Raw genomic sequence first — 55,634 nt, 5'->3', positions numbered from 1 at the left:
CCGAACGCTTCGCCGAGGCTCGCCACTTCGACGGCGCTGCCGGCCACCTGCGCGGCGACGTCGCCGAGCTTGCGGGTTTCGGCTTCGACCTTGTCGTTGAACTGCGTGCCGACCCGCTCGAGCAGTCCCGCCGATGTCGAGACGAGCGCATCGACGGCCGTGCGCTGTTCGGTCGATGCGTGATTCACGGCGTCGAGCAGCGTTTCGAGCGTGGCGAGCAGACGGCTGCGCTCTTCGAGCATCGCGGTGTCGCGGACCATACTGTCGGAGAGCTTCTGGCGCAATTCGGCGACGACTTCCGCCGCCGCGCGTGGCGCTTCCGACGCGGCCTCGACGAGCCGAGAAATTTCCGCGATCGTGCCGCTTGCGTGGGCTTGCGTCTGCGCCGAGATATCACGCGCGGTTTGCGCGAGCGTGTCGCAGATTTCCTGCTGGCGGCTCGCGGTGTGCGCGCCCATTTCGTCCCACTTCTGGCTCAACGTGGCCGCGACTGCTTCGAGCGATGCGCTCCACGCATCCAGACGCTGCTGGTCGCGCGACGCCAGTTCGGCCTGCAAACCGGCATGCGACTCATCGACGGCGCGCAACAGCGCGGCCGAATGTTGCTCGAAAGCGGATGCCGCCGTCGTGAGCGCGTCGCGGTTGTGCTCCGCGAGCATTTCGCCGGTGCGTTCCTGCTGAGTCAGTGCGTGCGTCCAGGCTTGAGAAACCTGCCCCGCCGTTGCATCGAGGCGCGTCGACACGCCATCCAGCAGAGCCGTCGAGCGCTGCTCGAAAGTCTGCGTGAAGCCTTCCAGCGATGCGCGCAGATCCTTTGCGAGCGACTCGCTCGCGCTCCGGTGTCCTTCAAGCGCCTCGCTCCATAGATTCGCCACGTTCGCCGTAGTCGACTCGAAGCCACTCGACAGGCCGTCCAGTTGACGCTGCACCGCCTGCTCGACCGTACCGCGCAGTGCGGCCATTTCGAGAGCGTGAGCGGCCATGGTGGCTTCCATCGCCGGCTGCAACGCCGCGCCCGCCGCGCGCGCGCTTTCCGCCGCGCTCGACACCTGGCCCGCCGTCATGTCGAGGCGTGCCGAGACGCCGTCCAGCAGTGCCGTCGAGCGTTGCTCGAAAGTCTGGCTGAAGCCTTCCAGCGACACGCGCAAGTCCTGTGCGAGCGACTCGCTTGCGCTCCGGTGTCCTGCGAGCGCTTCGGTCCATAGCTTCGCAACGTTCGCAGTGGACGCGTCGAAGCCCGTCGTCAAACCGTCCAGCTGACGTTGCACCGCATGCTCGACGGTCTCGCGCAGCGACGCCATCTCGCGCGCATGGCCGGTCATCGTGGCTTCCATCGCCGGCTGCAACGCCGCGCCCGCCGCGCGGGCGCTTTCCGCCGCGCTGTCCTTCAACGACTGCGCAACCGTCGACACCAGCCGCGCATACGCCGCTTCCGTGCGTCCGTGAAATGCGTGCTGGTTCGAGATCAGCCGCTCGTTGAGCGACAGGCTCTGCTGCTCGATGGCCGTCATCATCGTCTGAAGTCGGTCGACCAGCACGGGCATCGTGTCCGCCTGGCGCTGCAGCAGTTTGAAGGTCTCGTCGCGCTTCTGGCTCTGCGAGAAGGCGCGCAACGTGGTCGCGATCTTCGTGTCGAGCAGCTGCGCGGCGAGAGCGCGCTCGCGGCGGCACAACGCCGACAGCAAGCCGAGCATCGCCGAGGTCGCCACGCCCGCAATCGAAGTGCCGAACGCAAAGCCCAAACCCTTCACGGGCGCGGCCAGCGACGCGCGGATCGCCTGCAGATCCGTCGCGCTTTCGAGCGCGGCGCCCGTGCCCCGCAGCGTCGTCACCATGCCGAGCAGCGTGCCCAGCATGCCAAGCAGCACCAGCAGCCCGACCAGGTACGGCGTGAGCGCCGGGCCCGGCAACGCGACGCGCTCGCCTTCGATGCGCAGGCGCACCGGGTTGCGCAAACCGGGATGCAGACGTTCGAGCCAGACACCGAGCCGGGACGGCGCCTCGGACAGTTCCGCGAGCGCGCGCGTGAGCGTCGCGGTGGCCTCCTGATAGCGCTGCAGTTCCAGCGCGCCCGCCACATAGCAGGCGGCGACCAGCAGCGTGACAGCGAGCGCCAGCGGATTCGACACGACATAGCCGGCGCCGACCCAACCGGCTACAACCAGACCTACGAGAAAAACAACGACAAAATCAATGCGATATCTGGACATGTTGTCCCAGTTAGCTGATGCGAAGGGCAGCCAGCAGCCCTTCGACCGGTTGAAAACGAATATCGAGTTCGGCAAGCAACACGCTCTGCATGTCCTTGCGGAACACGTCTAGCCACGCGCCGGGCCGGGGTGCGGCTTGACTCCCGGTCCCCGTGGCCGTGGTGGCCGCAGTGGCCAGGGCGTCCTGCTCGTCCTGTGCTACCTGCGCGGCTTGGCGTAGGCGCTCGAAATGACCGCTGAGCAGACCCGGCACCGCGCCGAACAGGCTGCGCTCGCGCGCGCCGAGCGACCGCTCCATGATCGCGTCGACCACCGCGAGCCGCGTCATCTCCGACGTCTGTGCCGCCACCATGTTGCGCAGCCGCCCGCGCAGACTGCCGATGCGGGTTTCCATCGACTGCTGCAACGCCAGATAGCACTGGCGAAAGTCCGCGTAATTGGCTTCCGCTTCCGGCTGCTGCGCATTCTGCGCATGCGCGGCGCTGCGTCGCCGGCGCGGCGCGAGCATGCTGTCGCCGGCAATCGCGTCCGCCAGCGACGCGCGCACCCGCGCGCACTCGTGCTCGACGCTGCCCGCGCCCCGCGCGCCGGACGCGACGGCGGGCGGCGCACTGTTGAGCGCCGTCGACAACGCAATCGCGTCTGTCCAGCCGAGCCATTGGCTCAACTGGTCCGACAGCGACTGGCTGGAGGCGGGAACGTCGGCGGTAGTCAGGCGCGCGAGCAGACGGACGAGCGTCGGACCGCTGACCGCCGTGCGCTGAGGGGCTTGAACCATACCACCAGAAACCATGAAAAGGCAGCATTTTACGCGCTGCCGGAGGTGAGATTGCCGGACGGGATGTCGAAGGAGCGTTGCGGGCATCCCGCAGATGCCGCAAACCCCGGCCAACATTGGGAGAGACGGATTCGCAGCCGCCGTCGCGCGCTCGCGACGGCGGCCTTTCAGCCCGCATGGCTTCGCCCGATCAGGCGAAACGGCTAGTTCATCGTCAGCACGACGCGAAAGCGTGCAGCGCCGCTCATCATGCGGTCGTACGCTTCGGCGGCGCGTTCGATCGGATAGGTTTCGATCATCGGCTTGACGTCGGCGAGCGCGCTGAACGCGAGCGTGTCCTCAGAATCGGCCGACGAACCCGACGGCCAGCCCTGCACCGCATTGCGGCCCATGATGAACTGGACGGGCGGCACTTCGATCGGCTTGTCCGCGACGCCGAGGATGATCAGCTTGCCGTTGAGCGCGAGGCCGCCGAGCGTGGCCGTCATCGCGTCGGCGTTGGTCACCGTCGCGAGAATGATCGACGCGCCGCCTAGCGCCTTGAGCGCATCGGCGGGATTCTGCGCGCGGCTGTCGATGTAGTGATGCGCGCCGAGTTGCTTCGCGAGCGGTGCCTTGTCCTCGCCGCGCGCGATCGCGACTGTGTTGAAGCCCATGCGCCTCGCGAACTGCACGCCGAGGTGCCCCAGCCCGCCGATGCCGAGAATCGCGACCACCTCGCCCGCGCGCGCGCCGCTGTTGCGCAACGCGTTGAACGTGGTGATGCCCGCGCAAAGCAGCGGCGCGGCGTCCACGTCGTTGAGTTCTTCGGGCATGCGCGCCAGCGCCTCGACGGGTACCACGAGGTAATCGGCGTAGCCACCGTCGTAGCTGATGCCCGGCACCTGCCCCTTTTCGCACACAACGAAATAGCCGCGCCGGCAATTCGCGCAATGGCCGCAATGTCCGCCGTGCCAGCCCACGCCCACGCGCTCGCCCGCTTTCCATCCTTCGACGCCCGCGCCCAGCGTATCGATCACGCCCGCGACTTCATGCCCCGGCACGCGCGGATACTGCAGGCCCGGCCACTGGCCTTCCTTGGTCAGCGAATCGCTGTGGCAGATGCCGCACGCCTGCACCTTGATCAACACCTGACCCGCGCCGGGCGCCGGCACGTCACGCTCCACGAGTTCCAGCGCGCCGCCCGGCCCGCTCACCTGTACCGCTCTCATCTTTCGCATCGAATTTGCTCCAGTCGAAGAACAGTCATGCCAGCGCGGCTGGATGCGCGTCGGCGATTTCTTCCGACGTTCCGCATCGCAACGTAACCGGCTGGTCCGAAATGGATACTAGGTGCTGAATGATGCGTGCGCAATTGAACGGACACACGCGGGTACGACCACGCGACACCACGTATCTGTCACGGCAGTTTCACAGGAACTGGGCGCGTGAGCAGATCGACATAGAAATCGAAAAAGCGTGCGTTATCGAAACGCTTGATGATCGTCACCTTCTGCAGCCCTGCCGGCGGCGAACTCGCGTACCCCGTCGCCTTGCCATCGTTCGCGCCGAAGCTCCTATCGACATCGACCCAGCGTTCTTCCGTCTGCGTCGCGAAGCTCGGGTCCATCAGCCAGGCGATGGTCAGCGTGTCCCAGATGTCGGTCGTGTAGTTCGGATTGGTTTCGAAGCCGTTCTTGCCGTCGAAACCATAGCCGTTCAACTGCTTGAACAGTTGCGTGATGATGGTCTGTTTGGTCGGATCGTTCGCGACGCGGTCATAGACGGTTTTATCCATCTTCACGGTGTCGGTCACGTCGAGGGGAAACACGTTCTGTTTGATGGGCAAACGCAGTACTTCGCGTGCCGCTTCGGGATCGAACCACCAGTTGAACTCGGCCGTCGCCGTGGCGTTGCCCGGCACGTCGATCGCGCCGCCCATGTAGATGATCTGCTTGATCATCGGCACGATCTCGGGATGCTGTCTTGTCGCGAGCGCGATGTTCGTCAGCGGACCGATCGCGAGTATCGTCACCTGGTTCGGGTTCGCCTTCACGCTTTCGACGATGAAGTCCACCGCGCTTTTGCTCTGCACATGCGTATGCGTCGCGAAGCCGTCAGGAGGCGCGACGAGTTGAGCATCCGAAGTCGGCTCCGGCGTGCTCCATGCGCCCAGATAGCCGTCGCCGCTGGGAAACTGAGCAAGCTCCTGCTGGATCTCCGAATACGGATGCGCCAGTGCGTAATTCGCGCCTGCATAAACACCGATACGGTCTCCAACACCGAGCCGCTCCATCGACTTCAACGCGTCGGCGACACCTTGCTTGAGCCACTGGTTGCCCGACACGACTGTGATGCCGAGCACCTCGATTTTGCCTTGCGCCTGCAATTGCACGGCCATCACACCAAGCTGGCCGTCGTCGCCCAGCGTGTTGTAGTCGCTATCGACGATCACCTTCGGCGCAGCGCGCGCGACGCCATTTCCGCCGCAGCCCGACAGCATGACCGCGCATGACATCGTGACGAAAAGTCGCTTCAATGACGTCTCCTTGTTGTCGTTTGTGTTCGTGCTGTGAGGTTGAGGCCGCGTCGGCAGAAAATTCATCATAGTGGCAAAGCCGACGCGAGCAAACTCGCGAGCACGCCAAAACCCGTTTGGGTCATGCGTTTCCCGCCGATGCTCATACGTGTTGCATGCACACACTGAACGTTGCACCCGCAAGCAACCTGAGAGGCGTCACGTTCTGCTCAACGAACGCCAGATCGTCGGGTACAGTCAACATCTTCACGGAGACATTGCGTTGCAACCATAAGGAGGAAACAAGTGCAGGCAAGACACACTCTCGCGGTCATATTTGCATGCGCGACGCTCGGCGCGCTGTCCGTTCAACCGGCGCGCGCGGAATCGACGCGATGACCTCCGACGCCCGTCCATCTGCCATCCCTGCACACGGCGAAGCCCGGCAGATGGACGCGCGCGCGCCGTTCGTGATCGTGATGAACGCCGGCTCGGGGCGTAAGCAGGGCGAGACCACGGCTGCGTTGATCGCGAACGCGTTCGGCAAGGCGAACCGCGAGTACGAGCTGATGCTCGTCGACGATCCGTCGCAACTCGGCGCGACGGCGCAACGCGCGGTCGAACTCGCGCAGGCACGCGGCGGCGCGGTGGTCGGCGCGGGCGGCGACGGCACGCTGTGCGCGGTCGCACAGGCGGTGATCGGCAGCGGTTGCGCGTTCGGCGTGCTGCCGTGCGGCACGTTCAACTACTTCAGCCGCGACCACGGCATTCCCGCCGACCCCGCGCAAGCCGTCGATCTGCTGCTCACGGCGCGCGCGCATCCCGTGCAGGTCGGCTTCGTCAACGACCGCATGTTCCTCGTCAACGCGAGCCTCGGGCTGTATCCGAAGATGCTGGAGCATCGCGAAATCTACAAGCGGCAATTCGGGCGCAGCCGGATCGTCGCGCTGTGGTCCGCGATTGCGATGCTGTTGCGGCGGCATCGCCATCTGCGTCTGCATGTCGATCACGAAGGCACGATGCAGGAGATCCGCACGTCGACGCTGTTCGTCGCCAACAACCGGCTGCAACTCGAACAGGTCGGCGCGGCGGAAGCGCCGTTGCTGGCGCAAGGCTTGCTGGTTGCATTGGCGCCACGCGCGATCGGCCGCATTGCGCAGATCGTGCTGTCGCTGCATGGCGCGCTGAGCCGGATGAGCGACGCGGACAACGTGATCGGCTTCGCGTTTCGCCGCTTCACGGTCACGCATCCGTCGAAGCGGCGCAGGCGTGTCAAAATCGCAATGGATGGCGAAGTCACGCGCATGCAGATGCCGCTCGAATTCCGTGTCGGCGACACGCCCCTTTATCTGCTGAAACCCGAGGCCGATGTCGCCGCCCTGAACCGCTCATGACGCTGTTGCTCCAGATCTCCGATCCGCATTTCGGCACCGAACGGCCCGACGTCGTCGAAGCCTTGCTGCAACTCGCCGCGCGCGAGCAGCCGGATCTCGCCGTGCTGTCCGGCGATATCACGCAGCGCGCGCGGCGCAGCCAGTTCGCGGCGGCGCGGGCGTTCGTCGACCGGCTTGGCGTAATACCGACGCTCGTGATTCCCGGCAATCACGACATTCCCCTCTTCAACCTGTTCGCGCGCGTGCTGCATCCGTATGCGAATCATCGACGCGTATTTGGCACCGATCTCGAACCCGTGTTCGAGTCGCGCGAATTGCTGGTGATTGGATTGAACACGACGCGCCGCGCGCGGCATACGGATGGCGAAGTGTCCATGGAACAGATCGAACGCGCCGCACGGCGACTCGAACGTGCGACGCCGCTGCAACTGCGCGTAGTGGTCACGCATCATCCCGTGGCGTCCGTCGCGGCAGAGGACACGCGCAACCTGCTGCACGGCCGCGAACACGCGATCCGCCGATGGGCGCAAGCGGGTGCCGATCTGATCCTCGGCGGACATATCCATTTGCCGTATGTGCTGCCGCTCGCGAGCCGCATGGACATCGCGCGGCCTGTATGGGCCGTGCAGGCGGGCACGGCGGTATCGACGCGCATCCGCGGGCAGATTCCGAATTCGGTCAATCTGATTCGCTACGACGCGAGCGATCCGAATGGGCGCAAGGCCGTCGTTGCCCGCTATGACTACGACGAAAACGGCAACGCATTCGTGCCTGTGCTGGAACATGCACTCGACCTCCCCAGCACTGATGAAGCGCGTTCGCCCGTTTCGGTGCGCGCGGCCGGCTCGTCATGATCGAGCTTGCGAGCATCGCGGGCCGGCATGCGCTCGAACTGATGGCGGCGACGCTGATCGTCGCGGAGTGCATTGCGTATGGTGCGTTTCGTGTGGGCCGCGCGGGCATGCTGACATTTAATGCGGGGATAGGCGTTGGCGTGGTTGTCATCGTCACTGCGGCCGCGTGCTTCGCGGCGCTCACGCATGCGCTGTTGACCGATCCCGCGTTGACCCGCTTCGACCTCGCGTTCGCGCTAGATCTCGGCGCTACCGTGCCGCGCGAAGTCAAACATGCCTTTGCTATTGCGACACATCTCGGCGATCCCAAGGTGCTAGCGGTCTGCTGCACAGCGGGCGCCATCGCGCTGCTGTCGACGCGGCACCTTCTGCTCGCCTGCACACTCGCCGCGGCTTCGGGCGGCAACGGCCTGTTGAACATGACGCTCAAGCAACTAATCCGCCGCGCGCGGCCCGACTACGACACCGCGTTCGCGTCGGTGCATAGCTGGAGTTTTCCGAGCGGCCACACGTCCGGCTCGCTCGCGACTTATGGCGCGATCGCGTATGTGCTCATGCGAACGCTGCCCGCGCGCTGGCGGCTGCCCGTGGTACTCGGCGCGGTGGCTGTCGTCGGGATGATTGCGTGGAGCCGGCTGATCATCGGCGTGCATTTCGCCAGCGATGTGCTTGCGGGCGCGATGTCGTCGACAGCATGGCTCACGGCCTGCGTGCTGGTGGCGGAGTGGCTGCGGCGACGCGCTATCGGTTGAGACGTCTGTCAACAGCGTGCTTTACGTTCACGCCATCGCGACTTTGCCGGGCGAACACGAACTTCAGCCACTCGCGCCCATTGACGACCAGCATGCCCACGAGCACGAGCGCCGAGCCCGCGAGAAAGGTCGGATCGAGCCGTTCATGCAGCAGCAGCGCGCCGAGCGCGACGCCGAACATCGGCGCCATGAACGACAGCACGCCGAGCCGCGACGCAAGATAGATTCTCAGCAGATAGAACCACGCAACGTAACTGAAGAAGCAGACGACGAAGGCCTGAAACCCGAGGCTCGCCCACACCAGCGTATTGCCATGAAACGCGGACTGGCCGGACAGGAGGGCAAACGGCAGCAACACGACAAAGGCCCACACCAGCTGATAGAACAGCGTCTGCGTAGCGGGCGCTTCGCTCAGACGTGACGCGCGCACGGCGACGGTTGTCAGGCCCCACACTGCGCCCGCGCAGATCCCCAGCAAGTCGCCCAGCATCCAGTTCGGCGCCGATGGCCCCGCTCCGGCTCCCGCGCCCGGCCGGACAAAGGTAATCACAATCCCGACGAAGGCGATCGCAATGCCCGTCCACTGCGTGCGCGTCAAGCGTTCGGAAGGCAGCGCGATCTGTAGCCCCACTGCCGCGAACATCGGCGCGGTGTAAAGGAACACGGCCATGTGAGACGCCGTGGTCAGGCGCAGGCCTTCGGCAACGAACAGAAACTCGGCGGCAAACAGCACGCCGACCAGCGATCCCGGCCCGAGCGCAACGCCCTTGAGCCATTTGTCGCGCACGATCAGCCGGCCGAACACCCAGACCAGCACGGCGGCCACTCCGGAGCGCAGCGATACCTGAAGCAGTGGTGCGACATCGGCAGCAATCGCTTTCATTGCCGCTTGTTGGAGTCCCCATATCAGGCACAGCATCACCATGCTTGAAACGGCGAGGCCGTCCAGAGTCTTTCTCATTGATATTTGCCAGCAGGTCTTGCGCGAAAGCGCCTTAGGCGTGGTTCGCGTGAATCGGGACAGCGCGGCGGGTCCGGCTCAATGATGTTGCGTGTGAGGCGGCTGCATGCCGTCACGACGAATCTTGTGGAGCCGGTTATTGGATCATTCCCCGCGCGCAAGGCATTCGATTGTCAACCATTTGCACTGCGTTGTCGAATCGCTGCCGGCGCGCGAAAGTCCCGTCAAGCGCTACGGAAAGATCGGCGAGGAGGGCTCCGCGCCTTCGAGATCGGCTCGCGGTACATGCTGCGCGATCAATTGCTCGATCTCATGTTCACGCGATCCGGGCACGTCGGCCATGATGAGCAACTGGCCGTCGCGTATCGCATCGCGAAAACGTTCGAGCTGCGTATTCGGCTCGTTGACGCCGATCATCGTGGCTGTCCACGCGCCGAAACCGGCGCCCGCCACTGTCAGCATGACGACGGCGCCGCCCGCGATGGCCAGTTCCGCAGGCGGATAGACAAGCGCCACGAGGCCAAGCAGCGCGCCCGTCACGCCGCCGAGCGCCACGCCGCGTTCCAGCGAATGCACGACGTCGCTGCTTTGCAGCAAAGAGGCTTGTGGCAATTCTTCGAGGGCGACGCTGTGATTCGCGAGCACATGGATATGCCGCCATGTGATTCGCGCGCGCAGCAGGTCGTCGACGATCGCTTTCGCGGTCAGGGTGTCGGGGGCAATGAAATAAAGGCGTCTCATATCGGCTCTCCGTCAAATGGCGGCATCCACAACGGGATGCAACGGGGCGATACCTCTAATCGTACGCCTGAATGGGCCGTTCAGCGGGCCGCAATCACACGCTATTCAGCATGCTGCAATGCGGCACCTAGCCATGTCCCGTCACGAACTTCTTCGTTGCGTGATAGCCGTGCTTCGTCACGTCGGCAACGGCATGACCTGCCGCTTTCGCGCCGTGTCCGACCGCATGCACGCCGTTGCGAGCGACGTGCCCGGTCTCCCGGCCTGCCGTCTTGGCGTCGGTTTTGAACTGATGAGCGCCGCTCGCGAGGCTCGCGTGCGCCAGCGGGCTGACCACGGCGAGCATGGCCACGATGACTGCAATTCTGGGCGTTTTCATGTCCCTGATTTTCCCACATTGGCTGGGCGCGTACCTGAGCCAGCCCGGTAAGCATCGTGTCGAATTTGTATCGCGATGTTTCCGCATCCGTTTTCGATCAATCAGACAATCGCCTTACATCGCGCCCGCTTTCCCTCGCGCGCGCTTGCGTCTAGGCTAGAACAAGCTCGACACGCATCTCTCACCAGCGTTCTGCCGCAACGGAGCGAGGCCCGCCATGCAATTGTCCGCCGTCACCGTCGTCAAGCCCGAAACGACCAACTTCATTCTCGGGCAATCCCATTTCATCAAAACCGTCGAGGATATCCACGAGACACTCGTCGCCGCTGTACCCGGCATCAGGTTCGGACTCGCGTTCTGCGAAGCGTCCGGCAAGCGGCTCGTGCGGCGCTCCGGCACCGACGATGCGCTCGTCGAGATGGCCAGCCAGAACGCGCTGAACGTCGCGGCGGGCCACAGCTTCTTCGTGTTTCTCGGCGACGGCTTTTTCCCCGTCAACGTGCTGAATGCGCTGAAGGCAGTGCCCGAGGTGTGCCGCATCTTTTGCGCAACGGCGAATCCCGTCGAGGTGCTGGTTGCGGAAACGGACCAGGGACGGGGCATCGTCGGCGTGATCGACGGATTCTCGCCGCTCGGCGTCGAAGGCGCGGAAGACGTGCAATGGCGTAAGGACCTGTTGCGCACGATCGGCTATAAACTTTGACCCGAATGGAACATCGACGCCTTGCGCCCGGTACGCTGTGGGCCGCCATTGAGCGGCAGACCGCACACGCGCTGCGCTGCGGCGCGCTGCAACCTATCGATACCGTTCAGGCCGTGATCGAAAGCGGCGTTGTTCGCTTCGTCGTGCGGCAGGTGTCGAGCCTCACGCGCAAGGAGCAGCAGCGCCGGCAAGCGCGCAAACTGGAGACGGCGAAGGGTCCTGTCGCAAATCCGTTTCTTCCGTATGAGCCCGACCTGTTCGTCGCCGATATCTCCGGAACGCATCTGGCCTTGCTCAACAAGTTCAACGTCATCGACCATCATCTGCTGATCGTTACACGCGATTTTCAGCGGCAGGAAGCGCTGCTCGATCTCGCGGACTTCGACGCGCTGATGGCCTGCATGGCGGAATTCGATGGCATCGGCTTTTACAATGGCGGCCCCGAGGCGGGTGCCAGTCAGCCGCACAAGCATCTGCAAATCGTGCCGCTGCCGCTCGGCGATGCAGCGCCGTCCGTACCTGTCGAGCCGCTGCTAGCAGAAGCCGTCGGCGATGGGCCAGCGCTGCGCGTGCCGGGCCTGCCGTTTCGTCACGCATTCGCGCGTATCACGCTGGATCATGCGACGCCCGCCGATGCCGCAAAGACAGCGCTTGCCTGCTACGACGCGCTGCTCGACGCGGCAGGCGTCGGCGCTATCGAGACCAACGGCGTTCAGTGTCAATCGTCGCCGTACAACCTGCTCGTCACGCGCCAATGGATGCTGCTCGTTCCCAGATCGGCGGAACACGTGGAGGGCGTGTCGGTGAACGCGTTGGGATTCGCCGGATCGCTGTTCGTGCGCGACGCGGCGCACATGGCGATGATCGAGCGGCTCGGCCCGATGACCGTGCTGCAACGCGCCGGCCTGCCCTGGCCGCAATAGGATCGCCCTATGACTGGCACATGAAACTGGTATTTCCGCCGTATTCGGGCTTCGCCTAATCTCTCCGTATCGAGAACAAACGCGCTGGCGGTTGCCGGCGACGGAGACAGGCATGACCGAGCAGTCCGCCGCATCCGATGCGCAAACCGTAATCGCCGCCGATATCGTCGTGCCCACCTCGGCTGTCGCGCTGGGCGCCACGCTCGACTACGACGCGCCGCCGCTTCCCGGCGACGCCCTTCCGCTTCTCTGGCACTGGATCTTCTTCCGCCCGACCGTCGCGCAGGCGCAGATCGGCGAAGACGGCCATCCGCGTAAAGGCGGCTTTCTTCCCGACCTTGGCTTGCCGCGCCGCATGTGGGCAGGCGGCCGCCTGCGCTTTCACGCGCCCGTGACGGTCGGCAGCGCGATCACGCGCGAATCGTCGATCCTGAACGTCAGCGAGAAGCAAGGCCGCACCGGCAAGCTCGGCTTCGTTACCGTGAACCACCGCATCTATTGCGAAGGCACGTTCGCCATCGACGAAGAACAGGACATCGTGTACCGCGAACCGGCGGTGCCCGGCGCGCCCGCTCCCGCACCGACCGCCGCGCCCGATGCCGCTCAATGGCACCGGCAGATCGTCCCCGATGAAGTGCTGATGTTCCGCTACTCGGCACTGACCTTCAACGGCCATCGCATCCACTACGACAAGCCATACGTGACGCAGGTGGAAGGCTATCCGAATCTCGTCGTGCATGGACCGCTGATCGCCACGCTGCTGATGGATCTGCTGCACAGGCAGAGCCCTGACGCGAAGGTGCTCGAATTCTCTTACAAGGCGATGCGTCCGAGCTTCATGGGCAACGTCCTTCATCTGTGCGGCCAGCCGTCGGCAGACGGCAAAACGGTCGAACTCTGGTCGAAGGACCACGAAGGCTGGCTGACCATGACGGCACGCGCGACGCTCGCCTGATTCCGCAATCCGCAACCGCACAAGAATTGATCATGATCCATACCGTCACCGATCCGTTTCAGGACATCCGCGAAGCCGTTCGCGATCTCTGCCAACAATTCCCGGCCGAGTACTTTCGCAAGGTCGATGAAGAACGCGGCTATCCCGAAGCCTTCGTCGACGCGCTGACCAAAGCGGGCTGGCTCGCCGCGCTGATCCCGCAAGAATATGGCGGCTCGGGTCTGGGGCTGACGGAAGCGTCCGTCATCATGGAAGAGATCAACCGCTCGGGCGGCAACTCGGGCGCGTGCCACGGGCAGATGTACAACATGGGCACGCTGCTACGCCACGGCTCGGCGGAACAGAAACGGCTGTATCTGCCGAAGATCGCGAGCGGCGAACTGCGCCTGCAATCGATGGGCGTCACCGAGCCGACCACGGGCACCGACACGACGAAGATCAAGACCACGGCCGTGCGTAAGGGCGACCGCTACGTCGTCAACGGGCAGAAGGTGTGGATCTCGCGCGTCCAGCATTCCGATCTGATGATCCTGCTCGCCCGCACCACGCCGCTTGCCGACGTGACGAAGAAAAGCGAAGGCATGTCGATCTTCATCGTCGATCTGCGCGACGCGATCGGCCACGGCATGACGGTTCGTCCGATTCCGAACATGGTGAATCACGAGACCAACGAGCTGTTCTTCGACAATCTCGAGATTCCCGCTGAAAACCTGATCGGCGAAGAAGGCATGGGCTTCAAGTACATCCTCGATGGACTGAACGCCGAGCGCACGCTGATCGCAGCCGAATGCATCGGCGACGGCTACTGGTTTATCGACAAGGTCTCGCAGTACGTGAAGGACCGCGTCGTGTTCGGCCGTCCGATCGGACAGAACCAGGGCGTGCAGTTCCCGATTGCGCGCTCGTACATCAACATCGAAGCAGCGAACCTGATGCGCTTCGAGGCCGCTCGCCGCTTCGACGCGCACGAGCCGTGCGGCGCGCAGGCCAACATGGCGAAGCTGCTCGCCGCCGATGCTTCATGGGAAGCGGCCAACGCCTGCCTGCAGTTTCATGGCGGCTTCGGCTTCGCCGCTGAATACGACATCGAGCGCAAGTTCCGCGAGACGCGTCTCTATCAGGTCGCGCCCATCTCGACGAACCTGATCCTGTCGTATGTCGCCGAGCACATCCTCGGTCTGCCGCGTTCCTTCTGAGAGCGAGTCCGATCATGCGTCCGCTTCAAGGCATCAAGGTCGTTACGTTCGAACACGCGATCGCCGCGCCCTTCTGCACCCGTCAGCTCGCCGATCTCGGCGCGCGCGTCATCAAGATCGAGCGCCCCGGCACGGGCGACTTCGCGCGCGGCTACGACGAACGCGTGTCGGGCCTCGCGTCGCATTTCGTGTGGACGAATCGCTCGAAAGAAAGCATCACGCTCGACGTGAAGCAGCCGCAGGCGCTCGACATCGTGCACAAACTGCTCGCCGATGCCGACGTGTTCGTGCAGAACCTCGCGCCCGGCGCGACGCAGCGCCTCGGCTTCGACTACGCGACGCTGAGCGTGAAGTATCCGAAGCTGATTGTCTGCGATATTTCGGGTTATGGACTGGATGGTCCCTTTCGCGACAAGAAAGCCTATGACCTGCTGATCCAGAGCGAATCGGGCTTTCTGAGCATCACGGGTTCAGACGGCGAGCCGGCGAAAGCGGGTTGCTCGATCGCGGACATTGCAGCGGGCATGTATGGCTACACCAACATCCTCGCCGCGCTGCTGGAACGCGCGCAGACGGGACGCGGCAAGCATATCGACGTGTCGATGCTCGAAAGCATGGTCGAGTGGATGAGCTACCCGCTCTACTACTCGATCGATGGACAGACGCCGCCGCGTCAGGCGGGCGCGTCTCACGCAACGATCTTTCCTTATGGTCCGTTCGTCGCAGGCGACGGCAAGACGGTGATGCTCGGCCTGCAAAACGAGCGCGAATGGAAGAACTTCTGCGAGACGGTGATCGAGCGCCCTGAACTGCTCGCCGATGAACGCTTCTCGTCGAACAGCGGCCGCGCGAAGCATCGTGAGGAACTCACGCGCGTCATCGTCGACGCGTTTTCCGCGTGGACAGCGGCGCAGGTGATCGAACGTCTGGAGAAGGCCAGCATCGCGAACGCGCGGATGAACGACATGCACGATGTCTGGAACCATGAACAGTTGCAGGCCCGGCAGCGCTGGACGCATGTGCAGACGGCTGCGGGCGAGATCCCCGCGCTCTATCCGCCCGGCATGACCGCCGAAGACGAGCCTCGCATGGACGCCGTTCCCGCGCTCGGCGCGCATACGGACGCGATCTTGCGTGAACTGGGCTTCAGCGCAGCGGAGGTGGACGCGCTGCGCGTATCCCATGCCGTGTAGCCATTCGACAACCAGACAATCCGGGCAATCACTTCAGAACAATCGCGCCCGCCTTGCCCTTGCTCTGTCCGTGGCAAGGCAACCCAACCAGGAGACAAAACCATGTCAGTCAACGCCGCTGGTCGGCTCGACCGTCTGCCCATTTGCAGTTTCCACTGGAAGATACTCGGCCTGATCGCCGGTGGCGCCTTTCTCGACGCGTTCGACATCTATCTCGCCAACGGCGCCGTCGCGGCGATGGTCAAGCAAGGCTTCACCGATCTCCGTCACGGCGCGATGTTCGTCTCGGCGACCTTCGTCGGCATGATGATCGGCGCGTATGCGGCCGGCCACATCGGCGACCGGCTCGGACGACGCTACTCGTATCAGGTGAATCTCGGCATCTTCGGCCTTGCTTCGATTGCCGCCTGCTTCGCGCCGAACATCGAATGGCTGATCGTGCTGCGCTTCATCATGGGCGTGGGACTCGGCGCCGAACTGGTGGTCGCGGCGGGCACGCTCGCCGAGTTCGTGCCGCCCGCGACGCGCGGCAAGTGGGTATCGCTGCTCGCGATCATCATCAACAGCGGACTGTTCGCGGCGCTCGCGGCGGGCTACTGGATCATCCCGAACCTCGGCTGGCGCTATATGTTCGCGATTGCGGGCATCGGTGCGTTGATCGTGTGGTTCCTGCGTCACCGGATGCCTGAATCGCCGCGCTGGCTCGAATCGACGGGCCAGCTCGACGAAGCCGAAGCGACGCTCGCCGCAATCGAACGTGAAGTCGAAGCGCGCGTCGGGACATTGCCGCCCGTGCAGCGCGTGGTCAACCTGAACGTCGGCGCGGTGCCGCTGAGCGCGCTGTTCGCGCCGGGCATGCGCGGGCGCACCTTCGTTGCCGCGCTCACCGCGATTGCCGTGAACATCGGGCTGTATGGTTTCATCGCGTGGCTGCCGACCTTCTTCGTCAGCGAAGGCCTGTCGATCGTCAAGTCGCTCGGCTTCGTGATGCTGATGTCGATCGGCTCACCCGTCGGCGGCCTGGTCGGCTATCTGATCGCGGACCGGATCGGCCGCGCGAAAGGCATCGTGCTCGCCGCGCTGGTGAGCATCGTGTTGGGGTGGATCTACGTGACATTGCGCGAGCCTGCGCAGATCATCATCGTCGGCTTCTGTCTCGTCACGACGATCTATACGATCACGACGCTTGGGCTGTTCGGGTACATTCCCGAACTGTTTCCGACGGAAGTCCGCCTGCGCGGCACGGGCGTTGCGGGAACATGCGGACGCGCCGCGTCGATTGCGACGCCGTATCTGGCGCTGCTGCTGTATCAGCGTGTCGGCGTGTCCGGCGTCATTGCGATGGTGAGCGTGATCTTTGCCGTGCTGTGCGTCGCGATCTGCATTCTTCGCGTCGAGACGAGCCGGCACGCGCTCGAAGATGTTGCGCCGGGAACCAGCGACGCCACGTCGACCGCCCAGGACCGCGACGCGGCGCACGCGGCGGAACACGCTTAAGCGCAGATCGAAATCAGCCGGGCGTGGCTTGCTTGCGCAGCGTCACGCCCTGCCATGTTTCGCATTCGACCTGCTCCGCAATCAACTCGATGAGCGTTTGCCGCACCGCCACCGTCGCCGAATGCATCGGCACGCCGTTTGGCCAGCAGATGCTGGCAGGACGGCGAATGACGGGATCGACGATCTTGCGCATCTTCGGCATGCGAGTTTGATCGAGTTGCGCGAGCGCCGACGACGGCAGAATCGTGCAAGCACGGCCCGAATGGGCGATCAGCAGCATCGACGGCAACGAATCGATATCGGCGATGATGTTCAGCTCGACCTTCTCGCTCGAAAAGGTCCGCTCGATCAGAAGCCGCAAGCCATTCGACACACCGGGCGCAACCAGCTTGACGCCCGCGAGCTTCGCGAGCGGACAGGTGGTCGAACGCGGCGAGATCGCGCCGCCCGGCTCGCCGAGCAGATAGAGCGTCTCGTCGAGCACGGGCAACGCGGAAATGCCGGGCGTGTCGGACTCGCGAAACAGGATCGCGAGGTCCAGTCTGCCGTTCGCGAGCAACTCGTTGAGATAGCCGCTCATGCTTTCGAAGAACTGCAGACGGATGCCTGGATAGCGGTCCTGGATGCGCTCGAACAGCGGCACGGCGAGCACCGATGCCATCGTGGTCGGCAAGCCGACTGCGACCGTACCCGACTCGCTGCCCGCGCCCTTCGTCACTTCCTGCTTGAGCTGTTCCATCTGCCGCAGCACGAGCCGCGCATGCCGATAGAGCGCATCGCCTTCAGCCGTCGGCGTGACGCCATGATTGCTGCGCAACAGCAGCGACACGCCGAGTTCCTCTTCGAGTCGCGCCATCTGCTGACTCAGTGAAGGCTGCGCGACAAAGAGCTTTTCCGCCGCTTTGCCAAGACTGCCGTAATCGACGATGCTGACAAAGTAGCGGAGCTGGCGAACGTCCATGAGCGGTTGAAGGTGTGAGCAGTTATGCGATGAGCGCCGTTCGGTTTGTCGATACGTGTTGGAGCGCTCGGGCTGGGAGCCCATTTTATACTGCCGCTTGCTCGATGGACGTGGGATGCCTGCTCTACACGCCGCGGCTTGCGTCGAGAATGCCTTGCGCGCGAATGATAACGGGCCGGTCGACCATCTTCCCGTCTACCGCTACAGCCGCGCCGTTCGCGCGCTCGAACGCGTCGAGCACTTTCTTCGCCCACGCTATTTCCACCTCGCTGGGCGCGAAGCAATCGTTGATCGTCAAGACCTGTTTGGGATGAATGCAGAGCTTGCCCGCGAATCCCCAGCGCTTTGCTTTTGTCGTTTCGGCTTCGAGTGTTTGAGTATCGTCGATGGCGGGCGTCACGCCGTCGATCGGCGGCCGTATCTCCGCGACGCGTGAAATCATCACGAGCTTCGCGCGAAACGTATCCAGTTCCTCGCCATCGGATGCCATGCCCATGTCGGCGCAAAAGTCGAGCGTGCCGAACATCAGTTGATGCACGAAAGGCGCCTTCGCGACTTCGAGCGCGTTCCACATGCCCTTCGCGCTTTCGATCAATGGAAAGACGGGCATCGTGCTTCGGGTGCGCGAAACGAGCGTGGAGACATCGGCTGCGCGCTCCGCTTTCGGCAAGACGATGCCCGCGACGCCGCGCAGCTTGCCGAGCGCGGCGTCCTGCTCGAACCACGGCGTGCCGACTGCGTTCACGCGGATCAGCACGGGGCGCTCCGGCGAGAGCCACTCGACTACGGCCTGTCTGGCGCGGTCCTTGTCGCCGGGTGCGACGGCGTCTTCGAGATCGACGATGACGGCGTCCGCGCCGCTGCTCAACGCCTTCTCGAAGCGCTCCGGACGCGTGCCCGGAACGAACAGAAACGAGCGATGCTGGCGATTAACAGGCTGCGACATCTCGACTCCCGACAAATGTGTGCGTCACAGTGCGCCCGTCAGTTCTGGCACGACGGTGAACAGATCGCCGACGAGACCATAATCCGCGACGCTGAAAATCGGCGCTTCTTCGTCCTTGTTGATCGCGACGATGACCTTCGAGTCCTTCATGCCAGCCAGATGCTGGATCGCGCCTGAGATGCCGACTGCGATGTAAAGCTGCGGCGCAACGATCTTGCCGGTTTGACCGACCTGATAGTCGTTGGGCACGTAGCCAGCATCGACCGCTGCGCGTGATGCGCCCAACGCGGCCTGTAGTTTGTCTGCCAACGGCTCCAACACTTGCGTGTAATTCTCGCCATTTCCCAGACCGCGCCCACCTGACACAATGATGTTCGCCGACGTCAGTTCCGGACGATCCAGCTTCGTGACTTCGCGGCTCACGAACTGCGAGATGCCTGCGTCGGCCGCTGCGTCGATCTTCTCGATGGATGCGTTGCCGCCTTCTGCTGCAACGGGATCGAAGCCAGTTGCACGCACTGTGATGACCTTGATCGGGTCTTGAGACTGGACCGTAGCGATTGCGTTACCTGCGTAGATCGGACGGTCGAATGTATCGGCGCTGACCACAGCCGTAATCTCGCTGATCTGCGCGACGTCGAGCTGTGCGGCAATGCGCGGTGCGACGTTCTTGCCGTAGGCAGTGGCGGGCGCGAGGATGTGCGAGTAATCCTTCGCGATGTTCAACACCATCGCTTCGATATTTTCCGCTAGACCTTCGGCGAGTTGCGGCGCGTCGGCGAGCAGCACCTTCGACACACCCGCCACCTTCGCAGCCGCATCAGCTGCGCCTTGTGCGTTGTGGCCCGCCACCAGCACATGAACGTCGCCGCCAATCCTCTGCGCGGCAGCAACCGTATTCAGCGTCGCAGCCTTCAGCGCCGCGTTGTCGTGTTCAGCAATTACCAGAATCGTCATGTTCTTTCCCGTGCTTCAGAGAACTTTGGCTTCGGTCTTGAGCTTCTCGACCAGCGTCTTCACATCGGCCACCTTCACGCCAGCCTGGCGCTTTGGCGGCTCGCTGACTTTCAGGGTCTTCAGACGCGCCGTGACATCGACGCCCAGATCTTCGGGCTTCACGATTTCGAGCGGCTTCTTCTTTGCCTTCATGATGTTCGGCAGCGTCACGTAGCGCGGCTCGTTCAGCCGCAGATCGGTCGTGATGACTGCGGGCAATGTCAGCGACAACGTTTCCGCGCCGCCATCGACTTCACGCGACACCGTCACCTTGCCATCCGCCACGACAACCTTCGATGCAAACGTCGCCTGCGGCAGATTGGCCAGCGCAGCGAGCATCTGGCCCGTCTGGTTAGAATCGTCATCAATCGCCTGCTTGCCGAGAATCACCAGCGAAAGCCGTTCCCTGTCCACCAGTGCCTTCAAAAGCTTCGCCACGGCCAGCGGTTGCAGGTCTTCACCCGATTCGACCAGAACCGCACGATCCGCACCAATCGCCAGCGCCGTGCGCAGCGTTTCCTGACACTGCGCGACACCGCAAGAAACAGCAACAACCTCGCTGACAACACCCGCTTCCTTCAACCGCACCGCCTCTTCAACCGCGATTTCATCGAACGGATTCATCGACATCTTCACATTCGAAATATCGACGCCCGTGTTGTCCGACTTCACGCGGACCTTCACGTTGTAGTCGACCACTCTTTTGACAGGGACCAGCACTTTCATGGGCGTCTCCACTTTTATAGAAGAATCACGAGCCTGAGCTTCGTTAGCAGCCTCTATTTGAAAGCCTGCCCTGCCCCAACGCAAATACCAGATTGCTCTGCCCGTCATAGGTTTCAACGATGACAGGCACCCTCGCTGCCGATTTTTTGCAACGCCCCTACAATAGGTGTGGCCACGGCGAAGCCCCTCGCCGGTGTTGTTATACAACGCATTTACATCATGAATATTGCCCACATCAGATCGCGATTTTTCGTTGCCGTCCTGTTCTTCACGATGCTTGCCTTCGGCAACACGGTATCGGCGCAGACCGTCGATAGCTCCGATCCGCAGATACTGATCAAGTCAGTGACGCAGCAGGTGCTCGACGAAGTCCACACGCAGGCCATCGACCCATCGGATATCCCGCGCATCATGAACATCGTGAACCGGGACATCCTGCCTTATATCGACTTCGAATATACGACGCAGCTTGCCCTGGCCCGCTACTGGCGCACGGCCACGCCCACGCAACAGCAACAGCTCACGCAACAGTTCAAGATGCTGCTGATCCATCTGTATTCGGGCGCGCTCGCGCAACTCAAGCCGGATCAGAAGATCGACTATCCGCCGATGCGCGTCGCGCCGTCGGACACCGACGCCGTCGTGCGCACGATCGCCTCCACCAACGCGCAGCCCGTCGAGATCGATTACCGCCTGCGCAAGACGCCGCAAGGCTGGCGCGTGTACGACCTCAACGTGATGGGGGCATGGCTTGTGCAGACGTATCGGCAGCAGTTCGGCGAGACGATCCAGCAAAGCGGCATCGATGGGCTGCTGCGGTTTTTGACGGACCGCAATCAGCAGCTTGCGTCGGGCAAGCCGCAGTAAGCGGCGTTATCCGAAGTGGCGAATCGAAGGTCTGCGTAGCGCCCGCGCGCGCATCGTGACGCTGGAAACGCAGCACGACGCGCGCGTGGCTGACAGGCGCCAGTCGCGCATTCAGGCAGTGGCCGAAGCGAACAGCGTCACGAGACGATCCAGACCGTTCACTTCCTAGTCCGGCCGCTGCCCCATTTCCTCGAACGTCTTTCCGCCGCGGTTGATCCAGCAGGTCGGAAAACCGAAGTAGCGCGCTCCCGTCGCATCCCACGCATTCGACGACACGAACAGGATTTCCCTCCGGCCGACGCCAAACGTCTGTTCCGCGAGTTCGTAAGCGCGATTGTCCGGTTTGTAGACGCGCACGGGATCGACGCTCAGCAGATGGTCGAAGCTGTTCCGAAGCCCTGCGTTTGTAACGACCGCATCGATCGAATGCGGCGAGCCGTTCGACAGGATGGCGAGCTTCAGGCCGCGATCCCGCAGCGCGCGCAGCGCATCCGGCACTTCCGGATAAGCTTGCAGACGCAGATACGCATCCGACAGCGAACGGCACGCACGCTCGTCGAGTTCAAGCCCAAGATGCCGGATCGTGAAGCGTAACGTTTCTTCCGTCACGTGCTCGAACGGGATATAGCGGTTCATCAGGCTGCGCAGCCATGTGTATTCGAGTTGCTTCTGCCGCCATACGTTGCTGATTTCCTGGCCGCGCCCAGGGAACTGCTCGTCGCACTGGACGGCAACCGAGTGCACGTCGAACAGCGTGCCGTACAGGTCGAATGCAATGGCCTTGATGTGATTCATACCGCGTTCTCCTCCAGAAAAAATATGAAGCACTGCGCGTGCTTTACTCCCGACTCTTCTCCTTGAGCCGCGCCCGATGCGCGGCCACTTTCGCGCGATTGCCGCAGACCGCCATGCTGCACCACCTGCGCGCATGGCCTCGCGTGTGATCGGCGAACAGCAGCGTGCATGCCGGGCCTTCGCACGCCTTCACCTGCGTGAAATCCTCTTCGCAGACGAGTTTCGCCAGCGCCTCGGCGATCGGCATCAGCAACGACTCCGCCGACTGCCAGCGCCGCACCGTGCGAAACGAAAACGCGGTCGGCGCGTCCGGACCGTTCGCGGCGATCTCGCCATGCTGTTCGTCGCGCGCGAGCAACGCGTTTAACGGTTCGAGCTCGCGCAGATCGCTCGACGCGAGCGCATGCCCTTTCCTCTTTTTCACGTAGCCCCGAAACCACTCGCGCAGCTCGCGCGCTTTCGCCGCGATCTCGTCGAGTTCGGCGGGCGTCGCGCGTGAGCCGATCGACGCGAGCGCATCCGGCGGCACCATGCCGGCCTGATCGAGCCAACGCAGCAGCCCTTCGCCGTCGCTGATCCAGTCAACGGGCACGTCGACGGGCGTCGCAATCGAATTCAGAAAATCGAGCCCCGGCGCGTCGGCCAAAAACATGGCCGGTATCTGGCGGTAGTCCATTGCTATGACAAATGTAAGGTGACGATGACTCCATCGTAACCACTAAAAAATCACTTGACAAGTTACATCACCACTTCGTAACCTATAAAACATGTTCTGAACGGTTACACGAAATTGCGCGATTCTGAATCAAGGCGCGGCACGAGTCGCGTTGACGTAGTCGAGAGAAATTTATCTTTACGGAGAGAACGCCATGTCCACGATTGCCCATCGCCACGCCGACGTTGAGGGTTTCAACGTGTTCTATCGGGAGGCTGGCCGCGCTGGCGCGCCGAAGCTGTTACTGCTGCACGGCTTTCCGAGTTCCAGCCATATGTTCCGCGACCTGATTCCGCTGCTCGCCGACCGGTTTCATATCGTCGCGCCGGATTTGCCGGGCTTCGGCCAGTCGGACATGCCGGAGCGCGGCCAATTCGCCTACACGTTCGACAACCTCGCCAATGTGATCGACCGGTTCACGGAAGTGGTCGGCTTCGACCGCTACGCCGTCTACGTTTTCGATTACGGCGCGCCGACGGGCTTCCGGCTCGCGCTGAAGCATCCAGAGCGCATCACGGCGATCATTTCGCAGAACGGCAATGCGTATGTGGAAGGACTGAGCGAAGGCTGGAATCCCATTCAGGCGTACTGGAAGGAGCCGACGCAAGCGAACCGCGATGCGCTGCGCGCGCTGCTGACCCGCGACACGACGATCTGGCAATACACGCACGGTGTGAGCGATACGACGCAGGTCTCGCCCGACGGCTATTCGCTCGATGACTACTACATGAACCGTCCCGGCGCCCACGATATCCAGCTCGACCTGTTCGGCGACTATCAAAGCAACGTCGCGCTGTACCCGGCGTTCCAGCAGTACTTCCGCACGCACCAGCCGCCGTTCCTCGCGGTCTGGGGCAAGAACGACCCATTCTTCCTGCCGCCCGGCGCCGAAGCGTTCAAGCGCGATCTGCCGAACGCAGACGTGCGCTTCTTCGATACGGGCCATTTCGCGCTCGAAACACACGCGGCTGACATTGCCGCCGCCATCACCGGCTTTCTGACTCGCTGAAACCTGAAACGACAGGCGATCGGCTGGTTCGCCTGATTACATACTGCGTCGACCGACGCGCCATCACCCTTAGGAGAACCCTCATGCGTGCAATCGTCCTCGAAAAGTTCGGCGGTATCGACAGCCTCGTCTATACGGAACTGCCGGAACCCGAACCGCTGGAAGGTCACGTCGTCATCGAAGTCAAGGCGTTCGGCGTCAACCACGCGGAAATGCATATGCGGCGCGGCGAATGGGCCGAAGCGGCGAAAGTGAGCGGAATCGAATGCGTGGGCATCGTGAAGTCGTGTCCGGGCGGCGAGTTTCCTGTCGGCGCAAAAGTCGCCGCGCTGATGGGCGGCCTCGGTCGCACGATCAACGGCAGCTACGCGGAATACACGCGGGCACCCGTTTCGAACGTCGCGCTGATCGAATCGGATCTGCCATGGGCCGAACTCGCGGCAATTCCCGAAACCTACGCGACGGCGTGGACATGCCTGTTCCGCAACCTCGAACTCAAGGCAGGGCAAACCGTTGTGATTCGTGGCGCGACTTCTTCGTTTGGACAGGCCGCCGTGAATCTCGCCGTGAATGCGGGCGCGAAGGTGATCGCGACGACGCGCAGTCCGGCGCGCTTTGAAATGCTCAAAGCACTCGGTGCGGAACGCGTCGAACTGGAAGGCCCCGATCTGTCGAAGCGCATCGCAGAAGCGAAGCAGATCGACGCCGTGCTCGATCTGGTCGGCAACAGCGTGATTCTCGATTCGCTCGCGATGCTGCGCCGCGGCGGTCGCGCGTGTCTCGCTGGTTGGTTGGGCGGTCTCGCGCCGATCGCGGATTTCAATCCGTTGCTGCAAATGTCGAGCGGCGTGTACCTGACGTTCTTCGGCAGCTTTGTGTTCGGCACGCCGGGCTTTCCGCTCTCCGATGTGCCGCTGCAAGCCATCGCCGCCGATGCTGCTGCCGGCCGCCTCAAGGCCAAGCCGTCGCGCGTTTTCTCGTTCGATCAGATCCACGAAGCGCACCGTGTAATGGAAGCGAATGAAGCGGGTGGCAAGATGGTCGTCGTCCACTAAAACCTGTTGCCCCATCCAACGAGGAGAAAGACATGTCAAGCAAAGTAGCGATCGTCACGGGCGCGAGCCAGGGCATCGGCCGTTCGACGGCAATCAGACTGGCGAAGGACTTCGGCGCGCTCGTGCTGGTCGCGCGCAATCGCGAGAACCTGGACGAAACGGCGCAGGCCGTGATCCATGCGGGCGCGAAGGCGCTCGCTATCGACATCGATCTTTCGCTGCCGAATGCCGCGCAGGAAGTCGTCGATCAGGCGCTCGCGTCGTTTGGCCGGATCGACGCGTTGCTCAACATTGCAGGCGCGGTGCCGCAAATCGACGTGTTCGATATGACCGACGAACAGTGGGAGCACGGCCTTGCATTGAAGCTGCACGGCGCACGGCGTCTGACGATTGCAGCGTGGCCCGCACTGAAGGCAGCGTCGGGGTCGGTCGTGCTGATGTCGGGTAACTCCGCGCTTTTTCCGAAGGCGCCGTATGCGGCCGTCGGCACGATCAACGCGGCGATCGTCGCGTTGGCGAAGGCGTTCTCGGATCGCGGCATCGAAGACGGCGTTCAGGTGAACAGCGTGTTGCCCGGCCCGGTGATGACGGGGCGTCGCCAGTCGTATCTGGAGCATTGGGCGCCACTGCACAACATGACTGTCGAAGAAGCGACGGCGAAGTTTCCAAAGGAAGCAGGCATTGCGCGATATGGAGAGCCCGAGGAAATTGCCGAGTTGATGGCGTTTATCGTGTCGCCCGGCGCGCACTGGATGACGGGATCGTCGCTGCGCATGGATGGCGGAGAAGTGAAATCGATTTGAGGTCGTGGCCGGCAGGCGGTGGCTTCGCGTGCCGGCCTTTCGTCAGGAGGCTTGCAAGAGCATCCATAAGCCTCTAATCACAATGACAACGCCAATCGCTTGCGCAATGCGATCGGGAAACGGTGCGAGACGTTCAGCTGTGATCGCCAGCGTCACGAATGCCATTGCGCGCAGATCCATCATGCCGTTGACGAGAAGCACCGACGTCAGTCCCGCGCAGCACAAGATGCAATGCACGCCGAGGCGTGTGCCTTGTTTCCATGCTTCGTTTGCGCTGCGCGTCGCCGTCAGCATGCGGCTGCACGCCAGATAACGTGACTTCCATGCGCTGAACTGCGCGATGCCTGCGAGCAGCACGACACAGCCCGCCGCGACGGGTACCGCGCGAGCCAGCGAGGGCATTTGCAACGCGAGCGACATCAGCGCGACGCCCAGCACAAACACGATCACGCCGAGAACAGCCCACACGAAAAAGTAGCCCACGCCCGCCAGCGCAGTCATCCAACGCGCACGCATCACGCCCGTTTTGCCGATGGCTTCGTGATAGCGCCACAGCACGGGCGCGAGCGACGGCAGCATCATCGCGATCATCATCATAATCCACATGCCGATGAACGTTGCCGCGACGCGTGGCCATTTCTGTCCGCACATCGGTGCCCATGTCATCGACAGCGACCAGCCGCCCGGCATCGGCAGTTCGCTCATCGATGACATCGACATGCACCCGATGACCGCCAGCACAGCCGAAGCCACGAAGACCAGCGCCGCAACACCGAAGAACGCGCGCCGTGACGCACGCGGATTCGCCACAGCCTTCAAGGTGTCCGTTCGCATGAAAACGCCAGCGAAATCCACGATCCACCTCAACGCCGTTCGTACTCGTCGTGACGCCGCCACCAGATGCCCTTCTCGTTGCGCCCTTTCGGCGCGCGGTCGAGCCACTGGTACATGCCCCACAGACCATCCACACCGCGCGCGTACGTCGAATACGCGTGATACACGACGCCGTCCTCGTGCACGAAGGTGCTGATGCCCGGCCGGTCGCGCGAATACGTGGGCACATCGGTGCCGCAACTGGCCGCGAACCGGACGACGGGTTCCGGCGCGGGCGTCATGTCCATCGCATGCCCGGCCCGCTCGAAGTTGTACTCGATGTCGCCCGTGCGCTGCTGCGCTTCCGTGAACGACACGCTGAAATCGAAGTTGAAATCGCTACCGTCCGCCGATGCCCACGGAAACTTCCATCCCATCCGCTCCTTGTAAGTCTGCAACTTCGCGAGCGGCGCGCGCGACACGGCCATCAGCGTCACATCGTGATTCGCGAGATGCACGGCCACGCCGTCGAAGCCATCCGCGATCGCCGAGCACGACGGACAGCCTGCCGTGTAGTCGGGACCGAACATGAAGTGATAGACGATCAGTTGCGAGCGTCCTCTAAAAAGATCCGGCAGCGTCGCGCTGCCGTCATCCGTTTCGAAACGGTACGACTTGTCGATCTTCACCCACGGCAGCGCCTCACGCTGCCGCGCAAGTTCGTCGCTGCGCCGCGTCAACGCCTTCTCCGCTTCCAGCAATTCGACGCGTGCTTTCAGCCATGCGTCGCGTGTGGCGACCGTATGCTTGCTCATTGTTCGTCCCTCCGTTGAATGTCCAATGCGTGCTGTCGATGAAACGTGTCGTGCTAGATTAGTGCGGGACATTCAATGGACGGGAGTGACAAGTGTGGCGTGATTCAGATGGACGCAACCCTCGCAGCCGCCGCGCGCTCGCTCGCCGCGGGTAATCCCCTCGGCGCGCTGAACCGCGTCGCGTTGCGCGACGACGCGCCTGCGCTCGCGCTGCGCGGCATTGCGATGGCGCAACTCGGCGACCTCGTGCGCGCGAAGGCGCTGATACGCAGCGCGGCGCGCGCGTTCGGTCCTAAGGAAGCCGTCGCTCGCGCGCGATGCATCGTCGCCGAAGCGGAGATTGCGCTCGCGTCGCGCGATCTCGGCTGGCCCGCGAAATCGCTCGAAGCCGCACGCCAGACGCTCGAAGCGCATAACGACCGGCTGAACGCCGCGCACGCGCGCAATCTTCAGGTGCGCCGTCTGCTGCTGATCGGGCATCTGGACGAGGCCGAACGTCTGCTGGACGGATTCGATGCCGCACCCTTTCCACCTGCATCGAGTGCCGCGCACGAGCTGATCGTCGCGGGCATCGCGATGCGGCGTCTGCACACGACGACCGCACGCGCAGCGCTAGCCAGAGCCGAGCGCGCCGCGCGCCATGCCGGCATTCCTGGTCTCGTAGCTGAAGTGGAAAGCGCAGCGCGCCTGCTCGATACGCCCGCCGCGCGTCTGATCGCAGGCGGCGCCGAACGGCTTCTGCTGCTCGAAGACGTCGAAGCATTGATGGCATCGAAAGCGCTCGTCATCGACGCTTGCCGTTACGCCGTGCGCGACGGGGACCACGTCGTGCCGCTGGCCACGCGCCCCGTGCTGTTCACGCTTGCGCGAATGCTGGCCGAAGCCTGGCCCAACGACGTGCCGCGCGACACGCTGATCGAGCGCGCCTTCCGGATGAAGCACGCGGACGAATCGCATCGCGCGCGCCTGCGTGTCGAGATCGGACGGCTGCGCACGATGCTCGGCGCGCTCGCCGATATCGATGCAACGAAACGCGGCTTCGCGCTGACGCCGCGCCGCGCATCCAAAGTCGTCGTGCTGGCGCGGCCCGTCGAGGAAGAACACGCGTCGTTACTGGCCTTGCTGGCGGACGGCGAATCGTGGTCGAGTTCCGCGCTCGCGCTTGCACTCGGCGCAAGTCAACGAACCGTGCAGCGCGCGCTCGATACACTCGCGTCGGCGGGCAAGGTGCAGTCGTTCGGTCAGGGCCGCGCGCGCCGCTGGATGATGCCGCCCATGCCGGGTTTCGCGACAGTCTTGTTACTCCCCGCTGCGCTGCCAATCGATTAGCATGTAAGGCTCGACACTTCACCGACGAGGACGCAAGCATGAAACGCTCACCTGCTGAAATCGTGCGTGAATATGGACCTTTTCCGGGCATCGACAACGTGCATGGCGTCAGCTACGACGGCCAGCATGTGTGGTTCGCCTCGGGCGAAGCGGTCAACGCGCTCGATCCATCGAGCGGAAAAACGGTGCGTTCGATCGAGGTTCCCGCCACGGCAGGTACGGCGTTCGACGGACAGCACCTGTACCAGATTGCTGGCGACCAGATTCGCAAGGTCGATCCGCAGACGGGTGCCGTCCTCACGACGATTCCCGCGCCTGCAGGCAGCAATTCGGGGCTCGCGTGGGCGGAAGGCGCGCTGTGGGTCGGGCAGTATCAGGAACGCAAGATCCATCAGCTCGATCCACAGACGGGCGCGATACTTCGCACGATCGAATCGAACCGTTTCGTGACGGGCGTGACGTGGGTGGATGGCGAGTTGTGGCACGGTACGTGGGAAGGCGACCAGAGCGATTTGCGGCACGTCGATCCGCGCACGGGCGAAGTGCTGGAGATGCTCGATATGCCGGAAGGGGTCCGTGTGTCGGGGGTCGAGTCGGATGGTGCTGAACAGTTCTTCTGCGGCGGTGGCAACAGCGGAACACTGCGTGCTGTCCGCAGGCCGAAACGGGATGCGAAGCGCACGGATGCGGACGCGCCCGTTGACGCGACGAGCGATTGACACAGTTTCCAGGAAAGCCGACCGTCAGACAGCGCTATACTTCCGCGCTTTTACTGCTGACGCCAGGCATCAAGGAATACTTATGAGCACGCTACCCCGTTGTCCGAAATGCAATTCCGAGTTCACGTACGAAGACGGGGGCGTCTATATCTGCCCGGAATGTGCGCATGAATGGTCGGCGCAGTCAGTGATGCCGACCGAACCAGCCGAAAAGGTCTATCGCGATTCGGCCGGAAACGTCTTGCAGGACGGCGATACCGTGACCGTCATCAAGGACCTGAAACTGAAAGGCTCGGCAGGCGTGGTCAAGATGGGCACCAAGGTAAAAAATATCCGGCTGGTGGACAGTGACCACGATATCGATTGCAAGATCGATGGCTTTGGCGCCATGAGTCTGAAGTCGGAATTCGTCAGGAAGGTGTGAGCGGCGGGCGGACAGCCCTCTGCTGCCCGCCTCACCCCGTGCGCCGATGCTCCACCGCAAACTTGATCAGCTCGGCCTGCCCTTCGATCTCGAGCTTGCGCTTCAGATTCAACCGATGCGTTTCGACGGTACGCACTGAAAGGCCGTTGCGTTGCGCGATCTGCTTGCTCGACAGCCCTTCGGCGAGCTGATCGAGAATATCGCGCTCGCGCGGCGTCAGACGTTCGATCGGATCGCGCATCGCGGACGCATGAATCAGCCGCGCGCTGAGCCCTTCGCTGAAGTAAGTCTTGCCGTCGAGCACAGCGCCGATCGCGCGGATGATCTCCGCGCCCGGCGAATCCTTCAGCACGTAGCCGCTCGCGCCCGCGCGCACCGCCTGGGTCACGTATTCGACGTTGTCGTGCATCGACAGCATCAGCACGCGGATGCCCGGAAAGCGCTCATGAAACAGCGCCGCGAGCGCAATGCCGTTCATCCCTCGCATGCCAACGTCCATCAGCACGAGGTCCGGCTCGTGCGCGGCCGCGAGCGCCAGCGCTTCGTCGGCGTTACCCGCTTCGCCGACCACGGCGAAACCCGGCACGGTATCGAGCCGCGCTCGCAAGCCATCGCGCACGAGGGGATGATCGTCGACGAGGATAAGGCGCGCCGCGCCCGCTGGACTGTTCATGAAGGGTCTGCCTGCATTTCGATGTGAAGCGCTTCTCGCGCGAAAAGCGGCGCAGTCGCCGTGATGAGGGTATGGCCCGGCCGCGACACGAGCTGCAACTCGCCGTTCAGCGCCTCCAGACGCTCGCGCATGTTGCGTAAGCCGACGCCCGCGCTCGCGTCGGCCTGCACCCGTTCGACATCGAAGCCGCGGCCGTCGTCGCTGATCGACAGCGTGACGCGGCGCGCCGTGACTTCCAGCGCGACGGCAACCTGCGTCGCGTGCGCGTGCCGGAAGATGTTCGTCAATGCTTCCTGCGCGATGCGGAACAGCGCTGTCTTCACCGTGTCGGGCAGTTGCGCGGCATGATCGTGCACGATCTGCGTAAACCCGATCGACAGATGGCTTTGCGTGCTCAGCTCGCGCGTCAGTTGTTCGAGCGCTGCTGCCAGCCCGAGATCGTCGAGCATCGAAGGACGCAGTGCATGCGAGATGCGGCGCACTTCACGCAGCGCATCGCCGAGCCGCCCGATGCCGGTGGACAGCGCCGCTTCCGCTGGCTGCACGCGCGGCTCGGTCAGCTCGAAGCGCGCGAGCGCCGACTCGAGCAGCAGCTTGACGGAGACGAGCATCTGACTGATGCCGTCATGCAGTTCGCGCGACAGCCGCGCGCGTTCGTTTTCCTGCGATTCGACCACCTGCTGCGCGAGACGCTTGAGCTTCGCGTCCGCGCTGCGGTATTCGCTGACGTTCAGCACCAACGCGCACACGGCGATCACGCACAGCCCCGCGAGCGCGATCGCGCCGATCCATAGCATGGTGTGCTCGATGTCGGAGGATGCGCGCTGGTCGATGCGCGCCAACGTAGTGTCGACGTCGTCGAGATAGATCCCCGTGCCGAGCATCCAGCCCCAGCGCGGCAGCGGCACGACATAGCCGAGCTTCGGCGCGAGCTTGCCCGTCGACGGACGATGCCACACATAGCGCACATAGCCGCCGCCTTCGGCGGCCGCCTTGATGAGCTGCTGGATGGTCAGCGAGCCCGCAGGATCACGCAAGGTCCACAGATCACGCCCGACGAGATCCGGCTCGCGCGGATGCATCAGCGAGCGGCCATGCATGTCGTAGACGAAGAAGTAGCCGTCCTGGCCAAAGTCCATTTTCTCGAGCATCGCGAGCGCGCGGTTGCGTAGCATCGCGTCGTCGCGTGCGTTGACGCCCGCTTCGTCGTAGAGCGGCTTGATCGCGCTGGTCGCGAGATCGACGTAGTGGCGCAGTTCGATTTCCTTGCTCGCCATGTAGGCCGATTGCGTCGTGTCGTGCTGCGCGCTCGCGAGCGCGGTGGCCTGATGGCGCACGCCGAGCGCAATGCCCGCGATCGCGGCCAGAAACGGCACGAGGGCGAGCAGAAAGATCTTTGCCTTGAGTTTCATCTGTGGAAAGCCGGTCGGACTGCCTACGTAATTCTACGTAGCGCGCTTACGTAGTTGTGCGCTTGTGGCGCACGCGACGAAGACGAATACTACACGCCCAAAGCATGGCACATCTTCGACCATGCGCGGCGCTCCCCTGGCGCGTCGCAGAGGTCTCGCCAGCAGGCGCTGACGGGCATGAAAACAACTTAGCTGTGCATGGGACCAGAGTAAGGCGCTAAGGCACCAACTCTGGTCGACTCGCCGTGCATAGGACCAGAGTAAGGCGCTAAAGCGCCAACTCTGGTCGACAGGAGACACAAATGAATAGAGCATCCAGTATTCTGGTCTGGACAGCGGTCGCGCTTCTCGGCGCATTCGCGTTCGGCACCATCGCGCTTGCGCATGGCGAGAAGGTCAGCGCCCTCTGGGTCGTGATCGCCGCCGTCTGCGTCTATCTGATCGCTTATCGCTTCTACAGCCGCTTCATCGCGAATCATGTCTTGCAGCTCGACGGCCAGCGCGTGACGCCCGCCGTGCGGCACAACGACGGTCTCGACTACGTGCCGACCAACAAGTACGTGCTGTTCGGCCATCACTTCGCGGCGATCGCGGGCGCAGGCCCGCTGGTTGGCCCGGTGCTCGCCGCGCAGATGGGCTACGTGCCCGGCATGCTGTGGATTCTCGCGGGCGTCGTGTTTGCAGGCGCCGTGCAGGACTTCATCGTGCTGTTCATCTCGACGCGCCGCGACGGCCGATCGCTCGGCGATCTCGTCAAGATGGAGCTTGGCACCGTGCCCGGCGTGATCGCGCTGTTCGGTGCGTTCCTCATCATGGTGATCATCCTTGCCGTGCTCGCGCTGATCGTCGTGAAGGCGTTGACCAATTCGCCGTGGGGCACGTTCACCGTCGCCGCGACCATCCCCATCGCGCTGTTCATGGGCGTCTACACGCGCTTCATCCGGCCGGGCCGCATTGGCGAAGTGTCGGTGATCGGCTTCGTGCTGCTGATGGCATCGATCGTGTTCGGTCAGAGCGTGCACGATAATGCCGCGCTCGCCGCATGGTTCACGTTCAGCGGCACGCAGCTCACGTGGATCCTGATCGGCTACGGCTTTGTGGCATCGGTGCTGCCTGTGTGGCTGCTGCTTGCGCCGCGCGACTATCTGTCGACGTTCCTGAAGATCGGCACGATTCTCGGTCTTGCGATCGGCATTCTTGTCGTCGCGCCGGAACTGAAGATGCCTGCGCTGACGAAGTTCGTCGACGGCACGGGGCCTGTGTGGTCGGGCAATCTGTTCCCGTTCCTGTTCATCACGATTGCTTGCGGCGCGGTGTCGGGCTTCCACGCGCTGATCTCGTCGGGCACGACGCCGAAGCTGCTCGACAATGAAAAGAATGCGCGCTTCATCGGTTATGGCGCGATGCTGATGGAATCGTTCGTTGCGATCATGGCGCTGGTGGCGGCTGCTGTGATCGAGCCGGGCATCTACTTCGCGATGAACGCGCCCGCTGCCGTGCTCGGCACGACGCCGGATGCAGTCGCGCAGACCGTATCGCAATGGGGCTTCATGCTGACGCCGGAGATGCTGACGCAAACGGCGCAGGCCGTCGGCGAAACGACGATTGTCGCGCGTGCAGGCGGTGCGCCGACACTTGCCGTGGGCATGGCGCAGATTCTCCATCAGGTGATTGGTGGACAGGCGATGATGGCGTTCTGGTATCACTTCGCGATTCTGTTCGAAGCGCTCTTCATCCTGACGGCTGTTGATGCTGGCACGCGTGCGGGCCGCTTCATGCTGCAGGATCTGCTGGGCACGTTCCACCCTGCTCTCAAGCGCACGGAATCGCTGCCGGCGAACCTGATCGCTACTGCGCTGTGCGTTGCAGCGTGGGGTTACTTCCTGTATCAGGGCGTGATCGATCCGCTTGGCGGCATCAATACGCTGTGGCCGCTGTTCGGTATCTCGAACCAGATGCTGGCGGGGATTGCGCTGGTGCTCGGCACGGTGGTGTTGTTCAAGATGAAGCGCGAGCGTTTTGCTTGGGTGACGCTTGTGCCGACCGTGTGGTTGCTGGTCTGTACGATGACGGCGGGTTGGCAGAAGATTTTCGATGCGAATCCGAAGGTTGGGTTTCTGGCGCATGCTGCGAAGCTCGGTGCATCTGCCGATGCTGGCAAGATCGTCGCGCCGGCCAAGTCGATCGAGCAGATGCATCGGATCATGTTCAATGACTATGTTGATGCTGCGCTGGCTGGGTTGTTCATTTTTGTGGTCGTTAGTGTGGTGTTTTATGGCGTGCTTGCGGTGGTTCGTGCGCGACGCGCTGATCGGCCCACTGTGCGCGAGACGCCGTTTGAGATTCTGCCTTCCGGGCAGCGTGCAAGCGGTACGCACTAAAGGGAGCGCGCCATGTTCTCAGGACTTCGGGATGATGTGGTCAACGCCGGGCGATATCTCGGGCAGGCCATGAGGTTGATGGTCGGGATGCCCGACTATGAGACTTATGTCGCGCATATGGGTGCTACGCATCCGGATCGCCCTGTTATGAGTTATGAGGAGTTTTTTCGGGAGCGGCAGGCGGCCAGGTATGCCGGTGGCGCGGGGAAGTGTTGTTAGAAGGGTTGGTTTCTTGTCTGCGACGCTGTTGGGATGCGTGCTGTTGCGATGGGTTCTGTGCAGCGGCTTCGCAGCGCGGGCGGTTTGGTTTTTTGCCTTTGCGATGGCACCCGCGAGGAGGTGGTTGCTGCGCACGCGGTTTGGTTTTTTTGCCTTTGCGCTGGCATCCGCGTATTGCCTTCGTGCTTCAAGCGTCGCCCCTGTGCGGGGCGGCACCTACTTTTCTTTGCCGCCGCAAAGAAAAGTAGGCAAAAGAAAGCGGCTCACACCGCTAATTCTTCTCCCTGCCTGAGGGCCCCCAACCGGTCCCTCACTTCACACGGCAACCTGCTTGTTCCGCGTTCGTTGCCAGCGCTCTTGCAGTACGCCTCACCCGCTTCACGCACCCGCGATCCAGCATGCCGTGCCAGATGTTCCACGGCCGCCCAGGTGGCAAACCGTGTGTAGGCCGTAGTGCCTCACGCGCCTCACTTCGGACCGATAGCGCATGCGTGCCACCATGTAAGAGCGCCAGGCTATACGACGCGACAACCTACACACAGTTTGCCACCTGGGCGGCACATACCATTCGCTGCCGCCTGCCCGAGTACGGGTATTCGAAGCGGGTGAGGCGTTCATTCGAAGCGTTGGCAACGAGCATCAACCAGGACGCTGCCGTGTGATGCGTAAGACCGGTTGGGGGCCCTCAGGCAAGGACAAGTGCTGGCGGTGTTAGCCGCTTTCTTTTGCCTACTTTTCTTTGCGGCGGCAAAGAAAAGTAGGTGCCGCCCCGCACAGGGGCGACGCTTGAAGTACGAAGGCATAGCGCGGATGCCAGCAAAAAGGCAAAACAACCAAACCGCGTGCGCAGCAAACACCGCCTCACGGATGCCAGCACAAAGCCCCCGAAAACCAAACCGCCGCGCCGCGAAAGCGCAACAGCGAACGCCAGTGCGAGCAAAAGCAAAAGCAAAAAAACCACCCAGCGTCGCAGACAAAAACCAAACCAAACCTACACAACAGCCTTCGCACTCCGCCCACGCCGCGCCGTCCCCGACGACAAAGTCCTGACCAGCTCCACATACTCCTGCTCAAGAAACGGCTCCGCATGCTCAAGCAAAAACCGCCTGAACATCACACAAGTCGGCGACAACTGCTTAGAAGCGAGATGCACGATCTGCCACGTGCGCTCAACGGGCGTCCCATTCACATCAAGCAGCGCAATCTCCCCCGTCCGCAATTCGAGCCCAAGCGTATGCAACGAGATAAGGCTCACCCCCATCCCGGCCATCACAGCCTGCTTGATAGTCTCATTACTCCCAAGCGTCACACACCGCGAAGGTGTAAAAAGATGCTGCCGAAACGTATGCTCGGCCACAGCCCGCGTCCCCGACCCAGGCTCACGCAACAGAAACGTATCCCCCGCCAGTTCCTGTAAATCAAACCGCCGCGCATCGCGCAAAGGATGCGTAACCGGCGCAATGATCACATGCGGATGATAAGCAAGCGGCTCAGCTGTCGTGCCCAACTCAGGCGGCGGCCTACCCATAATCGCGAGATCCGTCGCATTGTCCTGCAAGAGCCGCAACAACGTCTCGCGATTGCCAACCGAAAAGTGCACATCCACCTTCGGATACTGCTTCGAATACTGCGCGAGCAACTTCGGCGCGAAGTAAGTCGCCGAACTCACGATGCTGACCGTGATCGACCCGCTATCGGCTTGCGCGAGCGAAATCATCGTGTCTTCGGCATCCTTGATCTCGCCGAGAATACGGCTCGCATGATGCGACAGACGCTCGCCCGCTTCCGTCAGACTGAGGCGCCGCGCGATCCGCTCGAACAGCGGCATGCCGATCGCTTCCTCCAGCTGGCGAATCTGCATCGATACGGCCGGCTGCGTCAGATGCAGTTCTTCCGCCGCGCGCGCGAAACTCGGCAAACGGCTCGCGATTACGAAGATCTGCAGTTGCCTGAGCGTCAGCGAGCGGATCAGGTTCATGTGGCAATTTCCATGGGCGTGGCACTGGCCGGCAGGCGCGCGCCGCCACGCACCTACATCGACAAGATTCAGCGGCTCGCGCGCGGTCCGGCAGGTGGCGCCGCCGGTGACGTCGGCGTGCCGTGCGCGGGCGGCGACAGCTTGCGCAGCGAGCCTTCGTAGCTCAACGACTCCGTCTTCAACGGATGGGCGAAATCGTCGTTGTCGCCAGGCACGTCGGTGCGCAGCAACGACACGCCGCCAGGCACGCCGTCGGCGAGCACGAACGTGTAGCGCTTGCTCGTGAACTTCGGAAAGCGCTGCGCGTTCGGATCGTGCAGATACGGCTGGATCACGATCTTGCGCGCCTTCACGGGCTTGCCGTCGACCTGTATGGTCGCGTCAGTGATAGCCGGCGACGCCGCGAGCGCAAGCCGCAAGCGCTGCTGGAAGTAGCGCCGCTGGCCGCCCGTCGCCTGCTCCATCCCGGCGATATCGCGCTCGAGAAAATACAGGATCACAGGGTTGCACGGCAGATTGTCCGGCAACGGCACCTTGCCGCTCGCATCGCTGACCGTGACGTCGCTATTCGCGTTGCCCGCGCTCGCGACGAGTACACGGACCCTATCCGTCTGCTTCTCAGGCGGCGCGGAAACGACGAGCGAATAGTCGAGCTCCGTCTGCGACGCGACGCCCTGCAAATGCGGCGTGAGAAACAGCAACTTCTCGGCGGGTGCAATAGGCGCCGTCGCGCCAGTCGCTCCGCTAGCAGCATCGGCTGCGCGCGCCGCCTGCGGCGAGGTCATCCACAACACGAGCGCCGCCATCGCGGCCGCGCCACGCATCGCAAACGCACGCCCGCCAACGCGTGCGTTCGCTCCCAAAGCGCCCGTCATTTCGGCGCATCCGACGCAACCGGCGCGCTCGCCAACGGCAAGAGCGGCACTTCATAGCTGACGAGAATCTTGTCGATCGTGTCCTGATGGGTGGCGATCCACTGGTCGATCTTGTCGTGCCACGCCTTCTCGCCGTAACGCACGCCCATCGAGATTTCATAGTCGAAACGGATGCCCGCCTGCGGCGGGAACGGCACGAGCTTCACGCGATCGCTCGCCTGCTTCGCGAAGTAGCCCGCAATCGGTCCCCAGACGAACACGACGTCGACATTGCCCTGCGCCAGATCGTGCTGGATCATCTCGCCTGGAAACGCATTCGGGTCGCCGCTTTGCGCGCGATACGACACGGCCTGGTCGATCAGGTTGTTATTCAGCAGCCAGTCGACAGCGGGTGTCTGCGAGAAAATGCCGAGCTTCAACTTTTTCAGTTGATCGGGCGGCAACTTCAACAGATCAGTAGGCGTATTGATGTTCGCGAACTCGGGGCGCTTGATGAACACCATCGCGTATGTGGAATGCAGCCACGGCCGCGTGGTCGACGTCATGTCGTAACCATGCGGCACGCCGATGATCAAATCGCATTTGAACTGATCGCTGTTGTCCGCCTTGTCGCGCAACGTGTGACGCACGAAGCCCATGCGCTGAGGGAAGTACGTGTATTCGAGCTTGTAGCCGAAATCTTTAGCCATTGCGGCCGCGATCTTGTTCTCGAAGCCCTCGCCCTTGTCGTTCGACAATGGCATGTTGTTCGGATCGGCGCACACGCGCAGAACGTTGTCCGCGCCGTCGTTGTTCGGCAGATTCGGCGCGGGTGCGCCTTGCGCGTAGGCGGATGGCGCTCCGACGCAGGCCCAGCACAGCGCCAGCATCGCACAGACGGCATGGACGGCGGAACTTCTGCGATCGGTCATCGAGGTCTCCCGGGTTGGCGTCATGCGATGGGCGGCGCGATGCGATGCATTGCATCGCGGCACGTCACGGGCAATCGCACGACTTTATCGTCACTTCGCATCGATCGCCTGCAGATCGCCCGGTTTGATCGAGCCGTCGGAGCGGCCTTTCAGGTAGGCGAAGAGGTTCTCCCAGTTCTTCTGCATCATCTGACTCGAACTGAAATCGGGCATGCCCTTGTCGACACGTCCGCCGAACACCGTACGATGAAACTCGTTCTTGTCGAGCGTCTTGAACGCATCGATCAGCGACGGACCGACGAGGCCCTCCTGCTTCGCGCCGTGGCAGCGTTCGCAGGCGAGCGCGCGCCAGGTTTTCCATCCCAGCAGCGTATCACTGTCGACCTTGTTGCCGTCGACCACTTTGTAAGCAACCTTCTGGGCCTGGGGGGGCGCGTCCGACGACTGTCCCCAGCTATTGGTCATGACAACAGGTAAAGCGCTCAACGCCAGTAACGCACCTGCAAGCGACAGCACAACACGGCCTTTCATGCGTTCGTCTCCCTATCATTTCGATTGAAGCTGCTTTTCAGGCATAACCGGGCAGCCGCGCGGCACATCGCATCTGCAACGCGCCGCGGGCGCCACTTGTTCGGAGCCGAAGACCGCGTACGGGCGTCTCCGGCTACGTCACTGCTGCTGCGAAACTACGACTGCGAGACTGCTGCAACGCTTCAGACCGTATCAGCCGTTCCCGCCGGGAATGGCGAAGATGAACAGCGTGCCGCCGAGCGCGGTGTACTTCGCCAGCTCGCGGTAGCCGCCCACGGCGCCCAGGCCTTCCGTCGACTTCTGCAGGCCGGCTGCCATGCCGATGCCCGCCCAGCCGCCGATACCCGAATACACCCCGACGAACTGCTTGCCCTGATACTCATACGTGAACACGTTGCCGATGATCCCCGACGGCGTCTTGAACTTCCACAGTTCCTTGCCGTCCTTGATCCGCACTGCCTTGATGTAGCCTTCCAGCGTGCCGTAGAAGGCGATGCCGCCTGCCGTCGCCAGCGCGCCCGACCACACCGAGAAACGCTCCGGCTTCGACCAGACGATCTTGCCCTTCGCCGCATCCCACGCGATGAAGTTACCCATCGCGCCCTTCTCGTTCGGACCGGGAAACATCGAGAGCGTCGCGCCCACATACGGCTGGCCGGACACGTAGTCGACATCGAACGGCTCGTAGTCCATACAGACGTGGTTGGTCGGCACGAGGAACAGGTTCGACGAAGGATCGAACGCGGCCGGTTGCTGGTCCTTCGAACCCAACGCCGCCGGGCAGATGCCCTTCACGTTGTGATCGGGACCGGCTTTCTGCGTCGAATACGAGGCGTTGCGAATCGGCAGGCCGCTCTTCAGATCGACGCTATCCGCCCAGTTCACGGCCGGGTCGTACTTCTGCGCGACCAGCAGCTCGCCCGTCTCGCGGTTCAGCGTATAGCCGAAGCCGTTGCGGTCGAAGTGGACGATGGCGGGCGTCTTCTTGCCGTTGATCGAAATGTCGGAGAGGATCATTTCGTTGACGCCGTCATAGTCCCATTCGTCGTGCGGCGTCATCTGATAAACCCACTTCGCTTTGCCCGTATTCAGGTCGCGCGCGAAGATCGACATCGACCACTTGTTGTCGCCGGGACGCTGCGTCGGGTTCCACGTGCCCGGATTGCCCGTGCCGTAGTAGACAAGGTTCAGCTTTGGATCCCACGCATACCAGCCCCACGTGGTGCCGCCGCCGAGCTTCCACTGATCGCCCTTCCAGCTCTTGATCGACGAATCCGCGCCGACGGGTTGCATCTTGCCGTCGACCCACGTCATCGTCTGTTGCGCATCGAGCAGCATCTCGTTGTCGGGCCCGGTGCTATAGGCCTTCCACGCTTCCTTGCCCGTCTTCATGTCGTACGCGATCAGACGGCCGCGCACGCCGAACTCGCCGCCGGAGATGCCCGTCAGCACCTTGTCGCCGAATACGTGCGGCGCGTTGGTGTTGGTTTCACCCGCTTTCGGATCGCCGTTCTGCGCGGTCCAGACCACTTCGCCTGTCTTCGCGTTGAGCGCGACGAGCTTGGTGTCGGCCTGTTGCAGGAAGATCTTGCCGTCGCCGTATGCGAGCCCGCGGTTCACGGTATCGCAGCACATCACGGAGATCACCGACGCGTCCTGCTTCGGCTCGTATTGCCAGATGAAGGTCTGGTCCTTCAGGTTGATTGCGATGACCTTATTGGGGAACGGCGAGTGGATATACATCGTGTCGCCGATCACGAGAGGCGAACCTTCGTGACCGCGCAGCACGCCCGTCGACATCGTCCAGGCGACCTGCAGTTTGCCGACATTACTTTCGTTGATCTGCTTGAGCGGGCTGTACCGGTGATTGGAATAATCACCTGCCTGCGCCGCCCAGTTAGATGGGTTCTTGATTAGCGAGTCCAGCTGCGGATCGGCATAAGCCAGGAACGAGTTCAGCGCCGTCGCAACCAACACCGCCAGTCCGAGAACCAGGGTGCGTACGTTCATGTCTCCTCCAGATTGGGTGATACTGGTTGAAACCGTCCAGTTACCGATGACACGCTACCGGGTCGCTCCCAGCCGCGCCGCTGGATGCAGGTAACGTCTTTGCTGCGCCGGATCCATTGCCCAGCCCATGCGTATGACGGCGGTTCGCATATTCCATGCCGGTCGCTACAACACGCACTGATACGCCGCTGCACGCCGTCGCGGCGTCAACATGTTCCGCTTCGCCGCCTGCGGCGGGACATTCTGTGTCAGATACGCAAACCAACAGGCGGCGCCCGAGGCCCCATACATAGGCAAGCGGCGGCAATCGGGCTTTGCAAAGCGCACAGGGGCGCTAAGCTCTTCATATGAGCAACCATCCCGACACCAGCGGAGGTCCGTCATGGCACAAAGCGAACAGGTGTATTCCGACGAGGAAATCCAGAAGAAGCTCGAAGGCCCATTGCAGCACTGGTATCTCGAAGACGGCTGGCTGCGGCGCAAGTACCGCACGGAAGGCTGGAAAGGCACGCTGATGGTGGTCAACACCGTCGGCCATCTTGCCGAAGCAGCGTGGCATCACCCGGATCTGACGGTGTCGTATGCATTCGTCGTCGTGAAGCTGAAGACGCATTCCGCCAAGGGCATCACCGACAAGGACTTCACGCTCGCGCGGAAGATCGAAGAGGTGATCGGGTGGCAGCCGGGCAAGGAAGGCGGCCCGCTCGAAGGCACGCCCGCCGACGATCAGCGCTTCCGCTATATCAAGTACGACGCGCCGAAGAGCTGACGACGTTCGCGCGAAGACGCGCGGGCTGGATCACGGGCTGATCGCACGGCGGTCGCGCGGATCGCACGAATCGCGCGCCGTGTCGCGCGTGGTACGGCTCTTGCCTGACTCCGGAACCGCGCCGCTGCGGCGGTTCCGCGCCGTTTTATTGCGCCGCCCCACGCCCATACGACTCGACAAGGAAGCTCTCGCATGCGGATGTCATCCGAACGCACGTCGACACTGCCTGCCATCTCGGCGATCACCGTTGAAGCGCCCGGCCGGCTGCACATGGGCTTTCTCGATCCCGGCGGATCGCTTGGACGTGCGTTCGGCAGCGTCGGCGTCGTCATAGAAGGATGCGGCACGCGCGTCACCGCGCGGCCCGCCGACGACGCGCAGATCGAAGGCGCCACCACCGACGCGCAACGCGAGCGCATCGAGCGCTATCTCGCGCTGCTGCACGACGCCTATGGCGGGCCGCCCGTTTCCGTCGAAGTGGAACAGGCGGCGCGCGCGCATTGCGGCATCGGCTCGGGCACGCAGCTCGCGCTCGCGGTCGGCACCGCGTACGCGCGGCTGGTCGGCATCGCGGCAACGACGGCGGAACTCGCGCAACGGCTTGGACGCGGCGCGCGCTCCGGCATCGGCGTGCTCGGTTTCGATCATGGCGGGTTGCTCGTCGACGGCGGGCCGGGCCGCATGACAGCGGGCGTGGCAACGCGCGCCGCCTTGCCGCCGCTGCTCGCGCGCCAGCCGTTTCCCGACGACTGGCGCATCGTGCTGATCGACGACACCACGCGCGAAGGCCTGCACGGCGACGACGAAAAGCGCGGCCTCGCCGCGCTGCCGCCCTTCCCGCAGACACTCGCCGCGCACGTCTGCCATCAACTGCTGATGCGCGTGCTGCCCGGCATGGCGCAAGGCGACTTCGACGCGTTCGCCGCCGGCGTCAGCGAAGTTCAACAGTCGATCGGCGAATACTTCGCGCCCGTGCAAGGCGGCATCTATTCCAGCCCCGCCGTCGCGGCGGCCTTGCAGGCCATCGCGGCGAACCAGACAGCGGGCGTCGGGCAAAGCTCGTGGGGCCCGACGGGCTTCGCGTTCGTGCAGAGCTCGCGCCATGCCGACGACGCGCTCGCGGCAGCCCGCGCGGCGACGCGCGAATTCCCCGGCATCGTGTGCTCGGTGACGCGCGGCCGCAATTGCGGCGCGCGCTTTTATGCCGTCCAGCAGCCGCGCTTCGGCATCGACGCGCAATGAGCCGGATGCCCGCAATCTCCCGACCGATCGAATGCCTGCGCGCCCATCAAGGGTCGCGCAAGCCCCGCTTTTGACTACGAAAGAGCCGACTCCATGTCACAAACCACTGAAAGGCCCTACATCCTGCACATGTTCACGCCGACGCCGCAGATGAGCCCGTTCGACGTCAACATGGCCGCCGACGCCGGTTATCAGATCGTCGTGCCGTATTGCGATGTCGATGTGCGCAACGTCGTGCAACTGACCCAGGACGCGATCTTTTCGCGCGGCCCGAAAGGCGTGTCGCGCACGGGTATCTTTATCGGTGGACGCGATGTGATGCTCGCCGCCGATATGCTCGACCGCGCGCGCGAGGCAATGGTGCCGCCGTTCGAAGTCTCCGTGTTCGCCGACCCGAGCGGCGCGTACACGACGTCAGGGGCGCTCGTCGCGCTGGTCGAATGTCATCTGAAGGTGCAGCACGGCGAAGAACTGAAGGACAAGCACGTGTTGATACTCGGCGGCACGGGCGCCGTGGGCCGCGTCACGGCCGCCATCGCGGCGACGCTCGGCGCGCATGTGACCATCGCGAGCCATTCCGACGCCGCGCGCGCCGAGCGCGCGAGCCGTGACGTCGACGAACGGTTCGGCATAAAGACGTCGGGCGTCGGCACGGGCACGCCGCAGACGCTGCACGCCGCGCTCACGCACGCGGACATCGTGTTCGCGACGGCAGCCGCGGGCGTCCAGGTGATGAGCGCCGCCGATCTCGCGCAGGCGCCGCGCCTGCTGATCGCCGCCGACGTCAACGCCGTGCCGCCCGAGGGCATCGCCGGCGTCAACGTGATGGACGACGGCAAGCCGCTCGGTGGCGCCGTGCGGCCCGATGCAATCGGCATCGGCGCACTGGCGATCGGTAACGTGAAGTATCAGGTCGAACATCGCCTGTTCACGCGGATGCGCACGGCGGGCAAGCCTGCGTATTTCGGCTTCACGGAAGCGTTCGACGAAGCGCGCGCGGTCGTCGCCGAACGCAGCTAGCGCACGAACGCACAAACGAAGCGAGGCGACGCGATGCCTTTCAGCGCAGCCCCTTCCACATCCGCGCCGTTCGTCGCAGTGGCGGGCCTGTCGGCGCGCATGCTCGCGCAATCCGCCGCGCATGCCGGTTATCAGGTGGCCGCGCTCGACCTGTTCGGCGACCGCGACACGCGCCGCTACGCGAAGCTGTGGCTCGATACGGGCGGCAGCGGATTATCGATCGATCGGGACAAGCTGCAGGCCGCGCTCGAACGCGTCGTGCGGCTGCCCAAGCTGATCGGTTACGTGGTTGGCAGCGGGATCGAGCCGCACATCGGCTGGCTGCAACAGACGGCGAGACTGCCGCGCCTGATCGGCAACGACGCCGACGCGACGGCGGCCGTGCGCGATCCGAGGCGCTTTTTCTCATTGCTCGATGAACTGCTCATCGCGCATCCCGAGGTTACTTTCGAGCGGCCCGAACGGCCGGAAGGCTGGCTGCACAAAGCCGCCGATGGCTGCGGCGGCACGCATATCCGTCCAGCGGAGAGCGCCGATACACGCGACGGCTACTTTCAGCGCGTGAACGAAGGACTGCCAATGTCGGCGCTCTTTCTCGCGGCGCGGCGTGAAGCTTTCGTGGTCGGCTACGCAGAGCAGCTTTGCGTGACGAGCGGCACGCTGCCGTATGTGCACGCGGGTTCGCTCGGTCCCGTCGATCTGCCTGCGGGCATCGCACAGCAGATCGATTCCGCCGTGCGCTCGATAGCCGCGCGCGCGAATCTGAGCGGAATCAACAGCCTGGATTTTCTGCTCGACGGCGATGCGATCCGCGTGCTCGAAGTCAACGCGCGGCCGTCGTCGACGATGGCGCTGTATGAGCGCGCGTGGCGCGACGCGTGGCCGCGTGGATTGCTCGCCGCGCATATCGACGCGTGCCTGCATGGCCGTCTGCCGCCTGAGCGCGCGGGCGCGCCGCAATGCCGCGTCGCACAACAGGTCGTGTTCGCGCCCGCCGCCTTCACGGTGACGCGCCGCTTCAGCGATGCGCTGTTCGTCGATCCTGTCTGTCACGACATTCCGAACCCGGGCACGCGCATCGAAGCCGGCCAGCCCGTCTGCACGGTGCTCGTGACGTGCCGGATGTCGGGTGGGCGCACCGCCCTGCAACGCGAGCTGCAACACCAGACACAACGACTTTTGCAACGCATCGAAACCAGCCCCGAACCTTGCCATGAACTCGTCGACTCACACGGCTGACCATAACGGCAACGCGCCGCCGCCCATCGCCCGCGACGCGCCCAGCGTCAACGCGCTCGCCGCGCCGCTCGTCGCGCAACTGCTCGCGGATGCCACGCGGCTGCGTATCGCGTCGTCGCGTCACGCGTTCGGACCGACGATCGTCGACGCGGGCATCGCGACGCCCGGCTGCGTCGAGGCGGGCGTGATGATCGCGCGCATCTGCATGGGTGGCCTCGGCCGCATCGAGACGCGCATCAGCGCCGAGCAGGAGCCGCTCTGGCCCGCGATGATCGAAGTGCATACGGCGTCGCCCGTGCTCGCCTGCCTCGGCAGCCAGTACGCGGGCTGGAGTCTTTCCGCGAGCAAGGAACAGAACAACGGCAAGAAGTTCTTTTCGCTCGGCTCGGGACCGGCGCGCGCGCTGGCCGGCAAGGAGACGCTGTTCGACGAGCTAGGCTACCGCGACGCGCACGACGCTGGCGTGCTGGTGATGGAAGTCGGCCAGCCGCCGCCGCAAGCGGTGCTCGAAAAGATCGTCGGCGACTGCGGCCTCGCGCCCGAGAAGCTGACCGTGATCGTCACGCCGACGCAGTCTGTCGCCGGGACGGTGCAGATCGTCGCGCGCGTGGTCGAGGTCGCGCTGCACAAGGCGCATGTGCTCGGCGTGCCGCTCGGCGAAATCGTTGAAGCGAGCGGCACGGCGCCGCTGCCGCCGCCCGCGCCCGATGGCCTCGCCGCGATGGGCCGCACCAACGACGCGATCCTCTACGGCGGTCGCGTGCATCTGACGGTGACGCGCGACGCCGTTGCGCGGCGGCTGGCGGCCGAGTTGCCGTCGTCGAATTCGCGCGACTACGGGCGGCCGTTCGCCGAAATTTTCGCGTCGTTCAATCACGACTTTTATCAGATCGACGCGTCGCTGTTTGCGCCCGCCGAGGTGTGGGTCAGCAGCCTCGAAAGCGGCGCGACCTATCGCGGCGGCCGGCTCGACGGCGCGCTGCTGCATGCTCTCTGGCAAGGCGACGCGTTTACTGCAAGTGATGAACCGGCGGCGGCCGAGCCAGGCACGCCGGGCATCACCAGTCCGGGGGCGCCATGAGCGACGTATCGGCGGCAAGCGGCCTGCGCGTCGCGATCATGACCGACGAAACCGGCTGGCACACGGGACGCCTCAAGAAAGCGTTCCGCGCGCGCGGCGTCGATGCGCGCTGCGTCGATCTCGCTACATGCCGCATCGACACGTCGTGGTCGCCGTTTGGCCTCGCCATCCCTGGCTTCGCGCGCGATCTGCCCGACGCCGTGTTCGTGCGCGGCATCGCGGGCGGCACGTTCGAGCAGGTCACGCTGCGCCTCGGCATCCTGCACGCGCTGCGCGAGTGCGGTGTGCCCGTCTACAACGACGCGCGTGCTATCGAGCGCAGCGTCGACAAATCGATGACGAGCTTCCTGCTGCATCGCTCGGGCGTGCCGACGCCGCCCGCGTGGGCGACGGAATCGGCGGCCTTCGCACAACGCGTGCTGATGCGCGAGACGGCGGCCGCGCGCCGGGTCGTGATCAAGCCGCTGTTCGGCTCGCAGGGCAAGGGCTTGCGGCGGCTCGGCGCGAACGCGTCGAATGGCGCATTGACGCCGCTGCCGCCGCTGCGCAGCTATCGCGAGGTCGCGTATCTGCAGCGTTTCGTCGGCAGTGCGCGCGCGCGGCCTGGAGCGTATGACTGGCGCGTGCTCGTGATCGGCTCCCGCGCGGTTGCTGCGATGCGGCGAACGGGCGGGCTCGGCTGGATACACAACGTCGCGCGCGGCGCACGCTGCGAACCGGCCGAACTGGATCCGACGCTCGCGAGCCTCGCCGAACGGGCGACGGCCGCGCTCGGGCTCGATTACGCGGGCGTCGACCTGATCCCCGATCTGTCGATGCCGGGCGAAACAGGCGCGCCGCTCGTGCTCGAAGTGAACGGCGTCGCGGCGTGGCGTGGGCTGCAATCGGTGACGACCGTCGATATCGCCGCGGCGCTGGTCGATGATCTGCTCGACCGCAAGCTCGCGGCGAGCCGTACATCGACGCTGCTGCAGCCCGCCGTGCCGCTCCATGGGCGCTAGCGATCTCCTCTCTCGCGCGCCCGACGCGTTCCTGCGCGCGTGCCGGCTCGACGTCGAAACGGCGAAGCCGGGCAATGTCAGCATCGCGAGCGCGGGACACGGGATGCAGGCCGCGCAGTTCATCGACAGCGCGGAGGCCGCCGCGCCTGCGCTGTTCGCGCGCGGCGCGCGCGTCGGCACGCGCATTCTCGATGCCGTGACGCGCACGCAGCGGGTCGCCGGATGCAATACGAATCTCGGCATCGTGTTGCTGGTCGCGCCGCTTGCCGCCGCGCTAGAACCCTTGAGCGACACCGCACCGCTCGACGCCGCGCGCTGGCAAGCATCCGTCGAAAACGTGCTGTCGCGTCTCGACGTGGACGATGCGTGCGCCGCTTATCGTGCGATCGCGCTCGCCAATCCCGGTGGACTGGGCGACGCGCCGGAGCAATCGGTGCATGCGCCGCCCACCGTCGATCTGCGCGAAGCAATGTCGCTGGCCGCAGAACGCGACAGCATCGCGCGTCAATACGCGAACGGCTTCGCGGACATCTTCGGCTTGGGCCTCGGCGCGATCGCGCAATCGCACTGCAGCACGCCGACCGCTATCACGCTCGATGTCTTTCTCACCTTCCTCGGCGCGTGGCCCGATTCGCACATACTGCGCAAGCATGGCGTGGCCGTGGCGCAAAGTGTCACGCGCGAGGCGCGCGAACGCCACGCGCAATGGCTCGGTGCGGACACTCCCGCGCACGCCGCGCAGCTCGATGCATGGGACGCCGAACTGAAGGCGCAAGGCGTCAACCCTGGCACGAGCGCCGATCTGAGCGTCGCGACGCTGTTTGTCGCCGCCCTGCTCGACCCTCAGCGCTTCACTTGCGACACCGTCTGAGTGCATCGCGAGATCAATTGGCATGGTTCCTGTTACACGGAAACGCGGTGCGTCCCCCTCAAACAACGCGCGGTTGGTCGCCACGCGTCGCGAGTTCGTCACACGTCGACAGACCCAATTCACTGGAGGAACAGCATGGCCAAGATCAACCGCGTAATGGTAGGCGAGTCGCTTATCGGCGAGGGCAACGAAGTCGCCCACATCGATCTGATCATCGGACCGCGAGGCTCAGCAGCCGAATCGGCTTTCTGCCACGCTCTCACCAACAACAAGGACGGCTTCACGTCGCTGCTCGCCGTCGTTGCGCCGAATCTGCTGACCAAGCCCAACACCGTGCTGTTCAACAAGGTGACCATCAAAGGCGCAAAGCAGGCCGTGCAGATGTTCGGCCCGGCGCAGCACGCGGTAGCGCTTGCCGTCGCGGATTGCGTCGAAGACGGCACGATTCCGAAGGACGAAGCCGACGACCTGTTCATCTGCGTCGGCGTCTTCATCCACTGGGAAGCCGACGACGACAAGAAGATCCAGGAGTTCAACTACAAGGCAACACGCGAGGCACTCCAGCGCGCGGTAGCGGGCGAGCCGAACGCCGCTGAAGTCGTAGCGAAGAAGGCAACGGCTGCGCACCCGTTTGCGCCGAACTAGGCGCAGCTTATGCATGGCACGCAGTGTCGCGCGCGCAACGCGCGGCGGGCCGCAAAGGTCTGCCGCGCGTTGCGCCGCGCGTGTTTAACCGATGGATGCAGAACCCTACGCTAAAGGCTTCCACATGACCTCACGTTGTCGCGCGCGCCTCGCTGTCGCGGCGTTCGCGTGCGTTGCAGTGCTTCCGCTTGCCGCGCTGGCGGCCGATCCCGCGGGCGACAAGGCCCCCGCCAGCGGCTACGACTACCCGACACAAGGCCGCGTCGAATACGTGCTCGGCTGCATGGACGACAACGGTCACGATTTCGCCAATGTCTACAAGTGCTCGTGCGTAATCGACAAGATTGCGGCCGCCCTACCGTATGACGATTACGTCGAGCAGATGACGTTCGCGAAGTACGCGACACTCGGCGGCGAAGGCGGTAATGAATTCCGCGTCGACCGGGCGCGCGCGCAAACCAAGAAATATCGCGCATTGCAGCAAGAGGCGTATCAGGCGTGCGGGCTCGCGAAGGCCACGCCGTCCGCGGCGAAGTAAAGCCTGCCAACTAAGCCCGCGAACGCGCTGACGTGCCCGTCTCAGGCCGACGGGCATGCGAGATACACGCGCGTCTCACGCAAAGCGCTCGCGCTGCCGCTCGATGATCACGCCAACCGCGGCGACGTCGTCGAACTTTGCGGGTTTGCACAACTTGACGCGCACCCACTGAGCGCCGAACCTGTCGACCAACAATCGGGCAATCTGCTCGGCCAGCGCTTCGAGCAGCTGCACCTTATGTGTCGCGAGCAGCGTGTGCAGCTCGGCGCGCACGGCCGCGTAATTGATCGTGTCGTCGATCCGGTCCGTCTCGCAGGCGCGCAGGGTCGGCACGCCGATTGCGAGATCAAGTTGCACGGGCTGGGGCTCGTGCAGTTCGCCGGCGTCGATGCCGATCACCGTCTGCGCGACGAAGCCCTCGATGTACACGATATCGAGCGCGGCGGCATGCTGCGGCTGCTCCACCGGCTCCCGCGTGGGCCGCGCGCTCGACGGCAGCACGACAGTAAAATGGATGGGACTGCTTCCTGGGTTGAAACGGTCCATGTAGGGGCTCCACATTGGGGCGCGCGAGCAGCGCATCGGTTTTGGCGGCAATCTGACGAAGCGAAGCAAAAAGCAGGCGCACTCGCACACACTCGTACGACTATTTATTGATGTATCGCGACACGAGTTGTACAGTGTTTGCTGAGTGCCCTGGAACAGATTCAAACGACATATCAGCAGTTCTGCCACGCGCGCGCGAGACGCGCGGCACATCGGGTAGCACACGGGGAAACACTTACATACAGCGCAGGCCGGGCCCATCGGCAACTGGATGGACACGAGCCCGAACGCATCGGAGACGCCCCTAATGTCATCGCTCGTTGACATCGATTCGCATGTCCGGGATGTACTGAACATCGTCAACAACCAGCCCGCATCGTGTTCGATGAGCCATTCCGTCGCGCAATCGTGGACGCGCTGTCTTGTCGAGTTCGGTCTGGACCCTGGACGTTTCGTGCTGCCGCCCGTGCTGACGCAGCACGAACTGAACTTGCGGCGCGAGGCGGCGGGCGATCTGATCGCCTGCTCGAAGCTGGAAATGACCACGCTCTACCAGCAACTCGCCGACCCCGAACTCGCGGTGATACTCGTCGATGCAAACGGTGTGATCGTTCATCAGGTTTCGTCGGTACCGTTCGGCGAGGCCGTCGCCGCCGACGGTCTGCGACCCGGCGCCGTGTGGAGCGAGCGCGAAGCGGGCACGAACGGCATGGGCACCTGCCTGACGGAGCGCGAATGTCTCGCGATCTATCAGCATGAGCATTTCTATCCGCGCTATATGTCCCTCACCTGCTCGGCCGCGCCGATCTTCGACGAACGCGGCGCGATTGTCGGCGTGCTCGACGTGACGAGCCGCTCGCGGATGCTGCAGCAGCATTCGCTCGTGCTCGTCGGCATGTCGCGGCAGATGATCGAGAACCGGCTGATCGACTCGCGCTACCGGCGCGCCAATACCGTCCACTTCCATAGCCGCCCCGAATTCGTCGGCACGCTGCACGCAGGCAAGCTCGCTGTCGACGACGACGGCATCGTGCTCGCCGCCAATCGCAGCGCCTTGTTCCAGCTCGATCTGCGCTCGCCCGACCAGTTGTGCGGCAAGCGTATCGAAGAAGCGTTCAGCGCGACGCTCGAAGACATGATCGCGCGCAGCATTCGCGGCTCTTTCCACCCGATCACCGTGTACAGCGCGCACGCCAGCAACCGCTTCTTCGTGATCGCGCAGACGCCGCGCGACGCGACGTCGTTCGGCAACGCGAACCAGGTGGCAACGAGCGCGCGCGGACAGTGGAGCGACGTATCGATCAACCGCGTTTCGCGCGCCAAAAGCCCGCGCGAAACGCGCGACGCGAAGCCCGCGGCGGCCGGGCTCGACAAGCTCTCGCATCTGGAATTCGGCGATCCGCGCATGGCCGCGCAGAGCCAGTTGGCCGCGCGCGTGATCCAGCGGAAAATCCCCATCATCCTCAGAGGCCAGACGGGCACGGGCAAGGAAGTGTTCGCCAACGCGCTGCATAGCATCAGTCCGAACGCGACCGGCGCGTTCGTCGCGGTGAACTGCGCGTCGCTGCCGGAGACGCTGATCGAAAGCGAGCTGTTCGGTTATCGCGCCGGTGCGTTCACAGGTGCGCAACGTGAAGGACGGCGCGGCAAGATCGTGCAGGCGAACAACGGCACGCTGTTCCTCGATGAAATCGGCGACATGCCGATGGCCTTGCAGGCGCGGCTGCTGCGCGTGATCGAAGAACGCGAGGTCACGCCGCTTGGCGCCGAAACCACGATCAAGGTCGATTTCCAGCTGATCAGCGCGAGCCACCGCAACCTGCTCGATCTCGTGCAGCGCGGCCTGTTCCGCGAAGACCTGTACTACCGGCTCAACGGCATCGAGATCAACCTGCCGCCGCTATGTGAGCGCGCCGATCTGCTGCCGCTCGTCCAGCACATCCTCGAAAGCGAAGCCGAAGATCCGCCCGAACTCAGCGCCGAAGCGCGGCAGGCACTCGCGAACTACGCGTGGCCCGGCAACATCCGCCAGTTGCGGCACGTGCTGCAGATGGCCATCGCGCTGTGTGACGGACCGGAAATACGCTGCGTGCATTTGCCGGCGGAAATCGTCGATGAGACGCGTAGCGCGGGCGGCGCGCCCGCCCGCGCTTCGGCGGCGGGACCGCTGGCGCAGCAGGCAAACGGAGCGGCAACACCGTTCGACGACGAGGCTGATTTATCGGCGCTCAACGCGATCCAGGTCAAGGAGCGCGAAACGGTGCTCGCGATGCTCGACGAACATCGCTGGAACGTAAGCAACGTCGCGAAGACGCTCGGCATCAGCCGCAACACCTTGTACCGTAAGATGCACAGACTGCACATCCGGCTGTCGCACGACGCCGCGCAGGCTTCCGTCGACGACGCGTGCGGCAAGTGACTCACACATGAATCGTAGATGACCTACGCATGAGCGCACCGACGCCCGCCCGCCGCCCTGGCGTTTTTCGCCCCGACGCGCGCTTCGCGTGGTGCATCACGGGCTCGGGACACATGCTGGAAGAATCGATCGACATCGCGCTCGCGCTGCCGGGCGCCGATCTGTTTCTGTCCGCCGCCGGCGAAGAAGTTTTGCCGCTTTACGGCTGGCCCGTGCCGAAGCTGCGCGAGCATTTTCGCGTGGTGCGCGACAACAGCGCGAGCAGCGTGCCCGTCGGCATGCTGTACGAGGGCCTTTATCACACTGTCGTGATTGCGCCTGCGACCAGCAACACGGTTGCCAAATGCGCGTTCGGCATCTCCGACACACTGCCGACCAACCTTTATGCGCAGGCGGGCAAGCAATGCGTGCCCGGCATCGTTTTCGCGTGCGACACCGAGCCGAGCGTCATCACGCAGAGCCCGCACGAATGGGTCGAAGTGCGTCCGCGCGCGATCGAACTGGAGAATGTCGAGCGGCTTGCGCGCATCGAATACACGACCGTCGCGCGCTCGCTCGACGAACTGCGCGCGGCATTGAGCGAACGGCTATCGAACCTCGGGCTCGCATGGAACACATCGTCTTCCTGACTGGCAGGCTCGCCGAGAAAAGCGTCGTGCAGGTGCTGGAGGGCATGACGAACGCGCCGTTCACGTGGGAAGTGCGCGAGATCGGCTTGCAGGTTGCCGCGTTGATGACGGCCGATATGATCCGCCGGCGGGTGACGTTGCCGCTGCGCGCGGATCGGATGATCGTGCCGGGGCGCTGTCGCGGTGATCTTGCTGCGTTGAGCGAGCATTTCGGCTTGCCCGTCGAGCGTGGGCCAGAGGAAGCGAAGGACTTGCCACTGCATTTCGGGCAGGCCGCGCGGAAGTTCGATCTGTCGCGGTACTCGACGGAGATTTTTGCTGAGATCGTCGATGCGCCGCGACTCGATCTCGAGGGTATCGCTGCGCGGGCTAAGCATTATGCGGAGCAAGGTGCGGATGTGATTGACGTGGGCTGTCTGCCTGATACGCCGTTTCCGCATCTCGAGGATGCTGTGCGGATGCTGAAGGACGGCGGTTATCGCGTGAGCGTCGATTCGATGGTAACGGATGAACTTCTGCGCGGCGGGCGCGCGGGGGCCGATTATCTGATGAGTCTCAACGTGGACACGTTGTGGGTCGCTGATGAAGTACCGTCGACGCCGGTCGTGGTTGCGCGCGAGCCGCACGATATGGCTTCTTTGCATCAGGCGATTGATGTGCTCGTTGCGCGTGGGAAGCCGTTTCTGGCTGATCCTATTCTTGATCCGATTCCTTTCGGCTTTGCTGCTTCCATCGCGCGGTATGTCGCGTTGCGGGAGCGGTATCCTGATGTTGCCATCATGCTTGGTGTTGGGAATCTTACTGAGCTGACGGAAGCTGATACTAGCGGTATCAATGCGGTGCTGCTTGGTATTGCTGCTGAGTTGCGCGTCTCTGCCGTGTTGACCACTTCCGTTAGCCTGCACGCGCGGCGTGCCGTGCGTGAGGCCGACGTCGCGCGGCGTGTCATGCATGCGGCTTTTGAGGCGCAGGTGCTGCCTAAAGGGATTGATTCTGATCTGTCTGCGTTGCATTCCAAGCGGCCTTTTCCTTACGACGCCGATGAGATCGCTGCGTTTGCCGAACAGGTGCGAGATCCGAATTTTCGTGTTCAGGTCACCATGGATGGGATTCATGTTTATAACCGTGATATGCATGTGGTTGAAGTTGATCCCTTTGCGTTGTACCCGTATCTGAAGCTCGAGAATGATGGCGGGCATGCGTTTTATATGGGCGTGCAGGCGGCACGGGCTGAGATCGCCTGGCGATTGGGCAAACGGTTTGATCAGGATCAGGTTCTGGATTGGGGGTGTCAGGTTGAGCGTAGCGCTGAAGACCTGGAGGTCTGGTGTGCCCCTGGCACGACGAAGGTGAAACGTTCGAAATAGCGGTTTGGTTTTGGTTTGGTTTTGGTTTGTCAGACTTTGCGCTGGCATCCGCGAGACGGAGTTTGCTGCGCAAGCGGTTTGGTTGTTTTGCCTTGGCGCAGGCATCCGCGTTTTGTTAGCGTGCTTCACGCGTCGCCCCTGTGCGGGGCGGCACCTACTTTTCTTTGCCGCCGCAAAGAAAAGTAGGCAAAAGAAAGCGGCTAACACCGCCAATCCTTGTCCTTGCCTGAGGGCCCCCAAAGGGTCTTACGCTTCACACCGCAATCACGTGACCCATGTTCGTTGCCAACGCTCTTGCGGTACGCCTCACCCGCTTTGCGCGCCCGCGTCGCCGCACGCCGTGCCAGATAGTCCACCGCCGCCCAGGTGGCAAACTGTGTGTAGGCCGTAGTACTGCACACGCCTTACTTCGGACCGATAGCGCATGCGTTCCACCCTATAAGAGCGCTACCCTGTACGACGCGACGGCCTACACACAGTTTGCCACCTGGGCGGCGCAAACCATTCGCTGCCGTTAGCCCGTGCGCGGGTGTTTGAAGCGGGTGAGGCATTCATTCGAAGCGTTGGCAACGAGCACCAACCAGGGCACTGCCGTGTGAAGCGTGGGGACGTTGAGGGCCCGTGGACAAGAACACGGGCTGGCGGTGTTAGCCGCTTTCTTTTGCCTACTTTTCTTTGCGGCGGCAAAGAAAAGTAGGTGCCGCCCCGCACAGGGGCGACGCCTGAAGCACGAAGGCATAGCGCGGATGCCAGCGCAGAGGCAAAAAAACCAAACCCAAACCCAAAGCCAGTTCACGCACGTGACTTCCTATCCCTTAACTGCAAGATCATAGGCGTAAAAATCAACTGCATAGCAAGCCCCATCTTGCCGCCAGGCACAACAATAACGTTAGGCCGAGACATAAAAGAGTCATGCAACATAGTGAGCAGATAAGGAAAATCAATGCCCTTCGGCTTAGAGAACCGAATCACTACAAAACTCTCATCAGGCTGCGGAATCTCCCGAGCAGTAAAAGGATTAGAAGTATCAACAGTGGGAACACGTTGAAAATTGACATGCGTACGCGAAAATTGCGGACAGATAAAATTCACATAATCCGGCATCCGCCGCAAAATCGTATCCACCACAGCCTCATGCGAATAACCGCGCAGCGTCTGGTCACGATGCAGCTTTTGAATCCACTCCAGATTTATGGCTATTTCAAAAGTGGAGTGGCTAATGCGGCTCACGAGGCATGTGGATTGAAGCCCGAGAAGTCGAGCTTGCCTGC

The 55,634-nt window shown here is 63.4% G+C and carries 53 protein-coding genes and 1 pseudogene (1 of these 54 running past the window's edge); 30 read left to right on the top strand and 24 right to left on the bottom strand.

Annotated features, from left to right (window positions below; all coding sequences use genetic code 11):
• From SB822_RS15540 to SB822_RS15525, 4 genes are all read right to left on the bottom strand, one after another.
• Positions 1-2,210: the 5' portion of a DUF802 domain-containing protein gene (locus SB822_RS15540; RefSeq protein ID WP_410855116.1), read on the bottom strand. The gene continues 229 nt to the left of window position 1, outside the view; 2,210 of the gene's 2,439 nt are visible here — the first part of the coding sequence; the start codon lies at positions 2,208-2,210; the stop codon falls past the left edge of the window.
• A gap of 10 nt (positions 2,211-2,220) precedes the next feature.
• Entirely contained in the window at positions 2,221-2,988 is a 768-nt protein-coding gene (locus tag SB822_RS15535) for a DUF3348 domain-containing protein (RefSeq protein WP_410855115.1), read from the bottom strand.
• Between the two features lie 203 nt (positions 2,989-3,191).
• Complete coding sequence (locus SB822_RS15530; RefSeq protein ID WP_007577035.1) at positions 3,192-4,208, bottom strand: alcohol dehydrogenase; 1,017 nt, start codon at positions 4,206-4,208, stop codon at positions 3,192-3,194.
• Between the two features lie 179 nt (positions 4,209-4,387).
• Positions 4,388-5,506, bottom strand: coding sequence for a nucleoside hydrolase (locus SB822_RS15525; protein ID WP_410855114.1), 1,119 nt, complete (start codon positions 5,504-5,506; stop codon positions 4,388-4,390).
• Between the two features lie 374 nt (positions 5,507-5,880).
• Between SB822_RS15525 and SB822_RS15520 the strand changes: the two genes are divergently transcribed.
• The 3 genes from SB822_RS15520 to SB822_RS15510 are packed head-to-tail and all read left to right on the top strand — an operon-like array spanning position 5,881 to position 8,485.
• Complete coding sequence (locus SB822_RS15520; RefSeq protein WP_007738937.1) at positions 5,881-6,879, top strand: diacylglycerol/lipid kinase family protein; 999 nt, start codon at positions 5,881-5,883, stop codon at positions 6,877-6,879.
• Complete coding sequence (locus SB822_RS15515) at positions 6,876-7,733, top strand: metallophosphoesterase family protein (RefSeq protein ID WP_410855113.1); 858 nt, start codon at positions 6,876-6,878, stop codon at positions 7,731-7,733. The genes SB822_RS15520 and SB822_RS15515 overlap by 4 nt, the downstream gene beginning before the upstream one ends.
• Positions 7,730-8,485: a phosphatase PAP2 family protein gene (locus tag SB822_RS15510; protein WP_410855112.1), complete on the top strand. Its 756-nt coding sequence runs from the start codon at positions 7,730-7,732 to the stop codon at positions 8,483-8,485. Before SB822_RS15515 ends, SB822_RS15510 begins: the two co-directional genes overlap by 4 nt.
• Here SB822_RS15510 and SB822_RS15505 read toward each other — a convergent pair.
• The 3 genes from SB822_RS15505 to SB822_RS15495 all read right to left on the bottom strand — a co-directional run bounded on the left by SB822_RS15505 (position 8,475) and on the right by SB822_RS15495 (position 10,566).
• Positions 8,475-9,446: a DMT family transporter gene (locus SB822_RS15505; protein WP_410855111.1), complete on the bottom strand. Its 972-nt coding sequence runs from the start codon at positions 9,444-9,446 to the stop codon at positions 8,475-8,477. The genes SB822_RS15510 and SB822_RS15505 overlap by 11 nt on opposite strands.
• 231 nt (positions 9,447-9,677) lie before the next feature.
• Positions 9,678-10,187 carry a DUF1269 domain-containing protein gene (locus tag SB822_RS15500; protein ID WP_410855110.1) on the bottom strand — a complete coding sequence of 170 codons (510 nt, stop codon included), beginning with the start codon at positions 10,185-10,187 and terminating at the stop codon, positions 9,678-9,680.
• A 127-nt stretch (positions 10,188-10,314) separates the two neighbouring features.
• Positions 10,315-10,566 carry a hypothetical protein gene (locus tag SB822_RS15495; RefSeq protein ID WP_410855109.1) on the bottom strand — a complete coding sequence of 84 codons (252 nt, stop codon included), beginning with the start codon at positions 10,564-10,566 and terminating at the stop codon, positions 10,315-10,317.
• Positions 10,567-10,783: 217 nt separating this feature from the next.
• Between SB822_RS15495 and SB822_RS15490 the strand changes: the two genes are divergently transcribed.
• From SB822_RS15490 to SB822_RS15465, 6 genes are all read left to right on the top strand, one after another.
• Positions 10,784-11,269, top strand: coding sequence for an adenosine-specific kinase (locus SB822_RS15490; RefSeq protein WP_007577027.1), 486 nt, complete (start codon positions 10,784-10,786; stop codon positions 11,267-11,269).
• Positions 11,270-11,274: 5 nt separating this feature from the next.
• Complete coding sequence (locus SB822_RS15485) at positions 11,275-12,192, top strand: ATP adenylyltransferase family protein (protein WP_410855108.1); 918 nt, start codon at positions 11,275-11,277, stop codon at positions 12,190-12,192.
• A 112-nt stretch (positions 12,193-12,304) separates the two neighbouring features.
• Positions 12,305-13,147 (top strand): MaoC family dehydratase N-terminal domain-containing protein, encoded by an 843-nt coding sequence (locus SB822_RS15480; RefSeq protein WP_079502962.1) that lies wholly within the window; start codon positions 12,305-12,307, stop codon positions 13,145-13,147.
• A 32-nt stretch (positions 13,148-13,179) separates the two neighbouring features.
• Positions 13,180-14,343 carry an acyl-CoA dehydrogenase family protein gene (locus tag SB822_RS15475; protein WP_353557172.1) on the top strand — a complete coding sequence of 388 codons (1,164 nt, stop codon included), beginning with the start codon at positions 13,180-13,182 and terminating at the stop codon, positions 14,341-14,343.
• Between the two features lie 14 nt (positions 14,344-14,357).
• Entirely contained in the window at positions 14,358-15,536 is a 1,179-nt protein-coding gene (locus SB822_RS15470; RefSeq protein ID WP_410855107.1) for a CaiB/BaiF CoA transferase family protein, read from the top strand.
• 102 nt (positions 15,537-15,638) lie between these two features.
• Positions 15,639-17,033 carry an MFS transporter gene (locus tag SB822_RS15465; protein ID WP_079502965.1) on the top strand — a complete coding sequence of 465 codons (1,395 nt, stop codon included), beginning with the start codon at positions 15,639-15,641 and terminating at the stop codon, positions 17,031-17,033.
• Between the two features lie 13 nt (positions 17,034-17,046).
• On the opposite strand, the gene SB822_RS15460 is transcribed toward SB822_RS15465, so the two are convergent.
• The 4 genes from SB822_RS15460 to SB822_RS15445 all read right to left on the bottom strand — a co-directional run bounded on the left by SB822_RS15460 (position 17,047) and on the right by SB822_RS15445 (position 20,662).
• Positions 17,047-17,994 (bottom strand): LysR substrate-binding domain-containing protein, encoded by a 948-nt coding sequence (locus SB822_RS15460; protein ID WP_007577015.1) that lies wholly within the window; start codon positions 17,992-17,994, stop codon positions 17,047-17,049.
• Positions 17,995-18,118: 124 nt separating this feature from the next.
• A complete protein-coding gene (locus tag SB822_RS15455; protein WP_410855106.1) occupies positions 18,119-18,940 on the bottom strand; it encodes an HpcH/HpaI aldolase/citrate lyase family protein in 822 nt (273 codons plus the stop codon).
• Positions 18,941-18,964: 24 nt separating this feature from the next.
• Positions 18,965-19,897 (bottom strand): electron transfer flavoprotein subunit alpha/FixB family protein, encoded by a 933-nt coding sequence (locus tag SB822_RS15450; protein WP_410855105.1) that lies wholly within the window; start codon positions 19,895-19,897, stop codon positions 18,965-18,967.
• A gap of 15 nt (positions 19,898-19,912) precedes the next feature.
• Positions 19,913-20,662: an electron transfer flavoprotein subunit beta/FixA family protein gene (locus tag SB822_RS15445; RefSeq protein WP_410855104.1), complete on the bottom strand. Its 750-nt coding sequence runs from the start codon at positions 20,660-20,662 to the stop codon at positions 19,913-19,915.
• Positions 20,663-20,935: 273 nt separating this feature from the next.
• Between SB822_RS15445 and SB822_RS15440 the strand changes: the two genes are divergently transcribed.
• Positions 20,936-21,529: a phospholipid-binding protein MlaC gene (locus SB822_RS15440; RefSeq protein WP_410855203.1), complete on the top strand. Its 594-nt coding sequence runs from the start codon at positions 20,936-20,938 to the stop codon at positions 21,527-21,529.
• Positions 21,530-21,694: 165 nt separating this feature from the next.
• On the opposite strand, the gene SB822_RS15435 is transcribed toward SB822_RS15440, so the two are convergent.
• Together SB822_RS15435 and SB822_RS15430 are read right to left on the bottom strand one after the other, a co-directional pair.
• Positions 21,695-22,324, bottom strand: coding sequence for a haloacid dehalogenase type II (locus tag SB822_RS15435; RefSeq protein ID WP_410855103.1), 630 nt, complete (start codon positions 22,322-22,324; stop codon positions 21,695-21,697).
• Between the two features lie 43 nt (positions 22,325-22,367).
• A complete protein-coding gene (locus SB822_RS15430; protein ID WP_410855102.1) occupies positions 22,368-23,000 on the bottom strand; it encodes a CGNR zinc finger domain-containing protein in 633 nt (210 codons plus the stop codon).
• Positions 23,001-23,193: 193 nt separating this feature from the next.
• Here SB822_RS15430 and SB822_RS15425 point away from each other — a divergent pair, with 193 nt between their 5' ends.
• The 3 genes from SB822_RS15425 to SB822_RS15415 all read left to right on the top strand — a co-directional run bounded on the left by SB822_RS15425 (position 23,194) and on the right by SB822_RS15415 (position 25,906).
• Positions 23,194-24,048, top strand: a complete 855-nt coding sequence (locus SB822_RS15425) for an alpha/beta fold hydrolase (RefSeq protein WP_410855101.1) — start codon at positions 23,194-23,196, stop codon at positions 24,046-24,048.
• Between the two features lie 83 nt (positions 24,049-24,131).
• Positions 24,132-25,103 carry a zinc-binding alcohol dehydrogenase family protein gene (locus SB822_RS15420; protein WP_410855100.1) on the top strand — a complete coding sequence of 324 codons (972 nt, stop codon included), beginning with the start codon at positions 24,132-24,134 and terminating at the stop codon, positions 25,101-25,103.
• Between the two features lie 32 nt (positions 25,104-25,135).
• Complete coding sequence (locus tag SB822_RS15415) at positions 25,136-25,906, top strand: SDR family oxidoreductase (protein ID WP_410855099.1); 771 nt, start codon at positions 25,136-25,138, stop codon at positions 25,904-25,906.
• Positions 25,907-25,948: 42 nt separating this feature from the next.
• On the opposite strand, the gene SB822_RS15410 is transcribed toward SB822_RS15415, so the two are convergent.
• Entirely contained in the window at positions 25,949-26,740 is a 792-nt protein-coding gene (locus SB822_RS15410) for a DUF2182 domain-containing protein (protein WP_410855098.1), read from the bottom strand.
• Positions 26,741-26,769: 29 nt separating this feature from the next.
• Entirely contained in the window at positions 26,770-27,534 is a 765-nt protein-coding gene (locus SB822_RS15405) for a DUF899 domain-containing protein (RefSeq protein ID WP_079502973.1), read from the bottom strand.
• 108 nt (positions 27,535-27,642) lie between these two features.
• Here SB822_RS15405 and SB822_RS15400 point away from each other — a divergent pair, with 108 nt between their 5' ends.
• The 3 genes from SB822_RS15400 (at position 27,643) to SB822_RS15390 (ending at position 30,006) form a co-directional block, all read left to right on the top strand.
• A complete protein-coding gene (locus SB822_RS15400; protein WP_410855097.1) occupies positions 27,643-28,863 on the top strand; it encodes a helix-turn-helix domain-containing protein in 1,221 nt (406 codons plus the stop codon).
• A gap of 38 nt (positions 28,864-28,901) precedes the next feature.
• Positions 28,902-29,582, top strand: a complete 681-nt coding sequence (locus tag SB822_RS15395; RefSeq protein ID WP_410855096.1) for a DUF5074 domain-containing protein — start codon at positions 28,902-28,904, stop codon at positions 29,580-29,582.
• Between the two features lie 82 nt (positions 29,583-29,664).
• Positions 29,665-30,006 (top strand): zinc ribbon domain-containing protein YjdM, encoded by a 342-nt coding sequence (locus SB822_RS15390; RefSeq protein ID WP_086917725.1) that lies wholly within the window; start codon positions 29,665-29,667, stop codon positions 30,004-30,006.
• A gap of 31 nt (positions 30,007-30,037) precedes the next feature.
• Here the strand turns inward: SB822_RS15390 and SB822_RS15385 are convergent, their stop codons facing one another.
• Together SB822_RS15385 and SB822_RS15380 are read right to left on the bottom strand one after the other, a co-directional pair.
• Complete coding sequence (locus tag SB822_RS15385) at positions 30,038-30,679, bottom strand: response regulator (protein ID WP_007576985.1); 642 nt, start codon at positions 30,677-30,679, stop codon at positions 30,038-30,040.
• Entirely contained in the window at positions 30,676-32,091 is a 1,416-nt protein-coding gene (locus tag SB822_RS15380; protein WP_410855095.1) for a cache domain-containing protein, read from the bottom strand. Before SB822_RS15380 ends, SB822_RS15385 begins: the two co-directional genes overlap by 4 nt.
• Before the next feature lie 302 nt (positions 32,092-32,393).
• Between SB822_RS15380 and SB822_RS15375 the strand changes: the two genes are divergently transcribed.
• Positions 32,394-34,472 carry a carbon starvation CstA family protein gene (locus SB822_RS15375; protein WP_410855094.1) on the top strand — a complete coding sequence of 693 codons (2,079 nt, stop codon included), beginning with the start codon at positions 32,394-32,396 and terminating at the stop codon, positions 34,470-34,472.
• Positions 34,473-34,484: 12 nt separating this feature from the next.
• Positions 34,485-34,691: a YbdD/YjiX family protein gene (locus tag SB822_RS15370; RefSeq protein ID WP_007744355.1), complete on the top strand. Its 207-nt coding sequence runs from the start codon at positions 34,485-34,487 to the stop codon at positions 34,689-34,691.
• Between the two features lie 991 nt (positions 34,692-35,682).
• Here the strand turns inward: SB822_RS15370 and SB822_RS15365 are convergent.
• The 5 genes from SB822_RS15365 to SB822_RS15345 all read right to left on the bottom strand — a co-directional run bounded on the left by SB822_RS15365 (position 35,683) and on the right by SB822_RS15345 (position 40,996).
• Complete coding sequence (locus SB822_RS15365; protein WP_007576978.1) at positions 35,683-36,669, bottom strand: LysR family transcriptional regulator; 987 nt, start codon at positions 36,667-36,669, stop codon at positions 35,683-35,685.
• 68 nt (positions 36,670-36,737) lie between these two features.
• Entirely contained in the window at positions 36,738-37,544 is an 807-nt protein-coding gene (locus SB822_RS15360; RefSeq protein WP_410855093.1) for a hypothetical protein, read from the bottom strand.
• Positions 37,541-38,455: a substrate-binding domain-containing protein gene (locus SB822_RS15355; RefSeq protein ID WP_007576974.1), complete on the bottom strand. Its 915-nt coding sequence runs from the start codon at positions 38,453-38,455 to the stop codon at positions 37,541-37,543. The genes SB822_RS15360 and SB822_RS15355 overlap by 4 nt, the downstream gene beginning before the upstream one ends.
• A 90-nt stretch (positions 38,456-38,545) precedes the next feature.
• Positions 38,546-38,986, bottom strand: a complete 441-nt coding sequence (locus SB822_RS15350; protein ID WP_007576973.1) for a c-type cytochrome — start codon at positions 38,984-38,986, stop codon at positions 38,546-38,548.
• A gap of 192 nt (positions 38,987-39,178) precedes the next feature.
• The gene (locus tag SB822_RS15345; RefSeq protein ID WP_079492895.1) at positions 39,179-40,996 is read right to left on the bottom strand and encodes a methanol/ethanol family PQQ-dependent dehydrogenase; all 1,818 of its coding nucleotides are present in this window, start codon (positions 40,994-40,996) and stop codon (positions 39,179-39,181) included.
• A gap of 382 nt (positions 40,997-41,378) precedes the next feature.
• Here SB822_RS15345 and SB822_RS15340 point away from each other — a divergent pair, with 382 nt between their 5' ends.
• The 9 genes from SB822_RS15340 (at position 41,379) to SB822_RS15300 (ending at position 49,402) form a co-directional block, all read left to right on the top strand.
• A complete protein-coding gene (locus SB822_RS15340; RefSeq protein WP_007576969.1) occupies positions 41,379-41,765 on the top strand; it encodes a 4a-hydroxytetrahydrobiopterin dehydratase in 387 nt (128 codons plus the stop codon).
• A gap of 192 nt (positions 41,766-41,957) precedes the next feature.
• Positions 41,958-43,007, top strand: coding sequence for a beta-ribofuranosylaminobenzene 5'-phosphate synthase family protein (locus SB822_RS15335; protein ID WP_410855092.1), 1,050 nt, complete (start codon positions 41,958-41,960; stop codon positions 43,005-43,007).
• 93 nt (positions 43,008-43,100) lie between these two features.
• Positions 43,101-44,027: an NAD(P)-dependent methylenetetrahydromethanopterin dehydrogenase gene (locus SB822_RS15330; RefSeq protein ID WP_079502979.1), complete on the top strand. Its 927-nt coding sequence runs from the start codon at positions 43,101-43,103 to the stop codon at positions 44,025-44,027.
• A gap of 33 nt (positions 44,028-44,060) precedes the next feature.
• On the top strand, positions 44,061-45,266 hold the full coding sequence (locus SB822_RS15325) for an ATP-grasp domain-containing protein (RefSeq protein WP_410855091.1): 1,206 nt from the start codon (positions 44,061-44,063) through the stop codon (positions 45,264-45,266).
• Complete coding sequence (gene mch / locus SB822_RS15320) at positions 45,241-46,347, top strand: methenyltetrahydromethanopterin cyclohydrolase (RefSeq protein WP_410855090.1); 1,107 nt, start codon at positions 45,241-45,243, stop codon at positions 46,345-46,347. The genes SB822_RS15325 and mch overlap by 26 nt, the downstream gene beginning before the upstream one ends.
• Positions 46,344-47,348: a RimK family alpha-L-glutamate ligase gene (locus SB822_RS15315; RefSeq protein WP_410855089.1), complete on the top strand. Its 1,005-nt coding sequence runs from the start codon at positions 46,344-46,346 to the stop codon at positions 47,346-47,348. The genes mch and SB822_RS15315 overlap by 4 nt, the downstream gene beginning before the upstream one ends.
• The gene (locus tag SB822_RS15310; protein WP_410855088.1) at positions 47,338-48,219 is read left to right on the top strand and encodes a triphosphoribosyl-dephospho-CoA synthase; all 882 of its coding nucleotides are present in this window, start codon (positions 47,338-47,340) and stop codon (positions 48,217-48,219) included. Before SB822_RS15315 ends, SB822_RS15310 begins: the two co-directional genes overlap by 11 nt.
• A gap of 135 nt (positions 48,220-48,354) precedes the next feature.
• Positions 48,355-48,864 (top strand): formaldehyde-activating enzyme, encoded by a 510-nt coding sequence (gene fae, locus SB822_RS15305; RefSeq protein WP_007576954.1) that lies wholly within the window; start codon positions 48,355-48,357, stop codon positions 48,862-48,864.
• Positions 48,865-48,988: 124 nt separating this feature from the next.
• Positions 48,989-49,402: a hypothetical protein gene (locus tag SB822_RS15300; RefSeq protein ID WP_007576951.1), complete on the top strand. Its 414-nt coding sequence runs from the start codon at positions 48,989-48,991 to the stop codon at positions 49,400-49,402.
• A gap of 75 nt (positions 49,403-49,477) precedes the next feature.
• On the opposite strand, the gene SB822_RS15295 is transcribed toward SB822_RS15300, so the two are convergent.
• Positions 49,478-49,948, bottom strand: coding sequence for a dihydroneopterin aldolase (locus tag SB822_RS15295; RefSeq protein WP_410855087.1), 471 nt, complete (start codon positions 49,946-49,948; stop codon positions 49,478-49,480).
• 307 nt (positions 49,949-50,255) lie between these two features.
• Here SB822_RS15295 and SB822_RS15290 point away from each other — a divergent pair, with 307 nt between their 5' ends.
• Genes SB822_RS15290 through SB822_RS15280 form a run of 3 tightly spaced genes read left to right on the top strand, consistent with a single transcriptional unit; the run spans position 50,256 to position 54,363 of the window.
• Positions 50,256-52,367, top strand: coding sequence for a sigma-54-dependent Fis family transcriptional regulator (locus SB822_RS15290; RefSeq protein ID WP_410855086.1), 2,112 nt, complete (start codon positions 50,256-50,258; stop codon positions 52,365-52,367).
• 29 nt (positions 52,368-52,396) lie between these two features.
• Positions 52,397-52,996, top strand: coding sequence for a flavoprotein (locus SB822_RS15285; protein ID WP_007742204.1), 600 nt, complete (start codon positions 52,397-52,399; stop codon positions 52,994-52,996).
• The gene (locus SB822_RS15280) at positions 52,975-54,363 is read left to right on the top strand and encodes a DUF6513 domain-containing protein (RefSeq protein ID WP_410855085.1); all 1,389 of its coding nucleotides are present in this window, start codon (positions 52,975-52,977) and stop codon (positions 54,361-54,363) included. Before SB822_RS15285 ends, SB822_RS15280 begins: the two co-directional genes overlap by 22 nt.
• A 792-nt stretch (positions 54,364-55,155) precedes the next feature.
• On the opposite strand, the pseudogene SB822_RS15275 reads toward SB822_RS15280, so the two are convergent.
• Positions 55,156-55,634, bottom strand: a pseudogene (locus SB822_RS15275) (hypothetical protein); the annotation flags it as partial.

This window comes from Paraburkholderia sp. SIMBA_054 (genome assembly GCF_046534875.1).
Taxonomy (GTDB): Bacteria; Pseudomonadota; Gammaproteobacteria; order Burkholderiales; family Burkholderiaceae; genus Paraburkholderia; species Paraburkholderia hospita.
Note: the sequence above shows the minus strand (reverse complement) of the source record. Positions and strands in the feature narration are given on the sequence as shown.

Excerpts from the sequence above, each read along its gene's own strand:
- SB822_RS15435 (WP_410855103.1), bottom strand. The coding sequence starts at position 22,324 with ATGAATCACATCAAGGCCATTGCATTCGACCTGTACGGCACGCTGTTC.
- SB822_RS15425 (WP_410855101.1), top strand. The coding sequence starts at position 23,194 with ATGTCCACGATTGCCCATCGCCACGCCGACGTTGAGGGTTTCAACGTG.
- SB822_RS15310 (WP_410855088.1), top strand. The coding sequence starts at position 47,338 with ATGGGCGCTAGCGATCTCCTCTCTCGCGCGCCCGACGCGTTCCTGCGC.
- SB822_RS15390 (WP_086917725.1), top strand. The coding sequence starts at position 29,665 with ATGAGCACGCTACCCCGTTGTCCGAAATGCAATTCCGAGTTCACGTAC.
- SB822_RS15405 (WP_079502973.1), bottom strand. The coding sequence starts at position 27,534 with ATGAGCAAGCATACGGTCGCCACACGCGACGCATGGCTGAAAGCACGC.
- SB822_RS15330 (WP_079502979.1), top strand. The coding sequence starts at position 43,101 with ATGTCACAAACCACTGAAAGGCCCTACATCCTGCACATGTTCACGCCG.
- SB822_RS15455 (WP_410855106.1), bottom strand. The coding sequence starts at position 18,940 with ATGTCGCAGCCTGTTAATCGCCAGCATCGCTCGTTTCTGTTCGTTCCG.
- SB822_RS15410 (WP_410855098.1), bottom strand. The coding sequence starts at position 26,740 with ATGCGAACGGACACCTTGAAGGCTGTGGCGAATCCGCGTGCGTCACGG.
- SB822_RS15325 (WP_410855091.1), top strand. The coding sequence starts at position 44,061 with ATGCCTTTCAGCGCAGCCCCTTCCACATCCGCGCCGTTCGTCGCAGTG.
- SB822_RS15365 (WP_007576978.1), bottom strand. The coding sequence starts at position 36,669 with ATGAACCTGATCCGCTCGCTGACGCTCAGGCAACTGCAGATCTTCGTA.
- SB822_RS15485 (WP_410855108.1), top strand. The coding sequence starts at position 11,275 with ATGGAACATCGACGCCTTGCGCCCGGTACGCTGTGGGCCGCCATTGAG.
- SB822_RS15285 (WP_007742204.1), top strand. The coding sequence starts at position 52,397 with ATGAGCGCACCGACGCCCGCCCGCCGCCCTGGCGTTTTTCGCCCCGAC.
- SB822_RS15515 (WP_410855113.1), top strand. The coding sequence starts at position 6,876 with ATGACGCTGTTGCTCCAGATCTCCGATCCGCATTTCGGCACCGAACGG.
- SB822_RS15510 (WP_410855112.1), top strand. The coding sequence starts at position 7,730 with ATGATCGAGCTTGCGAGCATCGCGGGCCGGCATGCGCTCGAACTGATG.
- SB822_RS15420 (WP_410855100.1), top strand. The coding sequence starts at position 24,132 with ATGCGTGCAATCGTCCTCGAAAAGTTCGGCGGTATCGACAGCCTCGTC.
- fae (WP_007576954.1), top strand. The coding sequence starts at position 48,355 with ATGGCCAAGATCAACCGCGTAATGGTAGGCGAGTCGCTTATCGGCGAG.
- SB822_RS15470 (WP_410855107.1), top strand. The coding sequence starts at position 14,358 with ATGCGTCCGCTTCAAGGCATCAAGGTCGTTACGTTCGAACACGCGATC.
- SB822_RS15395 (WP_410855096.1), top strand. The coding sequence starts at position 28,902 with ATGAAACGCTCACCTGCTGAAATCGTGCGTGAATATGGACCTTTTCCG.
- mch (WP_410855090.1), top strand. The coding sequence starts at position 45,241 with ATGAACTCGTCGACTCACACGGCTGACCATAACGGCAACGCGCCGCCG.
- SB822_RS15295 (WP_410855087.1), bottom strand. The coding sequence starts at position 49,948 with ATGGACCGTTTCAACCCAGGAAGCAGTCCCATCCATTTTACTGTCGTG.
- SB822_RS15440 (WP_410855203.1), top strand. The coding sequence starts at position 20,936 with ATGCTTGCCTTCGGCAACACGGTATCGGCGCAGACCGTCGATAGCTCC.
- SB822_RS15380 (WP_410855095.1), bottom strand. The coding sequence starts at position 32,091 with ATGAAACTCAAGGCAAAGATCTTTCTGCTCGCCCTCGTGCCGTTTCTG.
- SB822_RS15460 (WP_007577015.1), bottom strand. The coding sequence starts at position 17,994 with ATGGACGTTCGCCAGCTCCGCTACTTTGTCAGCATCGTCGATTACGGC.
- SB822_RS15385 (WP_007576985.1), bottom strand. The coding sequence starts at position 30,679 with ATGAACAGTCCAGCGGGCGCGGCGCGCCTTATCCTCGTCGACGATCAT.
- SB822_RS15495 (WP_410855109.1), bottom strand. The coding sequence starts at position 10,566 with ATGAAAACGCCCAGAATTGCAGTCATCGTGGCCATGCTCGCCGTGGTC.
- SB822_RS15300 (WP_007576951.1), top strand. The coding sequence starts at position 48,989 with ATGACCTCACGTTGTCGCGCGCGCCTCGCTGTCGCGGCGTTCGCGTGC.
- SB822_RS15530 (WP_007577035.1), bottom strand. The coding sequence starts at position 4,208 with ATGCGAAAGATGAGAGCGGTACAGGTGAGCGGGCCGGGCGGCGCGCTG.
- SB822_RS15335 (WP_410855092.1), top strand. The coding sequence starts at position 41,958 with ATGCGGATGTCATCCGAACGCACGTCGACACTGCCTGCCATCTCGGCG.
- SB822_RS15430 (WP_410855102.1), bottom strand. The coding sequence starts at position 23,000 with ATGGACTACCGCCAGATACCGGCCATGTTTTTGGCCGACGCGCCGGGG.
- SB822_RS15475 (WP_353557172.1), top strand. The coding sequence starts at position 13,180 with ATGATCCATACCGTCACCGATCCGTTTCAGGACATCCGCGAAGCCGTT.
- SB822_RS15465 (WP_079502965.1), top strand. The coding sequence starts at position 15,639 with ATGTCAGTCAACGCCGCTGGTCGGCTCGACCGTCTGCCCATTTGCAGT.
- SB822_RS15490 (WP_007577027.1), top strand. The coding sequence starts at position 10,784 with ATGCAATTGTCCGCCGTCACCGTCGTCAAGCCCGAAACGACCAACTTC.
- SB822_RS15340 (WP_007576969.1), top strand. The coding sequence starts at position 41,379 with ATGGCACAAAGCGAACAGGTGTATTCCGACGAGGAAATCCAGAAGAAG.
- SB822_RS15505 (WP_410855111.1), bottom strand. The coding sequence starts at position 9,446 with ATGAGAAAGACTCTGGACGGCCTCGCCGTTTCAAGCATGGTGATGCTG.
- SB822_RS15415 (WP_410855099.1), top strand. The coding sequence starts at position 25,136 with ATGTCAAGCAAAGTAGCGATCGTCACGGGCGCGAGCCAGGGCATCGGC.
- SB822_RS15500 (WP_410855110.1), bottom strand. The coding sequence starts at position 10,187 with ATGAGACGCCTTTATTTCATTGCCCCCGACACCCTGACCGCGAAAGCG.
- SB822_RS15445 (WP_410855104.1), bottom strand. The coding sequence starts at position 20,662 with ATGAAAGTGCTGGTCCCTGTCAAAAGAGTGGTCGACTACAACGTGAAG.
- SB822_RS15375 (WP_410855094.1), top strand. The coding sequence starts at position 32,394 with ATGAATAGAGCATCCAGTATTCTGGTCTGGACAGCGGTCGCGCTTCTC.
- SB822_RS15280 (WP_410855085.1), top strand. The coding sequence starts at position 52,975 with ATGGAACACATCGTCTTCCTGACTGGCAGGCTCGCCGAGAAAAGCGTC.
- SB822_RS15480 (WP_079502962.1), top strand. The coding sequence starts at position 12,305 with ATGACCGAGCAGTCCGCCGCATCCGATGCGCAAACCGTAATCGCCGCC.
- SB822_RS15450 (WP_410855105.1), bottom strand. The coding sequence starts at position 19,897 with ATGACGATTCTGGTAATTGCTGAACACGACAACGCGGCGCTGAAGGCT.
- SB822_RS15345 (WP_079492895.1), bottom strand. The coding sequence starts at position 40,996 with ATGAACGTACGCACCCTGGTTCTCGGACTGGCGGTGTTGGTTGCGACG.
- SB822_RS15535 (WP_410855115.1), bottom strand. The coding sequence starts at position 2,988 with ATGGTTCAAGCCCCTCAGCGCACGGCGGTCAGCGGTCCGACGCTCGTC.
- SB822_RS15360 (WP_410855093.1), bottom strand. The coding sequence starts at position 37,544 with ATGACGGGCGCTTTGGGAGCGAACGCACGCGTTGGCGGGCGTGCGTTT.
- SB822_RS15350 (WP_007576973.1), bottom strand. The coding sequence starts at position 38,986 with ATGAAAGGCCGTGTTGTGCTGTCGCTTGCAGGTGCGTTACTGGCGTTG.
- SB822_RS15370 (WP_007744355.1), top strand. The coding sequence starts at position 34,485 with ATGTTCTCAGGACTTCGGGATGATGTGGTCAACGCCGGGCGATATCTC.
- SB822_RS15355 (WP_007576974.1), bottom strand. The coding sequence starts at position 38,455 with ATGACCGATCGCAGAAGTTCCGCCGTCCATGCCGTCTGTGCGATGCTG.
- SB822_RS15290 (WP_410855086.1), top strand. The coding sequence starts at position 50,256 with ATGTCATCGCTCGTTGACATCGATTCGCATGTCCGGGATGTACTGAAC.
- SB822_RS15315 (WP_410855089.1), top strand. The coding sequence starts at position 46,344 with ATGAGCGACGTATCGGCGGCAAGCGGCCTGCGCGTCGCGATCATGACC.
- SB822_RS15400 (WP_410855097.1), top strand. The coding sequence starts at position 27,643 with ATGGACGCAACCCTCGCAGCCGCCGCGCGCTCGCTCGCCGCGGGTAAT.
- SB822_RS15520 (WP_007738937.1), top strand. The coding sequence starts at position 5,881 with ATGACCTCCGACGCCCGTCCATCTGCCATCCCTGCACACGGCGAAGCC.